The sequence below is a fragment of the Burkholderia sp. HI4860 genome, assembly GCF_002223045.2.
Lineage (GTDB): Bacteria > Pseudomonadota > Gammaproteobacteria > Burkholderiales > Burkholderiaceae > Burkholderia.
On record NZ_NKFO02000001.1, the window covers coordinates 2,916,499 to 2,974,169 of the forward strand.

43 protein-coding genes and 1 pseudogene (1 of these 44 running past the window's edge) are annotated in these 57,671 nt (G+C 67.7%); 12 read left to right on the forward strand and 32 right to left on the reverse strand.

Going from position 1 to position 57,671, the window contains the following annotated elements:
* Positions 1-284 precede the first annotated feature (284 nt).
* Positions 285-1,364 (forward strand): porin, encoded by a 1,080-nt coding sequence (locus tag CFB34_RS12995; RefSeq protein WP_089442140.1) that lies wholly within the window; start codon positions 285-287, stop codon positions 1,362-1,364.
* A gap of 102 nt (positions 1,365-1,466) precedes the next feature.
* On the opposite strand, the gene CFB34_RS13000 is transcribed toward CFB34_RS12995, so the two are convergent.
* The 15 genes from CFB34_RS13000 to CFB34_RS13070 form a co-directional block, all read right to left on the reverse strand.
* A complete protein-coding gene (locus CFB34_RS13000; protein ID WP_089442139.1) occupies positions 1,467-2,360 on the reverse strand; it encodes an IclR family transcriptional regulator in 894 nt (297 codons plus the stop codon).
* A gap of 259 nt (positions 2,361-2,619) precedes the next feature.
* A complete protein-coding gene (gene tecA, locus CFB34_RS13005) occupies positions 2,620-3,099 on the reverse strand; it encodes a type 6 secretion system effector deamidase TecA (protein WP_089442138.1) in 480 nt (159 codons plus the stop codon).
* 101 nt (positions 3,100-3,200) lie between these two features.
* Complete coding sequence (locus CFB34_RS13010; protein WP_089442137.1) at positions 3,201-3,683, reverse strand: hypothetical protein; 483 nt, start codon at positions 3,681-3,683, stop codon at positions 3,201-3,203.
* A 64-nt stretch (positions 3,684-3,747) separates the two neighbouring features.
* Positions 3,748-5,235, reverse strand: a complete 1,488-nt coding sequence (locus tag CFB34_RS13015; RefSeq protein WP_089442136.1) for a Do family serine endopeptidase — start codon at positions 5,233-5,235, stop codon at positions 3,748-3,750.
* A gap of 76 nt (positions 5,236-5,311) precedes the next feature.
* A complete protein-coding gene (locus tag CFB34_RS13020; protein ID WP_089442135.1) occupies positions 5,312-5,695 on the reverse strand; it encodes a hypothetical protein in 384 nt (127 codons plus the stop codon).
* Positions 5,696-5,741: 46 nt separating this feature from the next.
* Positions 5,742-6,572: a hypothetical protein gene (locus CFB34_RS13025; protein WP_089442134.1), complete on the reverse strand. Its 831-nt coding sequence runs from the start codon at positions 6,570-6,572 to the stop codon at positions 5,742-5,744.
* 8 nt (positions 6,573-6,580) lie between these two features.
* Positions 6,581-7,471: a peptidylprolyl isomerase gene (locus tag CFB34_RS13030; RefSeq protein WP_089442133.1), complete on the reverse strand. Its 891-nt coding sequence runs from the start codon at positions 7,469-7,471 to the stop codon at positions 6,581-6,583.
* 44 nt (positions 7,472-7,515) lie between these two features.
* Positions 7,516-7,929 carry a hypothetical protein gene (locus tag CFB34_RS13035; RefSeq protein ID WP_089442132.1) on the reverse strand — a complete coding sequence of 138 codons (414 nt, stop codon included), beginning with the start codon at positions 7,927-7,929 and terminating at the stop codon, positions 7,516-7,518.
* The gene (locus tag CFB34_RS13040) at positions 7,926-8,519 is read right to left on the reverse strand and encodes a YbjN domain-containing protein (RefSeq protein ID WP_089442131.1); all 594 of its coding nucleotides are present in this window, start codon (positions 8,517-8,519) and stop codon (positions 7,926-7,928) included. The genes CFB34_RS13035 and CFB34_RS13040 overlap by 4 nt, the downstream gene beginning before the upstream one ends.
* Positions 8,520-8,578: 59 nt before the next feature.
* On the reverse strand, positions 8,579-9,262 hold the full coding sequence (locus CFB34_RS13045; RefSeq protein WP_089442130.1) for a hypothetical protein: 684 nt from the start codon (positions 9,260-9,262) through the stop codon (positions 8,579-8,581).
* 12 nt (positions 9,263-9,274) lie between these two features.
* Positions 9,275-11,086 (reverse strand): putative porin, encoded by a 1,812-nt coding sequence (locus CFB34_RS13050; RefSeq protein WP_089442129.1) that lies wholly within the window; start codon positions 11,084-11,086, stop codon positions 9,275-9,277.
* Positions 11,087-11,178: 92 nt separating this feature from the next.
* Positions 11,179-11,877, reverse strand: coding sequence for a TonB family protein (locus CFB34_RS13055; RefSeq protein WP_089442128.1), 699 nt, complete (start codon positions 11,875-11,877; stop codon positions 11,179-11,181).
* 4 nt (positions 11,878-11,881) lie between these two features.
* Positions 11,882-12,292 (reverse strand): biopolymer transporter ExbD, encoded by a 411-nt coding sequence (locus tag CFB34_RS13060; RefSeq protein WP_021161942.1) that lies wholly within the window; start codon positions 12,290-12,292, stop codon positions 11,882-11,884.
* Between the two features lie 18 nt (positions 12,293-12,310).
* On the reverse strand, positions 12,311-14,107 hold the full coding sequence (locus CFB34_RS13065; protein ID WP_089442234.1) for a MotA/TolQ/ExbB proton channel family protein: 1,797 nt from the start codon (positions 14,105-14,107) through the stop codon (positions 12,311-12,313).
* A 66-nt stretch (positions 14,108-14,173) separates the two neighbouring features.
* Complete coding sequence (locus tag CFB34_RS13070) at positions 14,174-15,826, reverse strand: ShlB/FhaC/HecB family hemolysin secretion/activation protein (RefSeq protein ID WP_242808604.1); 1,653 nt, start codon at positions 15,824-15,826, stop codon at positions 14,174-14,176.
* Between the two features lie 816 nt (positions 15,827-16,642).
* Between CFB34_RS13070 and CFB34_RS13075 the strand changes: the two genes are divergently transcribed.
* Both CFB34_RS13075 and gspK read left to right on the forward strand, forming a co-directional pair.
* Positions 16,643-17,209, forward strand: a complete 567-nt coding sequence (locus CFB34_RS13075) for a hypothetical protein (RefSeq protein WP_089442127.1) — start codon at positions 16,643-16,645, stop codon at positions 17,207-17,209.
* Between the two features lie 33 nt (positions 17,210-17,242).
* Complete coding sequence (gene gspK, locus CFB34_RS13080) at positions 17,243-18,238, forward strand: type II secretion system minor pseudopilin GspK (protein WP_089442126.1); 996 nt, start codon at positions 17,243-17,245, stop codon at positions 18,236-18,238.
* Between the two features lie 34 nt (positions 18,239-18,272).
* On the opposite strand, the gene CFB34_RS13085 is transcribed toward gspK, so the two are convergent.
* Positions 18,273-19,940 (reverse strand): type II toxin-antitoxin system Phd/YefM family antitoxin, encoded by a 1,668-nt coding sequence (locus tag CFB34_RS13085; protein ID WP_089442125.1) that lies wholly within the window; start codon positions 19,938-19,940, stop codon positions 18,273-18,275.
* Positions 19,941-20,080: 140 nt separating this feature from the next.
* Between CFB34_RS13085 and CFB34_RS13090 the strand changes: the two genes are divergently transcribed.
* Positions 20,081-20,905, forward strand: coding sequence for a hypothetical protein (locus CFB34_RS13090; RefSeq protein ID WP_089442124.1), 825 nt, complete (start codon positions 20,081-20,083; stop codon positions 20,903-20,905).
* Positions 20,906-21,176: 271 nt separating this feature from the next.
* On the opposite strand, the gene CFB34_RS13095 is transcribed toward CFB34_RS13090, so the two are convergent.
* From CFB34_RS13095 to gspG, 6 genes are all read right to left on the reverse strand, one after another.
* A complete protein-coding gene (locus tag CFB34_RS13095; protein WP_223274306.1) occupies positions 21,177-21,428 on the reverse strand; it encodes a DUF4880 domain-containing protein in 252 nt (83 codons plus the stop codon).
* Between the two features lie 257 nt (positions 21,429-21,685).
* Positions 21,686-22,681 carry a FecR domain-containing protein gene (locus tag CFB34_RS13100; protein WP_089442123.1) on the reverse strand — a complete coding sequence of 332 codons (996 nt, stop codon included), beginning with the start codon at positions 22,679-22,681 and terminating at the stop codon, positions 21,686-21,688.
* An 11-nt stretch (positions 22,682-22,692) separates the two neighbouring features.
* Complete coding sequence (locus CFB34_RS13105) at positions 22,693-23,241, reverse strand: RNA polymerase sigma factor (protein ID WP_089442122.1); 549 nt, start codon at positions 23,239-23,241, stop codon at positions 22,693-22,695.
* Between the two features lie 6 nt (positions 23,242-23,247).
* The gene (locus CFB34_RS13110) at positions 23,248-23,994 is read right to left on the reverse strand and encodes a TonB C-terminal domain-containing protein (RefSeq protein ID WP_089442121.1); all 747 of its coding nucleotides are present in this window, start codon (positions 23,992-23,994) and stop codon (positions 23,248-23,250) included.
* Between the two features lie 182 nt (positions 23,995-24,176).
* A complete protein-coding gene (locus CFB34_RS13115) occupies positions 24,177-24,662 on the reverse strand; it encodes a GspH/FimT family pseudopilin (RefSeq protein ID WP_242808605.1) in 486 nt (161 codons plus the stop codon).
* Positions 24,663-24,687: 25 nt separating this feature from the next.
* A complete protein-coding gene (gene gspG, locus CFB34_RS13120) occupies positions 24,688-25,158 on the reverse strand; it encodes a type II secretion system major pseudopilin GspG (protein ID WP_089442119.1) in 471 nt (156 codons plus the stop codon).
* A gap of 61 nt (positions 25,159-25,219) precedes the next feature.
* Here gspG and CFB34_RS13125 point away from each other — a divergent pair, with 61 nt between their 5' ends.
* Positions 25,220-25,666 carry a general secretion pathway protein GspC gene (locus tag CFB34_RS13125; RefSeq protein WP_089442118.1) on the forward strand — a complete coding sequence of 149 codons (447 nt, stop codon included), beginning with the start codon at positions 25,220-25,222 and terminating at the stop codon, positions 25,664-25,666.
* A gap of 8 nt (positions 25,667-25,674) precedes the next feature.
* Here CFB34_RS13125 and gspF read toward each other — a convergent pair whose 3' ends face one another.
* Positions 25,675-26,892: a type II secretion system inner membrane protein GspF gene (gspF, locus tag CFB34_RS13130; RefSeq protein ID WP_089442117.1), complete on the reverse strand. Its 1,218-nt coding sequence runs from the start codon at positions 26,890-26,892 to the stop codon at positions 25,675-25,677.
* A gap of 661 nt (positions 26,893-27,553) precedes the next feature.
* On the opposite strand from gspF, the gene CFB34_RS13135 reads away from it, so the two are divergent.
* Positions 27,554-28,879 (forward strand): substrate-binding domain-containing protein, encoded by a 1,326-nt coding sequence (locus CFB34_RS13135; RefSeq protein ID WP_089442116.1) that lies wholly within the window; start codon positions 27,554-27,556, stop codon positions 28,877-28,879.
* 48 nt (positions 28,880-28,927) lie between these two features.
* The gene (locus CFB34_RS13140; protein WP_306427084.1) at positions 28,928-29,551 is read left to right on the forward strand and encodes a substrate-binding domain-containing protein; all 624 of its coding nucleotides are present in this window, start codon (positions 28,928-28,930) and stop codon (positions 29,549-29,551) included.
* A 324-nt stretch (positions 29,552-29,875) separates the two neighbouring features.
* On the opposite strand, the gene CFB34_RS13145 is transcribed toward CFB34_RS13140, so the two are convergent.
* From CFB34_RS13145 to CFB34_RS13180, 8 genes are all read right to left on the reverse strand, one after another.
* The gene (locus CFB34_RS13145) at positions 29,876-42,748 is read right to left on the reverse strand and encodes a filamentous haemagglutinin family protein (protein WP_089442115.1); all 12,873 of its coding nucleotides are present in this window, start codon (positions 42,746-42,748) and stop codon (positions 29,876-29,878) included.
* Positions 42,749-42,965: 217 nt separating this feature from the next.
* Positions 42,966-45,206, reverse strand: coding sequence for a tetratricopeptide repeat protein (locus tag CFB34_RS13150; protein WP_089442114.1), 2,241 nt, complete (start codon positions 45,204-45,206; stop codon positions 42,966-42,968).
* Complete coding sequence (locus tag CFB34_RS13155; RefSeq protein WP_089442113.1) at positions 45,203-47,446, reverse strand: tetratricopeptide repeat protein; 2,244 nt, start codon at positions 47,444-47,446, stop codon at positions 45,203-45,205. Before CFB34_RS13155 ends, CFB34_RS13150 begins: the two co-directional genes overlap by 4 nt.
* On the reverse strand, positions 47,443-49,710 hold the full coding sequence (locus tag CFB34_RS13160) for a tetratricopeptide repeat protein (protein WP_089442112.1): 2,268 nt from the start codon (positions 49,708-49,710) through the stop codon (positions 47,443-47,445). The genes CFB34_RS13155 and CFB34_RS13160 overlap by 4 nt, the downstream gene beginning before the upstream one ends.
* A gap of 188 nt (positions 49,711-49,898) precedes the next feature.
* On the reverse strand, positions 49,899-50,567 hold the full coding sequence (locus CFB34_RS13165; protein ID WP_089442111.1) for a prepilin-type N-terminal cleavage/methylation domain-containing protein: 669 nt from the start codon (positions 50,565-50,567) through the stop codon (positions 49,899-49,901).
* Positions 50,551-50,982 carry a type II secretion system minor pseudopilin GspI gene (gene gspI / locus CFB34_RS13170; protein WP_039344174.1) on the reverse strand — a complete coding sequence of 144 codons (432 nt, stop codon included), beginning with the start codon at positions 50,980-50,982 and terminating at the stop codon, positions 50,551-50,553. Before gspI ends, CFB34_RS13165 begins: the two co-directional genes overlap by 17 nt.
* 305 nt (positions 50,983-51,287) lie before the next feature.
* Complete coding sequence (locus CFB34_RS13175; RefSeq protein WP_089442109.1) at positions 51,288-51,494, reverse strand: hypothetical protein; 207 nt, start codon at positions 51,492-51,494, stop codon at positions 51,288-51,290.
* Positions 51,495-51,833: 339 nt separating this feature from the next.
* Positions 51,834-52,439: an alpha-ketoglutarate-dependent dioxygenase AlkB gene (locus CFB34_RS13180; RefSeq protein WP_242808606.1), complete on the reverse strand. Its 606-nt coding sequence runs from the start codon at positions 52,437-52,439 to the stop codon at positions 51,834-51,836.
* Positions 52,440-52,544: 105 nt separating this feature from the next.
* Between CFB34_RS13180 and CFB34_RS13185 the strand changes: the two are divergent.
* A pseudogene (locus CFB34_RS13185) lies at positions 52,545-52,726 on the forward strand (nitroreductase family protein); the annotation flags it as partial.
* A 72-nt stretch (positions 52,727-52,798) separates the two neighbouring features.
* Here CFB34_RS13185 and CFB34_RS13190 read toward each other — a convergent pair.
* Positions 52,799-53,947 carry a metallophosphoesterase gene (locus tag CFB34_RS13190; RefSeq protein WP_089442107.1) on the reverse strand — a complete coding sequence of 383 codons (1,149 nt, stop codon included), beginning with the start codon at positions 53,945-53,947 and terminating at the stop codon, positions 52,799-52,801.
* A 234-nt stretch (positions 53,948-54,181) separates the two neighbouring features.
* On the opposite strand from CFB34_RS13190, the gene CFB34_RS13195 reads away from it, so the two are divergent.
* The 4 genes from CFB34_RS13195 to CFB34_RS13210 all read left to right on the forward strand — a co-directional run.
* Complete coding sequence (locus CFB34_RS13195; RefSeq protein WP_179243742.1) at positions 54,182-54,346, forward strand: hypothetical protein; 165 nt, start codon at positions 54,182-54,184, stop codon at positions 54,344-54,346.
* A gap of 443 nt (positions 54,347-54,789) precedes the next feature.
* Positions 54,790-55,083: a hypothetical protein gene (locus tag CFB34_RS13200; RefSeq protein WP_011354664.1), complete on the forward strand. Its 294-nt coding sequence runs from the start codon at positions 54,790-54,792 to the stop codon at positions 55,081-55,083.
* Entirely contained in the window at positions 55,080-56,129 is a 1,050-nt protein-coding gene (gene mdtN, locus CFB34_RS13205; RefSeq protein ID WP_089442106.1) for a multidrug transporter subunit MdtN, read from the forward strand. The genes CFB34_RS13200 and mdtN overlap by 4 nt, the downstream gene beginning before the upstream one ends.
* A protein-coding gene (locus CFB34_RS13210; protein WP_242808607.1) for an FUSC family protein crosses the window boundary here: on the forward strand, positions 56,110-57,671 show its 5' portion. Its footprint extends 625 nt past the window's final position; the window shows 1,562 of its 2,187 coding nt (coding positions 1-1,562); its start codon is at positions 56,110-56,112; its stop codon lies off the right edge, out of view. The genes mdtN and CFB34_RS13210 overlap by 20 nt, the downstream gene beginning before the upstream one ends.

The following is a 57,671-nucleotide window of genomic DNA, read 5'->3' on the forward strand; positions in this document are numbered from 1 at the left end:
CATCCACCCCATCAAATGAAATTTTTTGTTATGCGACGGGGCTTTACCGGGTTTACGCGAGTTTTGTGCAGCGACGCCGGGTGCCGGCCGGGAACCCATCCGTCCCGAAAAAATTATTTTTGATACGGTGCGAGACGCCCCTATACTCCATTCCATCAGAGGCACATTGTTCCTTATATGGAACATACGAATGCCCACCCGATGGCGAAAACGCGCGACGGCCGGCCGTTCCCGCGCATGCCGCCACGGCACGTATTCATCAGGTTGGAGATTCAGGAGATCAAATGGTCAAGCATGCGGTAGCAGCAGCAGTGATCGGAGTGGGCGCCGTGTCCGGCGCGTGGGCGCAGAGCAGCGTGACGCTGTACGGCAGCATGGATGCAGGCGTCGCATACGTGAACAACGTCGGCGGCCATGCGAAGTGGGCGATGATCCAGGGCAATACGCAGCCCGACCGGTGGGGCCTGAAGGGCAAGGAAGACCTCGGCGACGGCCTGTCGGCGATCTTCCAGCTCGAAAACGGCTTCTATACGAACAACGGCCAGTTCGCGACCGCGAACACGATCTGGAACCGCGCGGCCTTCGTCGGCCTCGGCTCGGAACGCTACGGCACGCTGACGCTCGGCCGCCAGACGCCGCTGTCGTTCGATTATCTCGATCCGCTCAGCACGGCCTACCTCGCGATGAGCTGGTACGCGTTCCACCCCGGCAACATCGACGGGCTCGCCGCGACCGGCAACGTGCCGTACAACAACTCGGTCAAGTACCGCTCACCGACCTTCGCGGGCTTCTCGGCCGCGGCGACGATGGCGCTCGGCAACATGACGAACTTCTCGACCGGCAAGTCGGTCGGCGTCGCGCTGAACTATGCGAACGGGCCGTTCAAGGCGTCGGCCGTGTACTCGAACGAGCACGACCGCGCGATCCTGATCAGCACGACCGGCATCACGTCGTTCCAGGGGCAGAACACCGCGAACGGCTACACCGCGAGCAAGGTCGAGAACATCGGGGCGGGCGCGTCCTACCAGTTCGGCGACTTCCTCGTGCACGGCCTGTACACCCGCACGAAGATGCAGTCGAACGGCTTTTCGGACACGTTCCAGAGCTACGACGCGGGCGTGAACTACCGCAGCAGCGCGTTCAACACGATCGCGGGCGGCGCGGCGACCACGACGCTGGCCGGCCGCCGCTGGACGCAGGTCGAGCTCGGCGACATCTATGCGCTGTCGAAGCGCACGCAGCTTTATGCGAACGTGTTGTACGAGCACGGTTCGGGCGGTGCAAAGGCCGCGTTCTTCACGGCGGGTGTATCGAGCACGGCGAACCAGGTGATCGTGCTCACCGGGATCCACCACTCGTTCTGAACGACGTCGGGCGTGCGTCGCCCGAAACGACAAAAGCGGCCCGCGGGCCGCTTTTTTCTTACGCGTTGCATTTGCACGGCCGCCGGCCGCGCATCGGCGCACTCAGAACATCGCGACCTTGTGGCGTGCGTGCGCGAAGGTCGGATCGCTTTCGAGCGGACGATAGTTCAGCCGCTGTGACAGGTCGACCGCCGCGCCGCACACGGCTTCGACGAGCCGCTCCTTCTCGCGCGCCTCGCCGATTTCCGAGCGCGGCACGGTCGCGGTGATCGCCGCGACGATCGAGCCCGAATGATCGCGTACGGGCGCGGTCACGGCCGAAATGCCGCTCTCGAACGCCGCCTCGCTCACCGCGTAGCCGAGCCGCGCGTAATGGCGCACGCGTTCGTACAGTTCGTCGACGGTGCCCGGCGTGCGCTCGGTGAACTGCTCGAGCCGCTTTTCCGGATACAGCTGGCGCAGTGCGTCGCGCGTCAGGTCGCCCATCAGCACGTGGCCGTGCACGGTCGCATGCGCGGGCAGGCGCGTGCCGACGTGCACCTTCACCGAACCGAACATCGACGCGTTGCTCTGCGCCTTCGCGACGAACACGACGTCGCGCTGGTCGCGGATCAGCAGATGCGTCGACAGGCCGGTCGCGTCGCGCAGCCGCTCGAGCACGGGCGTGCCGAGATCGGTCAGTTCGAGCGAATTCAGGTATTCGAAGCCGAGCCGCAGCACGCCGACGCCAAGCCGGAAATAACGGTCGCCGTTCACGCGCTCGAGGAAACCGAGCGCTTCGAGCGTCTGCAGCAGGCGGAACGTGGTCGTGCGCGGAATGCCGATGCGCTTCGACAGCTCGGGCGCGCCGAGCACCGGCTCGCGCGCGGAGAATTCGGCGAGGATCCGCAGCCCGCGTTCGAGCCCCGGCACCAGATAGGACGACGCGCCGCCGGACGATTCGTCGTCGCCGGGCGCCGCGGTTTCAGGTGCGTCGCTCATCGTTGTCTTGACCATGTGGACATGGACGGTAGGAAATCAGTCACGAAACAGGTCACGGATCGTCGTGGATAGTCAGTCATGCTACCTCAGCGCGCACGGGGTTCACACCGCGTGCATCGCCGCACCGCAGCATGCGGATCGCGACGCCGTGGAGAGTCAATCACGGTCGAGAGGATAGCAGCGATGGACCGCGCCACGCCATGCCGGAGTGGCCGGCAGCGCGGGACGGCAGCCGCGTGCGTGGCGCCCGGCGTGGCAGGCAAGGCCAGGCGGCCTACAGGCGCGACAGATGAACCCGGATGTTCGCGCGGTCGTACGTAAAGCCACCGGCCGCGTCCGGTTGGAGCACGCGCGCCAGGTCGACCGCATACCGCCATCCGCTGCCGAGGAGCCCGCCGTTCACGGCCCGGATCGAGGTGCCGCCGACGGCGATTGCCGCATGAAAGACCGAGCCGCCACGCGAGAAGCCGACCGCGGTCCCGGCAGGAATGTTCGCGCGCCCGTCCCATTCGCCGCCGTTCTCGAAGTTGAAGCGCGGCCGCCAGTGCTGACCGATCGTGTCGAGCAGCGTGTTGGGCGTGATCATCGCGTCGGCGCGCATCAGGTACCGCACATAGGCCGCAGCGTCGTAGCAGACGCCGGCGGAAACGTACGTGTTGATGTCGGCCGTGCCGGATAGCAACGCCTGCGCGTGTCGCTGCCGCTCGGGGAAACCGAACTGGGCGACCTGCGCGCCCAACGGGGTCAATTGCATGGGGAGCTCCTGTGGAAGAAGCGGGACGCGATCGTCCCGTCAACGCAATACCCTCATATCTTATTACGATATCCGGACCGATCCGCGCACGGCCCCGCGCGTCACGGCACGCGCGCCGCCGACGCCGGCACGGCGGCGGCCGCATCGGGATTCGGCGCGAGCCGCAGGCGCACGCGCAACGGCTGCAGCATGTCGGGCGGCGGCGGCTCCGCCAGCGGGCCGGCCGTGAGCAGTTGCCGCAGCGTCGCGTCCGCGTCGGGATTGCCGAGCGACGCGAATTCGACGTGCGTGACGGCGCCGGTCGTGCCGATCCACGCGCGCACGACGATCGCGGGCGGCGGCGCATCGGCGCTCGCGTTCAGCACGCGCGCTTCGAGATAGCGGTGCAGACGATCGGCCGCGTCGCCGTCGGCTTCGAGCCACGTCTGGAACTGCTGCCCGGCGAGTTGTCCGTAGCGAATCCACGTTTGAGGTACGTCGGCCGTCTGCGCAACGGCCGCCGGCCCGACGCCCGCGGCGAGCACCCATGCGGCGATGATCGCCCGCCACCCACCGGATACGCCCCACTGCTGCATTCGCTTCATCCCGCCTCCCGTTTCGACGATGCGCGGTCGTGCTGCGTCGCGTCGTCCGCTCGTCCTTCGATCCTCAACCGATCTCGATCGGCACATACAGACGCGCGCCGCCGCGCTGAATCAGCAGCGCGACGTTGCCGTGCGCGGCGTCGATCTCGGTCATCAACGCGCCGATGTTCGCAACCGGCGTGCCGTTGACCGACAGCACGACATCGCCGGGCTGCAACCCGGCGCGCGCGGCCTGGCCGCTCGCCTGCTCGACGACGAGTGCCTGGCCGACGCCGAGCCGCTGGCGCTCCTGCTCCGTCGCCGCGCGCAGCGCGAGCCCGAACCGCGCGGGCCCTTGCTCGCCGCTCGCCGACGCCGTGCCGCTGTCGAATGCGCCTACGGTCGCGCTCATGTGCATCGCCCGTCCCGCGCGCCACACGAGCAGGTCGGCTGGCCGCCCGGCCCGCATGCCCGCTACGGTGCCGAGCAGGTCCGCCGATTCGGCGACCGGCTTGCCGTCGACCGCGAGCACGACGTCGCCCGGCTGCAGGCCCGCGTGCGCGGCCGGGCCATCCGGCTCGACCATGGTGATCAGCGCGCCGTCGGGGCTGGCGAGGCCGAACGAACGCGCCAGCGCCTGGCTCACTTCCTGGACGGCCACGCCGAGCCGGCCGCGCGTGACCTTGCCGGTCCGCAGCAACTGATCCTTCACGTCGAGCGCGATGTCGATCGGGATCGCGAACGCGAGCCCCTGATAGCCGCCCGTCTTCGAGAAGATCATCGAGTTGATCGCGATCACGCGGCCACTCAGGTCGAACAGCGGGCCGCCCGAATTGCCGGGGTTGATCGGCACGTCGGTCTGGATGAACGGAATCGCGCGCTCGCCGGGCAACGAACGCGATTTCGCGCTGACGATGCCCTGCGTGACCGTGTTCGCGAACCCGTACGGCGACCCGATCGCCATCACCCAGTCACCTACTTCGGTGCGCGCGGGGTCGCCGGTCGCGACGACCGGCAGGTTGTGCGCGTCGATGCGGATCACCGCCACGTCGGAGACCGGATCGCTGCCGACCACGCGCCCCTTGAACTGCCGCTTGTCGGTCAGCTTCACGTCGATCGCGACCGCATCGCCGACCACGTGCCGGTTGGTCAGGATCACGCCGTCCTCGCTGACGATGAAGCCGGAGCCGAGGCTTACCTCCTCGCGGTTGCCGATCACGCGCCGCGCAAGAAACGGTGCGAGCGGATGATCGGGCGCGATGCCCGGCGGCAACTGGATGCCCATTTGCGTGACTTCGCGCGTGACGCTGATGTTGACGACGGCCGGGCCGACGCGCCGGACCAGCGCGGCGAAGTTCGGCAGCGCGACGGTCGGCGTTGGGGTGGGCGCGACGGTCGGCGTTGGGGTGGGCGCTGCGGTTGGCGATGCGGTCGGCGCTGCAGCACCCGGTTGCGCGGGCCGTTCGGCAGCCGTTGCCGTTGAACCACCGCATGCGTACGCGCAGGCCAACGCCAGCCCGCCGGCCATCGCTCGCAGCAGCACTGCCAGTTTCGTGTGCCCGTCCGCTTTCATGTCGCTGTTCCTCGTCGGTTCGCGCCGGAGCGCCGCCGGCTCATCGATACCTGGTCCCACGTTCGGCCGCCTAGCGTTACTTCGGCGGCACGGCGACCGGCACATCGGGCCGCTGCGGCGTCGTCGACCGGCCCCAGTTCGAGCCGAAACGGTTCCGCTCGGTGGACAGGTTGAACGTGCCCAGACGATTCGACGGTTGCTTCGACAGCCGCTCCGCATCCGTTTGCGACGCGCCTGCCTGCGGGTCGGCCTTTGGCTTCAGTTGCTGGCTGAGACAGTCGTACGACAGCGCACGCTTGCCGTCGACTTCCGCATCGACACACACCGGCTTCGTGGCCGCACCCGGGCCGGCCGGCGCAGGCGCGGCCGCACTCGCCGCCGCGCGGCCGCCCTGCGCGTGCGCGCCGGTTGCCAGCAGCAGGCAGACGATCGTCGCGATGCCGCTTCGTCGCATCTTCATGCGCGCCTCCTTCAGAAATGGCGCCGTGGCACTCACGCTGCCGCCGTCACAGGTTCGCCCCCGGCGCCGACGTGCGCGCCAGGAAACGCGCGAACGCGGCGCGGTCAGACGCTTCGATCGCCGGCTCCCGTTCATCGACCCGTTGCGCCCACGCGTCGCGCATGCCGTCGACCGGCTGCCACGCCTGCACCTGTGCGCCGGTCGGATACGGCGTGGCGAGCGGTTCGCGATAGTCGACGCGAAACAGCGCCGGCGCGCTGCCGCCGGCCGTCCACAGATCGCCGACGTCGCGCACGCTCGCATCGAACCAGAATCGCACCCAACGCGCCGTCGGCGCGCGCGGGTCAGTATCCGGCGCCTCGGTGCCCGACGCGTCGGGCACGCGCAGGAAGCCGGCGAGCACGAGCAGCACGGCCGCCAGATCGTCGTCGCGCAACATCCGGTACGACCAGAGATCCGCGACGTCGACACAGGCAATCACCGCGATGAAACGGGCCATCGTGAGCGCGGGCCACGCGCGTCGCATCAGCGTGTAATGGCGCGCCCAGTGCGCCACGAAGCGCTCGCGATGCAGGGCGGCGACCTGCACGTCGCGCGAGCCGCGAATCGTCAGCTCCTCCGGCTGATACTGGCGCGTCGTGAGCACGCACTGCGCGGAACACCGCGCGCTCCGGTGCCGCGCATGGCCACCCGCACCGGGCAGCGGCTCCAGCGCGCCGAAGCACAGCGGGCAATGCGTGGGCCACTCACCGGGCCGGCCCGGCCACGGGTTCGCCTTCGGCATGCGCGGGCGGTCGGCGGCCGCGGCTGGCCGGCGTCGCCGCGGCGTGCGCGCATCGGGTGCGTCGACGCGCGGCGTCGAACGGACGGTTGCCATGAGCGCGCCTACCGGGCGGACGCAAGCGCTTTCTTCAGCGCGTCTTCGTTGATCGGTGCGTTCCCGGCGAGCTTCGCGAGATAGGCCTGCGCGTTCTGCTGGGTGCGCTGTGCACGCAGCATCGCGCGCAGTTGCTCCTTCACGTCGTCCAGCGGACGCGGCGCGGCCGCGCGGATGTCGATCAGCTTCACGACGTGGAAGCCCGTCGGCGTCTGGATCGGCGCGGAGACCTGCCCCGGCTTCAGCGCATCGGCCGCCTGACGGACCGCCGGCACCATCAACGGATCGGGCACGAAACCGAGATCGCCGCCGTTCGCGGCGCTCGCCTTGTCCTGCGAATTTGCCTTTGCAAGCGCCGCGAAATCGCCGCCGCGCGCGCGGTTCGCGAGATCGGCCGCCTGCTTGCGCGCCTTGTCGAGCGTCGCGGCATCCGCGTTCGGCGGCACCGCGATATAGATCTGCGCGACGTGCAGCGCGCGCGGCGCGGTGAACGCCGCGCGGTTCTTGTCATAGGCGGACTGCAACTCCGTGTCCGACGGATAGTCGGCCGGCGGTGCATTCACCGATGCCAGATAGCTGCGCACGACGATATCGCGCCGCGCCTGTTCGACGGCGGCCTGCACCTGCGCCTGCTTGTCCCAGCCCTTCGCTTTCGCCTCGGCCAGCACGGCCTTCTGCGCGAGCGTCGAACGCACGACCTGGTCGAGCGCAGCGGGATCGGCCGCGAGACGTTCGCGTCCCTCCGGACTCACCGCCTTCAGCAACCCCGCGATATCGTCCTGCGTGACCGACGCCTGCGCGGCGTTCGCGATCACGTCGTCCTGTGCATGCACAACCATCGGCATGCCCAGCGCGAGACTGCCTGCCACGATCGTCAGCCTCTTCATCTTCGTCATCATCGTTCGACTGCCCTCTCGATTGCTCTTGAAATGCGGACGCTGCATCAGCGCGCGTCCGTCAGCGTCATGCGCAGGACGAGCGGCTGCGCCATCCCGCGTGGCGGCGCCGCGCCGACCGCCCGGCCGACGAGTGCGGCGTGCAGCGCGGCGTCGAGCACCGGTGGTCCGGCCGCACCGCTGTCGACGCGCGTCACGTGCCCGTACCGGTCGAGCCACGCGCGCACCGGCAGCACCGGAGCGTCGTCGCCGGCATCGGCCCGTTCGCCGGCCCAATGCTCGATGCCGTTGCGCAGGCGGCACACTGCTGCGTCGTCGCCGTCGAGCGTCGCCTGCAACCACAGCGCGATGCGCCGCGCATACGCACCCCACGCGGCAGGTGCGTCGCCCGCGGCCATCGCGTCCGCGTCGCGCCGCGCGCGGCCCGGCAGCAGTGCCCGCAGGGCGGTGCCGATCTTCACTTCGCGGCGGCCTCGACCGCGACCGTGGCCGTTTCGACGGCCGGTGCGCCTGCCTGGTCGCCGGCCGCCGCGCGTGCCGCCGCTTCCTGCTCGGCCATCGCGGGACGGTTGCGCAGGTGCAGCAGGAATTCCTGGATCAGGCGATCCCACAGCTCGATCGTCGAGCGCAGGTAGCGCTCGGACACGCCGCCCGCGACGACCACGTCCATCTCCAGCGCGAGAAACTGTCCGTGGCTCGCCAGACGCGCGAAGCGCTTGGTCCGGTTCCAGTCCGCGACGAGCTCGGCCGGCAATTCGCCCTGTACCTGCAGCACGCACGACAGCGTGTAGTCGATGAACCGCTGCGCGGCAAGCTGTGCATCGGCGCCCTGCGGCGCGAGCGCGGCGGCCGGGTTGCCGAAGCGCACCGCGAAACCGATGCCCTGGCTGGCGCTCATCAGTTGCACCGCGCCGTTCTGTTCGGCGGCCGTCACGCGGTAGCCCGCGCGGCGCAGCACGTCGGCGAGGTGGTCGGCGCTGATCGCTTCGATCGGCGCGTCGTGTGCCGCGCGTTCGTCGCCGGCGTTCGGTTGTGGTTGCTTGTCTTGCATGTCTGTCTTCCCCGTATTCAACGAATCGATCGGTTCATCCCCGCTTTGGGCCCGTGCGCTCACTGCGCGTTCGTCGCGGCAGCCGATGCCGGCGCCGGCGTTGCCGCAACCGGCCGCGCGGCCGGGTCGTACTTGCCCGCATACAGCGCATCGCCGTAGCGCTGCGCGATGTCGTCGTACTTCACGCGCGCCGACTGCGCGAACGGCTGACGCGACGAGAACAGCGTGCCGATCCCGACATGCTCGTACGCGTCGAGAATCTCGTGCCCCACGCGATACAGCTCGGCATTGTGTGCCTGGCAGGTTTTCAGTTGCGTGTCACGCGCGGCCACGTCCTTCTGCAGCTGCGTGTGCTGCGCATCGCGGGCACGCGACACGGCGAGCAAGTCCTCGTAGGACGACTTGTATTTCGCCAGCGACTTCGCGTCCTGCTCGCGGCCTGCCCGCTCCTGAGCGAGCGCACGCTTCGCGGCCGCCTCGGCGCCCGAGTCGCCACGCGCGGCCGCCAGTTGCCCCTGCATCGCCTTCAGTTGCGCGAGCGCGTCGTCGCGTTGCTTCTCGGCCGCCGCCTTGTCGCTCTGCAACTGCGCCTGGTTGTCCTGCAGCTGGCGCAGCTCCTGCACGGTCGAGCGCAACTGGCTGCGCAGCTTGTCCTCGATGCTCTGCGCGCGCGCGCCGCCGGCCGCGAGCAGCAGCGTGCCGGTCATGGCGGCAGCGAGCATCGTGCGTGTAATCGTGTTCATCCGCGGCTCCGGTCAGAAGCGAGCATTGAGCTCGATCTGCAGCACGTCGATCGAGACCGGCGGCCCGTACACTTCCTTCGAGCTCAGGTAACGGGCCGACACCCACGTATCGCGTGCGACCGCATACGCGGCGCCGAGCACGTAGCCGCGCGCGTTGGTGCCGCCGAGGTGGAAGTCGGGATCGTTGAACGCATCGAGCACGGCGTCCGGCTGCAGGTACTTGTACGCGATCGAGAAGTTCCACTGGCCCTTCTCGCGCGGCTCCGGCTCGCCGAACGTCGCCTTCGCGAGGAAGCCGTTCGGGCCGCTGCGATAGTCGGCGCGCGTCGCGTTCACCGACGTCGAATCGTAGTTGTTGACCGGCAGCGACGCCGCCGCGAACGCCTTGTTGTCGTTGTACGCGAGGTTGCGCACGTATTCGCCGTCGAGACGCAGCTTGAAGCGATCGGCCACCACCGTGTCCCACTGCGCCTTCAGGTCGAGCAGCCGGTAGTTGTAGGCCAGGCCGAACAGCTGCGGCTGCGGCGTCATGCCCGGCGCGAGGTTCGGGTTCTGCACGATGTTGCGCAGCGCGATCAGCGTGTTGCCGCCCTGCATGAACGCCGGCGCCTCGTTGTCGGTGCTGCAGCTCGTCGGGCCTTGCCCCAGCGCGCACGGCGACGACAGCGTGCCGCGCATGTTCTGGAAGTCGTAGTACGCGAGCGCGCCGCGCAGCCGGTTCTTCGCGTCGATCTTCCAGTCGGCGCCGAACTGCGCGCCGAACATCCATTTCGTGTCGCTGCCGGCCTTCTCGGTGCTGTTCGACGGGAAGTTCTCGCTCGTGTACTGGATCGGGAACACGCCGAGCGTGCCGAACAGCGTGACGTCCGGGTTCCACGGCAGCGCGTGGCGCAGGTTCGCGGCGAGCCCGTCCATCATCAGGTCGTCGGAGAACACCAGATCCGACTTGAAGAACGGGTTATCGAAACGGCCGGCCGTCAGGTTCAGCCACGACGTCGGCTTGTACGCGAAGAATGCCTTGTTCAGCCAGATGTTCTTCTTCGCGAAGCCGCCGCCCGCGGTGGCCGTGGTCGATACCGGCCCGTTGTCGTTGCCGCTCGCGAGCTGGATGCCGGCGATCATCTCGTCGGACAGCGTCGCCGTCACGCCGAGCCGCGCGCGGTAGCGCAGCAGGTTGTTGCGGTTCTCCCGCGTGTTCTGCGTGGGGATCTGCGTGTTGTTGGTGTTCGAGTTGACGTCGAAGCCGCCGCCCTGGTTGATCGCCGCGAAGTTCGTCACGCCGTTCGTGTTGTTGCCGCCGTAGAAGTGATACTCGTCACGCACGCGCAGGTCGCCGTCGAGCTTGATGCGCGACACCCAGTCGGGGAACGTGTTCGGCTGCGCCCAGTTCTCGGCCTTCGCCTGCGCGATCACTTCCTGCTTCACCTGGTCGCGGATCTGATCGCGCACGAGTTGCGGCACGTACGGCACCGCGACGTCGCCCGGCTGCGTCGGCGGGTTGACCACGCCGCCCGCCACGACCGGCGCGCCCGATGCGCGGGCCGACCGCGCCTGCACGGCCTCGGTGCGCGCCTCGCTGATCAGCTCGTTCGCGTTCTGCTGCGTGAGCACGCCGCGCTTCACGAGCAGGTTGATCAGGTTGATCACCACGCTCTCGGTCGGCGCGGCCTTCCCCGACGCCGCCTGCGCCTCGAGCGACTGCCCGTGCGCGGCGGACGCGCAGGTCAGCCCGAGCGTCAGCACCGCCGCGCCGACGCGCGACAGGCGCGCGGGTAGCGCGCCGTTGCGGGGGACCCCACCCCGTCCGTTCATCTTCCCAATCATCGAAGTACTCCGAACAATTTTCGTTTCTTTTCCGGCAGCATCCGTGCAACGGCGCCGCCCCATGATTCTTTCGTTGTTTCGCGCACGCATCGTCATGCCGGCTTGCGCCCCTGAAGCTTGACGAGCACCGGATACGAAGTGGCCGGCGGCGGCACCTCGTCGACCCGGCCGAGTGCCTCGACCGCCGCGACGACGGCCGCATCGATCTTCGCGTCGCCGGTGGACTGCGCGATCGTCACCTTCGTGATCCGCCCCGAGGTATCCATCCACAGGTTCAGGCTGCCCGCGAACCGCGCACCGCCGGCCTCCTGCACGCCCTTGTCCTGCTCGATCGCGCGCTGCAGCACGTACACCATGTATTGCGCATAGCTCGCGTTGCCGAACTTGCCGCCCCCGCCGCTGCCCAGCATCCCCGAGCCGTCGCCCGCGCCGATGCCGAAGTTGTCGGTGCCGGCCTGCGCATCGGCATTCATCGTCATCTGCTTCGGCTGGTTGTCCGACGGCTTCGGCGCCTCGGACGGCTTCGGCGCGATCGTCGGCCGGTCGACCGGCGTCTTGACCTCTTCCTTCACCTTCTCGGGCGGCGGCTTCTGTTTCGGCGGCGGCGGGGGCGGCGGCAACGGAATCACCGTCGTCACCTGCGGCGCGCTCACGCGCTTCACGCCCGCGGTATCGCCCGCGAAATGCCAGATCAGCGCGGCCACGCCCGCGAGCACCAGCGCGATCGCGACGGGCTTCACGTAGCGGCCGGGGCCCTTGTCCGGCGGGCCGCCGTTGTAGGTCATCTCCATCGCGTCAGCCGCCCTGCTTCGCCTTGCCGGTCACCAGGCCGACCTGCGACAGGTCGAGGCGGCGCAGCAGGTCCAGCACGTCCATCACCTTCTGGTACTGCACGCCCGCGTCGCCCTTCAGCACGATCGGAAAATCCGGACTGGTCGCCTTCTCGGTGCGCAGCCGGCTCTCGAGTTCGTCCATCGTCACCGGGTACGCGTCGAGGAACACCTGCCCCGAATCGGCCACCGTGATCGCCTTCGTCTTCGGTTTCGCGAGGCTCGCGGACGAGCTCGCCTTCGGCAGATCGACCTTGATGCCCTGCACCGACGCGGTCGTCATGATGATGAAGATGATCAGCAGCACGTACGCGAGGTCGAGCATCGGCGTGATGTTGATGTCGTCGTACGGCTTGTCGTCGTCCTGAACCTGCATGGTGGTCTCCTGCGTGCGTCAGTCGGCCAGCACCGCGTGATCGGGCGCGCGGTGAGCTTCGGCGAGGCGCGTGACGAATTCGTCGACGAACACCTGCATGTTCGCGGTCACGTTCTTGTTGCGGATCAGCAGGTAGTTGTAGCCAAACAGCGCGGGGATCGCGACGAACAGCCCCGTGACGGTGGCGAGCAGCGCGGCCGCGATACCCGGTGCGATCGCGTTCACGTTCACGTCGCCGGCCGCGGCGATCGCCGCGAACGTGATCATCACGCCCACCACCGTGCCGAGCAGCCCGAGGAACGGGCCGCCCGAGATCGCGATCGTCAGCAGCACCATCGACTTCGACAGCCGCTGGTTCTCGCGCACGAGCGTCGCGTCCATCGACGCGCGGATCGCCTCGATCGATTCCGACGTGATCACCGTGCGGCCGGTGTTGTCGACACGGCTGTGGATTTCATGCACGCCGGCCTTGTACAGCCGGTACAGCGACGACTGGTACAGGCGGCGGCCGTCGGCGCTCGCTTCGTCGACATGCGCGAGACCGACCAGGTGGCGCCCGGCCACTTCGCGGAAGCTCTGCACGAAATACTGGTTCGCCTTGTCGACGGTGCCGACGTAGCGCGCCTTCGTCCACATCACGATCCACGACACGAGCGCCATGCCGAGCAGGATCGTGATCACGACCCACGCGTCGACGGTCACCGACTGCACGATCACGCCGAAGTACCCGAAGCCGAAACCCGACTGCTTCTCGTCGGCGCCATAGGCGACGAGCTTCGATTCCGAACCTTGTGCGAGCGCGTCGACCGCGATCGCCGCCGGCGAGCGCGCGATCTTCGACAGGCGCAGTTCGTCGAGCGCGCCTGCGTAACCGGCGAAACCCGCCGGTGCGCCGGTGGTATCCGCACCGACCGTTGCGGCGCTGTTCAGCGCGGGCAGCGCCGCCGCGACCTGGGCGGCCTGCTTGCCGTTCACGTAGACGGTGAGGTTCTTTCCGTCGGCCGTGACCGCGAGATACGTCCACTGGTTCGCGGCGACCGGCGAGGCGGCCGGCGTGCGTACCGGTGCCGTGCCGGCAGCGACTTCCGCGAACGGCACACCGTTGTCGAGGCCGATCAGCAGCGCGTTCGCGCCGTCACGACGGCTGTACAGCAGCGTGTTCGGCGCGAGCGCCGACGGCTTCACCCATGCGCTGAAGGTGAAGCTGCCGCCGGCCGGCACATTCAGCGACGGGCTCGCCGGCAGCGTCAGCGACCCGCTGCCGTCGAACCGCGCGCCCTTGCCGACGATGCCGTCCTCGACCGTCCTGAACGACGCGTTCTGCGCGTGGTTGCCGTAGGCGGTCAGGTCCTTCGGCGGCGCACCCGCCGCGCCGTTGAAGTGGTACACGAGCGTGTAGTCGGCATCGAACGTCTCGGCCGGCTTGCTGCCGTCCGGCGCCTTCTTGTTGCCGTAGTACATCCAGATCGACTCCGCGGCGCCGGCCGGCATCTTCGGAATGTCGACCCAGATCAGCGCAACGCCGAGCACCGGATCGTATTGCTCGACGTGGTAGTTCAGCGGCGTCTTGTCGTCGGCGGCGACGAAGCGGATGTCCGCGCCGTTGTCGGCCAGCCCGTCGAACTGGAAGTTGCCCGAGTGCAGGCGGATCAGCAGCGGCACGCGGCCGGCCGATTCCGCGAGGTTCGCGCCTTTCGCGCTCGCGTCGATCGTGATCGCCTTCCGGTACGACCAGTCGTTCTGCCACCATGCGTTCGCGATGCCGGGCAGCACGCCGAGCATCACCGCCAACAGGAAAAACAAGACTCGCTTCACGATCCACTCCCCGAATGTGCGGGCGCCGCGCTCGTCGCATCGCCCCGGCACGATCAAAAAAATCCGTCAGAACCCCAGCCTTACGTAGAAATCGAACCGCGGGCTGTACTGCCGCGTATAGACACCCGCCTTCAACGGCCACCCGGCCTCGAAATCCGCGCTCGCGTACTTCATGAGCTGCACCCGTGTGCCGACGCCGACACTCATCAGGTTGAAGCGCGACGTCTGCTCCGGCAGCGGGCTCAGCAGCCACAGGTGCGCCGCGTCGAAGAACGCGTGGAAGCGCCACTCGTTCACGCGGCTGCCGACCGCGCCGCCGAGCCACTTCGCGAGCGACGGGCTGCGCAGCTCGACCGACGCGATCACGCCGCTGTCGGCCGTGTCCTCGGCCTGCATGTAGCCGCGCACGCTGTTCATCCCGCCCACGGCGAACTGCTCGCTCGACACGAGCGGCGAGTTCGAGATCTGCGCGTTCACGTGCGCATTGGCCTGCATGTCGTTGGCGAAGCGCTGCGTGTGGTTGACGTCGAACTTGCCGTACACGAAATCGGGCGTCGCGTTGTAACGCTTGTTGTCCCATGCGCCCCAGTCGCTGCCGAAGCCGCGGATGTTCGTCGTCACCGATGCGGCGAACGACGTCTGCGAATTCTTCAGGCTCAGTTGGCCGTTGTACGACAGCGTCACCGGCACGTACGTGAGCGGTGCGGTCGAGCCCGTCTGGCCCGGTATCGACACGTTCTCGTCGAAGTGCTTGCGGTCGATCTCGACGCTGACCGAATGCGCGTAGGTTTCCGTTGCCGGCAGCGAATAGATCGCGGTGAAGCCGTAGGTGGTGCCCTTGCCGAGCACGTTGGTGTTCGCGACCGACGCGACGTTGCTGTCCGAATGCACGACCGTCGCGAGGAAGCTCCAGCGCGAATCCCTGATCGGCGCGAGATACGAGAACGCGTAGACGCGCGCATCGTTCGGATGCTGCGGCGCGAGCACGTAGGTGCCGGAGATCACGTGACCGAGCTGCCACAGATTCGAGTAGCTGAGGTTCGCGGTCGTGCGCAGCGTCGACGTGCCGGGGCTGTTGTCGTTGTTCAGTTCGAGCGAGCCGTGCAGCGGGCTGTGATCGTCGACCTTCAGGTCGACGTCGACCGTCTGCGGCAGCGCACCCGGCTTGAGGATCGGAATCACCTGCCGGTCCGCCGAGCGGTTCAGGTCGGTGAGCTGCTGCTGCGCCTGGTTGAAATCGGGCACCTGGCCCTCGGCCAGCGCGGGCACCGCATCGCGGATGTTCTGCGGCGAGTTGTATTGCGCGCCGTCGACGCGCAAGCGCCCGACCTTCGCTTCCGTCACCTGCAGCAGGATCACGCCGTTCTTCACCTGCTGTTGCGGCAGCTCGACGACGACCGACTGGTAGCCGCGATCCTGGTACGCCTTCTGCAATGCGTCACGCGCCGCGTTCACGTCGGCGAGCGTGCGGCCCGGCCCTTCGAACGGATACACGGCCTTCTCGATCTCGAGCGTCGGCAACGTCGTGTTGCCGCGCACCACGAAGGCATTCACGTCAAACGACTGCGGCGCGGCCGGCGCCGCTTTCGCGGCGGGCGCGGCTTCCTGCGCATGAATTACCGGCGCGAAACCCAGCCCACCGGCCAGCACGACACCCGCCAGGCATCGGCAGTTCAGCCGCCATCGTTCGCGTGACTTGCGGTCTACTCTCGGCGGCATGCGCCATTCCCCTTTGTTGTTCCGGATCGACGCAAAGCGCACCGCGCCAGCCGTTCGATCCGCTATCAAATGCCTGTTTCACTTTGATGACGATTGATTCGCCATCCTTAGCATGATCTGCGCAATGCCGTTCCCGATTTCCGTACCCGGTGCGTTCGAGCGCCTCTACCGGAAAGGACGAAGCGACTCCGGAAAACCCGCAACCTTTGTTCCGCAACGTCCCGCTCGACTGCCGATCGACGCAACGGCACTGCTGCATCGATCGGCAACGACCATCGTGTGCGGCGCACGAGTCGCCGCTCTCACCTACCTAGACGGAACGGGTCGCGCATTGCCGCAAACTTTTTTCGCGGGCCATCCCACCGGCCATCCGACTGGCCGTCCGGCTCGACGCCGGAAGCAGGACACGGCCGCCAGCGCGCGGCCTGCAATGCGCGCGCAACGCGAGCCGGCGCGAATCGCGCGGCGCGTTGCGCAGGAATATGCGTGGCCCCCGTTTCATGTACGTATCGTCTGCCGTGGCTGCCAAGGCTTCCGGACAGCGCGTGCGCGCGCGATCGTCGGCAGACGTGTTGCCGCCCCGAAGGCGGCGCACGACGCGCGTCACGCTCCCCCTGCGGGCGGTTCGACAATCCTCGGGTTTCAACCGGGAAGTTTTTGTGACATTCCGCTGAAGATATGCACGAGACCGTTTTCGCGCACCGCCTGCGCGATGCAGCGCCGCGGCACGCATCCCGGTCACGAGAAATCCTGCGGTTTGCGGGCGCCCGCTTCGTCCTAGCTATTGGGAAAAGACGTCAACGACCGGATCCATCCATGTCATTCGCGACGATGTTCGTACGGTGGCTCGCCGAACGCCTGTCCGGCCATGCCGCGACCGCGGGCCCGCTGCCGCCCGCCGCCTTTGCCGCGCCGCGCCGCGCGTTGCGCTGGCGCGCGCCCTGGCTGGCCTGGCACCTGCTGTCGTGGGTCGTGCTCACGTTGCTCGCGCCGCCGATCTGGACGATCGGCACGCTGCTGCTGATCGACGCGTCGAGCGACCAGCCGCTGTTCTGGATGCTCGCGATGGCAATTGTGCCGTTCGCGAACGGGGCGGCGATCGTCGCGGCAAACCAGCGCCATCACCGCACGCCGTTCACGCGGCGCTCGACGGTCGCGCTCTACCTGTTTTTCATCGCGATGGCCGTCGGTTGCGCGTTGTTCCTGCTGTTGCTGTGGCGCTCGCATGCGATCGCGTCGCTGGTCGGCCCGCTGGCGCTGACGACCGACGGCACGCATCCGGCGACGCTCGCGTTCTGGGTGGCCGGACTCACCGCGATGTTCGGCGTCACGTCATCCGCGCATGCGAGCATCGTCCATGCGTGGCTGGTGTTCGTGGACTGAGCGCCGTCACGCCGCCCTTGCAGGAGCATGCAAATGCATCGATACGGAAAGTCCGGGAGCGTGCGGCCGCGGCGCGAACGCGGCATCGCGATCGTCACGGTGCTGCTCGTCGTCGCGCTGGCGGCGACGCTCGCGGCGAGCGTGCTGTGGCGCCAGCAGGTCGCGACGCGCGACGTGGAGAACCAGCGGCTCGCGACGCAGACGATGTGGGTCGAACGCGCGGCGGTCGAATGGGCGCGTGCGACGCTGCGCGCGCAGAACGCGACGTCGAACGTCACGTTCGTCGGCCAACCGTGGTCGTTGCCGGCCGCCGACGTGCCGCTGTCCGACCTGCTGCCGCCCGACGCCGCGGCGGTCAATGCGGAGCTGGCGCGTGCCTGGATTTCCGGCCATGTCGAAGATGCGCAGGCGCGCTTCAACCTGACGAATCTCGTCACGCGTATCGCGCCCGGCAAGCCTTGGCAGGCGAACGGCGAAGGCGTGCTCGCGTACCGGCGGCTGCTGAGCCAGCTATCGCTCGATCCCGCGCTCGCGCAATTGACGGCCGACACCATGCTGCGCTCGCTGCGCGACACGAACGGCCCTGACGGCTGGCCGCTGCAGCTCGTGTCCATCGACGATCTCGCCCGCATTCCCGGCTACGATGCACATGCGATCGAGACGCTCGCGCCGTTCACGACGATCCTGCCGGACCTGACGACCGTCAACGCGAATACCGCGGCCGAGCCCGTGCTCATCGCGGCGATTCCGACGCTGTCGGCGAGCCAGGCCAAGCGGCTCGTCGACCGGCGCGGCACCGCGTACTTCGTCAGCACCGGCGACATCGCCGAGTACCTGCTGCCCGCGCGCGAAGGCAATCCCACGCTGCCGGGCGGCTCGACCATCGGCGTCAACAGCCTCTACTTCATCGTGCATTGCCGCGTGCATTCGGCGCGCATCAACGCACGCGTCGACACGCTGATCGCGCGCTACGGCAGCGGCAATTTCACGTGGACGTCGGTCATCTGGGTTCATCGGCTGACGAGTTGAGCGCGGCGCCTGCGCGCCGCCTCGACAGCGTCGGCTAGTTCAACGACGATTCGCTCAACGCGGCCGAGCGCATGCCCTGCGCCGCCGCGCAGTCGAACGACAGCCGCGTGAGGCTCGTCTCGCGCACTTCGCCGAGCAGCCGGTTCCAGTCGTCGATCGACACGAGCAGCGCGATCGGCCGGTTGTACTTGGTGACCATCACGAGCGCCTCGCCCGCGTGCCGCAACGCCTTCGACGGATTGCTGCTGAAATCGCGCGTCGCCATCGCGATCGTGCGCAGGCTGAACACGTTCGCGGCCGGATCGCCGCCGTCGTCATGGAGCAGGTGTTCGAGTGTCGCCGCGCGCAGCAGCGCCTGCGACTTCGCGGACAGCCGGTTGTCGCGGCGCCTGCGCCGCTCGCTGCGCGGATCGACGTGCGCGGCGAGCATCCGCACGATCTGGCCGAGCGTCGCCGCGGGCAACTGATCATAGCGTCGCCACCAGTCAGGCGGCAGCGCGATCATCATCCCGGCATAGGTTGCGGCGACGCCGTCGGCGATATGCGACGGCACGCGTTCTACGTCACGTTCGTCCAGGCCGAGTGCGCCGCCGACCATGCGGGTCATCACGCTGAACGCGTTGTACGCAAGTGCCGCGATGCCGCATGCGAGCAGCGACGCACGCGCGGGCACGCTGCCGAACAACGTGCCACCCAACGCAGGTTCGAGTGGCAACGGCAGCGCATCACGCCAGCGCCGGCGCGCCAGCTGCATCACCTGGCACGCGTCGAACTGCTCGACAGGCAGGTTCGTCAGTACCGTGACCGTCGCGCCCGGGTGGCCGTCGAGCCCAGGGCCGCACCATTCGATCCGCCTGAGCGTTCCGGTCGCTTCACCGTCGCCCGCAATGCCGACGGCCTGCTCGCGAACGTCGCCGCCGTCAAGCGGGCCGGCATCGCGCCAGCCGCCGAGCGGCCGGCAAGCGGCCGCGCCACCGTAGTCGTGCAGCACGAATGCGCAGCCGCGGCGCGGCCAGCCCGATACGATCGCCTCGGTATCGAAACGGCCGTCGACGATCCACAGCTCGCCGGGCCTGACCGTCTCCAGCAACGCGCCGACGAACGCACGCTCGTGGGATCGGCCGCGCTCGATCGGCAGCAGGTCGACGATCATCGCAAGCTCGGGATCGTAGACCGCCAGAACGCGCGCGCCGGTCAGGCTCGGCGCGCCGTCCCGCGCCGGGTCGTCGCATGCGCGGCCGCAGTCGCAACCGGCACCGCGGGGCGCGCAACTGTCGCCCGTGCCGTCCAGCACGCGCAGCCGCATTCCGCCAAGCGTGCGCCCGCGCTCGTCGGCGCGCACCGCCGCGACGGGCAGCAGCAGATCGACGCTGTCCCGGACGAGCGCACGCCCCCAGCCGGCCCGCCATCGGCTCATGCCATCGTGAAGCGCGGCCACCGCGGCGCCGGACGCGGACGATGCGTGCCCCGGCACACCGCGTGGCCTCACCGATACCGGCATCTGCGCGTGCGCGGCAATCGACGCGATCGCGTCGACCGCCAGCGCGAACAGCGTCTCGCGGATCGACTCCTCGTCGGGCTCGTCGTCCGCGTCGACAGTCGTATCGATCCAGTCGTCGTGCAGCGCGCACTGCAGCACGAGCCGCGTCATGATCGTCATCGGGCTCTGTTCGACGAAGCGTTCCACAATCGTGCGCATCATCCCGTCACTCCACACTGTTCAGCCCGGCACACTCGCACTTGACGGGTGGCCCGCGACGCCGCAGCATCGTGGGCGACCGGACCCGCGCGACGGCGCGCCGCCGCGGCGGTCCGCCCGCAATCGATGCACGAGGCACCGGCATGTACGTAGATCCCCGCGTGGCCCATGGCCGCGCCCGGTTCGACCTGAGCGGCTCGCCGCGGCTCGTCGCCGACGAACGCCGCTGGGAAATCAGCGACGTCGTCACGCGCGGCCTCGACGATTTCACGGGCGTACGCAACCGCCGCAACCTGATGCGGCTGCTCGAACGCCAGATCGCGCCGAAGCTCGCGCGCCTCGGGCTCGAGCCGTACGTCGGCGCGCTCGGTCATGCCGAAGGGTTGTTCGTCAATTTCTCGACGATGAGCGCCGAGCACGGCCTGCGCGAATTCCAGCTTCAGTTGATGGTGCCCGACCTCGTGCTGCGCAGCTTCGCGTCGAACGTGATCCGCCCGCACGCGGTCGCACGCTGCATGCAGCGCAACGGCGTGATGTCGCTGGCGGAAATCGAGCATGAAACGCGCATCGCGTTCGTCGCGGCGCGCGTGATGCGCTCGCTGGCCCTCGCGGAAGGCTGGCAGCAGATCGGCGTACCGACGCCGCACGGGCTGTTCGTCGGCGCGCTGACCGACGCGCACGACGTCGCGATGAACACCTATTTCCGGCCCGGCGACAACGACCGTCCGTCGCGCTGGAGCGGCTTCTCGGCCCTCTTCTCGTCGATGCCGGACTGGCGGCCGGAACAGGTCCGGCACGGCGGCGATCTGCTGCAATGGATGGTCAACCATATCGTGGCCCTGCAAGAATCCGCACCGTTCGTCGAACGCTTTCCCTTTCTGCGCGAGCCGCTGCGCGATGCCGGCGATCCACTCGACGCCGCCTGGAACGGCGCACGCGCCGGCCTGCAGCCCGGGGCGCCATCCTGAATCCCGGGTCGTGAATCCGGGCCTGCATGACGCGGCCGGCACATCGGCGCCACACGCCCGCTGCCGTGCGTGCACGGTGATCCGGGGGCCCATTCAGGCCCCCGTTCCCCGGTCTCCGCACTACAGCCCCTCCGCACAGCCCCCTCGCTCTCTCATATACAAGGTCGAAGCGGGCCCGCATAACCCGCAGACTTTCGTGCAACGCCCGTGCGCCGCCGCGCGAACGCGATTGCGCACCACGCCAGTGCAGTGCACGCGCAAAGCCGCCGCCTCAATGCGTACGCGTCGACCCGCCCGGCTCCGGGCGGCCGACCGTCTCCAGCACGGCCCACATCCAGATCAGCTCGCGGACCGTGCGCGCATGCTCGTCGCTCTGCGCGCGCCAGCACGCAAACGCGTCCAGCTCCTGTTGCGTCGTGTCGCCCGTGCGCAGCCACAGCAACCAGCGCACCGCGCCCTCGCGGATCGCATCGGCGCGCGTATTCGCGTCGCCGGGATCCTTGTCCCGTTGCGATTCGTTCATGATCACGCCACCGCCCGAAGCTCCATCGACACACATCCCCCGCACCGCGCATCGCTGCACGGCCGGGGCGCTTGCCACCCACGCCTCGGGTCCGACGACGTCGCACCGGGCCGCCATGACAGACGGCCCGGCGTTTGCCGGCCCTCATTGATCAAGTCGTATCGGACGGCCGTAACCCGCAGGGCGCGGACAGCCGCAAGCGCCGCGAACGCATCGCCGGCGGTAGGAAGAGAGGAACGTAAAGCGCGGGAAGCCGGTCAGCTCAGCAGCACGATGTTGCCGGGCAGGCGCGTGATGTGCGCGCCATACAGACGGCCGACCATGTCGATCACGTCGTCGAGCCGCGTGATCGGAAACTGCGCCTGCATCCGGTTTTCGCCGAGCGACGCGCTGCGCAGGATGACCTTGCCGCGCCGGTAGCGATTGATCTCGTCGACGACCTCGGCGAGCGGCACGCCGTTGAACACCAGCATCCCGCGCCGCCATGCGCTGACCGCGCCCGGATCGATCCGCGACACGGGCTGCACGCCGCGATCGTCGTAGACGACCTGATCGTCGGCCGTCAGCGTGCGCGCACCGCGCGGATGCTCGAGCGCGACCGTGCCGGACAGGCAGGTCACGCAGACCTGCGAGCCGGTGCGCCGCACGTTGAAGCGCGCGACCGTCGCCTGCATGCGGCCGCCGCCGGCCACGACGGTGACGGGCTGGATCGGCGTCGCGCGGCCGGCCGGCGGCGCGGCCGCGTCGATCTCCGCCTCTCCGGCGACGACTTCGACGCCGTGCGCGGCATCGCTCGCGGCCAGCACGTCGAGACGCGTCTGCGTATTCAGCGCGACCGTCACGCGCGACGACAGCGCGACGCTGCGCTGCTCGCCGGTGCCCGTGTGGTAATCGGCCGCGAGATCGCCGAGCGACGGCCACAGCTGCATCGGCGGGCGCACGGCAAGCCACGACGCGCCGGCCGCTACCGCGAAGCCGATGAACGCGCGCCGTCCGGTGCGCATCGTGCGCTCGCGTTTTGCGACGTTTGCCCAGGCAGCGGCCGCGCGTTCCTCGTGCGCAAGCTCGGTCGCCGCCGTGCGCAGCGCGCTCCAGGTATCGCGCAGCAGATCGGCGGCTTGCGGACGATCGGCGCACCAGCGCTCGAACGCATCGGCTTCGGCCTGGCTCGCGTCTCCCGAGCGCAGACGCAGCAGCCACGCACTCGCTTCGTCGAGTTCGTCGTGGGCAGGTTCGGCCTGGGCTTTCGTCATCGTCCTGATGCTCAAAATTTACGCGGGCCGCCTCGCGTGCCCGAGTACGGATCGCCGTCTTCCTGCATGCGCTGCAGGCAGTACTTCATTGCCGCACTCAGCTCGCTTTCCACGAGCCGCAGCGAAATGCCGAAATGCTCGGCGATCTCGCGGTTCAGCAGGCCGTCCACGCGGGCGGCCAGCAGGATCGCGCGGCGCCGCGGAGGCAGGCCGCGCAGCACGTCCTTCAGTGTCTCGACCTTGCGGCGCGCCGCGACGATGCGCTCGGGATCGGCCAGTTCGTCGGGCATCTCGAGCAGCGTCTCGACATCGTCGTCGTGCAGATGCCGGCGTTCGCGGCGATGCTGGTCGATCGCGACATTGTTCGCCATCCCGAGTATATAGGCGTCCGCGTTCGTCACCTGCGTGGAGACGTTCGCGTTCTCGAGACGCAGCCAGGTCTCGTGCAGCGCGTCGGCGGCGCCGTCCTTCGACCCGGTCACGCGCTCGAGCCGCCTGACGAGGTACGCGTAGCGCGTCGCCAGCAGATGCCTGAGCCCGGAGCGGTTGCTGTCGGACATGGCGGCCTAGCCCCGAACGGCCGGCTGCGGCGCCGGACAGCGGAAGTGCACGCCGTTGCCGGCCGGCCGCAACAGGATCGTGACCGGCTGCGGCAGGTCCGCCGGCGGCGCGTCGTCCAGCTTCAATGCGCGCAGCGCGCGCATCACCGCCGCGTCGCGGGCGGCCGAACCGCTCGATGCCACCATGTTGACCGCCACCACCGCCCCCCTGTTGTCGATGCGCACCTGCGCGACGAGTCGATAGCTGCCCGGCACCGCTCCCGGCTGCGCGCAGAGCGCATCGATCAGATGCGCCTGCAGCAGGCCCGCGAACGCGCGCCGCTCGCCGGAATCGCCGATCCCGTCGATCGGCAAGGCCGCATCCGCCGGCGTGTCGGCCGTCGCGGGCGCCTGCTCGGCGGCCGGCTGCGCGACGATGATCGCTTCGTCCGGACGCGAGAATTCCGCACGCAACCCCGTTCCGGCCAGCATCCGCTCGAGCGCGGCGCGCGGCACGAATTCGCCCTGGACCGGCGCGCTCGTGCGCCCGTCGAGCAGCGGCGCGGGCGCCAGCACGATCAGCTCGGTGAGCCGCGCGAAGTCCTGCAACGTCTTCGCGAGCGGCTGCGCGGGCAGATCGAAATGCACCGCGCTACCCGGCTGGCGGACGATGGAACCGGTCTCCTGCGCGTGTATGCCGTGCATGCACGGCACGACGAACGCGAGCCACGCGACGAGCGCCAGGACACCGGTCGGCGCCCGTGAACGAGTCATGAATCCCTGGACGGAAGTGGAGTTGCACGTTGCCGGCGAAGCGCGCCCCCCCGTGAGCGGTTCCGCAGCAAACGAACGTCAGATTGTGAGCGGGCACTATGACAGTCCGGTGAAGCGTGCAGCGATGCGATTCAATCGCGGCGCGTTCCCACATTGCGGGCATGCCAGGCGCCGAACGTCGCTCACGGCCGGCGCACGACGAAGTTGCCGATGCCCGTGCCGACGACGGCCATCCGCACGTCGCCGGACCACAGCGTGATCGTCACGGGCACGTCGATGCCTTCACTGCCGAGCACGACGCGCGACGGCACTTCGCCGCCGCCGGTGTACCGCACCGACACGCCCGTCACTTCGGCGCCCCAGCGGCGCGCGCGATACAGGTCGTCGGTCATCGGCGCCCACGCGCCGCTTTCGGTGCGCTGCACGAAGCGATAGCCGCCGCCCACCGTCTGCCACGCGATCGGGACCGACCGCACCTGCGCTTCGTCGCCGGCCGATTCGAGCAGGTTCGCCAGGCGCTGTGCCTCCTCCGCCAGATCGGTGCGGCGATTACGCGACGGCGCGAGCGTCACGACCGCGACCAGCAGCCCCACGATCACGAGCACGACGAGCATCTCCAGCAGCGTGAAGCCGGCCGACGTACGACGCGCGACGCGTGTGTGTCGCATGCGCCGGCTCACGACGCGCACGCCGTCACTGCCACGAGCCGATGTCCGCATCGTTCCCCTCGCCGCCCGGTTTGCCGTCCGCGCCGTAGCTGAACACGTCGATCGCGCCGTGCGCGCCCGGGTTCAGGTATTGATACGCGTTGCCCCACGGATCCTTCGGCAGCCGCTCGAGATAGCCGCCGTCCTTCCAGTTGTTCGGCACCGGATCGGTGGCCGGCTTCTGGACCAGCGCGCTCAGCCCCTGCTCCTGCGACGGATAGCGGCCGTTGTCGAGCCGATACAGGTTCAGCGACTGCATCATCGTGCCGATGTCCTGCTTCGCCGCGATGCGGCGCGCCTCGTCCGGGCGGCTCATGATCTTCGGCACGATCAGCGCCGCGAGAATCCCGAGGATCGCGACCACCACCATGATCTCGATCAGCGTGAAGCCGCGTTGCGGGTGTCCTCCCGCGTGGCGGGCGTATCGCGTTCGGGTTTCGTTGGGCCCCGTCATCATGCATTCACCCTCGCAACAAAGAATGGAAAACATCTTCTGTTCATCGCACCGACCTGTCGCCATGAAACCGTTCGACCTGCTTCGCATCGCGCCTTCGCGCGCCGATCTCGTTCCAGTCGCCGCGACGCTCGCGGCCGCGGCCGCACTCATTGCCGTGTCGCTGTGGGCCGTGCGCGTGCTGAGCGCTGCCGATGCGCCGGTCGCGGCGCTTGCACCGCCGCCCGCGCCGATCGACGTTGCCGCCGGCGCGCGGCTGTTCGGTGCAAAACCCGACGACGGCCGCGATGCCATCCAGCTGCTCGGCGTGCTCGCCTTCGATGCGCGCCGCGCGGCCGCGATCGTCAGCGTCGGCGGCGATGCCTCGCGCGTCGTGTCGCTCGGCGCGGCAATCGGCGAAGCCGCGAAACTGGCCGAGGTTCGCGCACGCTCGATCGTCGTCGACCGCAACGGGCTGCATCGCGAGATCGCGCTGCCCGCCGCGGAGAAGGCCAACGCATACGTGCGCTGAGCCGCGCATCACTGCACCATGTTGTTCAGCTCGATGATCGGCATCATCACCGCCAGCACGATCACGAGCACCACGCCGCCCATCGCGAGAATCAGCAGCGGTTCGAGCAGGCTCGTCAGGAACATCGTGCGGCGCTCCAGCTCGCGCGATTCGCCTTCGGATGCGCGATCGAGCATCGTCGTCACGTCGCCCGTCGCCTCGCCCGAACGGATCAGGTGCACGAGTACCGGCGGAAACGTCTTCGTATGCGCCAGCGCGCGTGACAGTGCCGAGCCCTCGCGCACGCGGACGATCGCATCGTCGACGTTCGCGCGCATCGCACGGTTCGACAACGTCTCGCCGGCCGCCTGCAGCGCGCGCAGGATCGGCACGCCGGCCGCCGTGAGAATGCCTAGCGTGCTGGCAAAGCGCACCGTGTCGTAGCCGCGTACGAGCTTGCCGGCGAGCGGCGCGGTCAACACCCACGTGTCGAACCTGAGCCGCGGCGCATCGCGCGACAGCACCTTGCGGATCGCATAGACGAGCACGGCCGCCGCCGCGAGCGACGCCCACCACCAGTGCCGCACGAACTCCGACAACGCGAGCATCACGACCGTCAGCGTCGGCAGTTGCTGCTTCGTGCTGGTGAACACGTTCGCGACCTGCGGCACCACGTAGCTCAGCAGGAACGTGACGATGCCGAACGCGATCAGCGTGACGATGCCCGGATACGTAAACGCGAGCAGGATCTTTTGTTTCAGTGCGTTGCTTTGCTCGATGTAGTCGGCCAGGCGCGACAGCACGATGCCGAGCTTGCCCGTATGCTCGCCGGCCGCGACGAGCGCGCGATAGATCTCCGGGAAATCGCGCGGATGCTGGCTCAGCGCGTTCGCGAACGAATGGCCGCCGACGACTTCCGCGCGGATCGACGCCATCAGCTCGCGCACGTAGTCGCGCTCGGCCTGCTCGCTCAATACCGACAGCGCTTCGTCGAGCGGCAGCCCCGCGACCAGCAGGCTTGCGAGCTGGCGCGTGATGATCGCCTGCTCGCGCTGCGACAGCTTGCGGCCGAGCGACAGGCGTTGATTGCGCTCGCCGGCCAGGCGTTGCGCGGCCAGTTCGACGACGAGCGGCGTGAGCCCTTGCGTGCGCAGATGGCTGCGGCCGGCGCGCGCGCTGTCGGCTTCGAGCACGCCTTTCAGCGTGCGGCCGGTGGGATCGATCGCTTCGTAGCGGAATGCCGACATGTCTGTGCCCTCGAGTCACGCGTGCGACTTTTTCGGCGACGGCGCGCAATGTGCCGGACGCAGTCGCCAGGAAAGACTACGGAGCGAACCAGCGCAGATTTGTGACGGATGTTGGGCTACCTTTTTGGGCGGGTTTTATTACCTGGAATCGTTGTTCTTATAATTCAAAAACGATTACACCCCGCCCAATAAATCAATCTGCCACACATTAAATACACGCGATCATCGCCAATCTTCTATTTACATATTTTCGCGAAAATCGGACGAAATACATCGAAACGGACGATATTCCCCGACGTGCAGAATGTTCCGTAACATCCGCCACACAATCGTCTTGAAATTGGGGTAGCGGTGCGCGGGCTCGCATGCCATATCGATGGCTTCCAGCAAGCACGATAGGGGTTCCCGCGCACGACCCGCCGAACGATTCCGGTCAAATCCCAATATCTGGATGCCCCGACTTGCGCCGAACGTCGCTCCCATCGGGGCTTTACCAATCCGAATAACGAAATGACTTTTTCAATAAAAATGTTACGCACCATTCGTTATGAAAAATTCACACGCGTCATTCGAATTACCTCCTACATTTACCCGGCGGTCCATAAGCACTCCAACCGCAACAGCAGGGGTTCCCGTTTATCTTCGTCCAAGGAAATTTCTCATGAAATCCAGCAAGCGCAAGATCTGTCAAGTCCTCGCTCTCGTCGTTTCGGGCATGGGCGCATCCCTCGCGATGGCCGCAGGCCCGCTGATTCAAGGTGGCGGTTCGTCGCTCGTCGCGCCGACGATCGGCGCCAACTCGCCGGCTTCGGGTGAAATCGGCCTGTACGGCACGTCGAACGCCACGTTCACGTACTACTCGGTCGGCTCGGGCGCCGGCCAGAACGCGTTCCTGAACAACCAGCCGACGTTCTTCGGTGCAGGCGTCACGGGTACGGTCAACTTCGCGAACAGCGATGCCGCACTGACCACCGCGCAAGTCACGTCGTATAACGCCAGCACGATCGGCGCGAACAGCGGCCCGCTGATCCAGATCCCGTACATCGTGACGGCGATCACGGTGCCGGTCGTCAACGGTCCGGCCGTGACGAGCGCGAACACGCCGCAAACGACGCCGGGTCAAGCGCACAGCATCGCGCTGAACGACGACGACCTGTGCGGCATCTTCTCGGGCAAGCTGACGAACTGGAATCAGGTCACCAATCCGGAAGGCGGCAACTACTCGCTGAACGCCCCGATCAAGGTCGTCTATCGCGCTGACGGCAGCGGCACGACCGAACTGCTGACCCGCCATCTGGCTGCCGTCTGCACGACCAGCAACACCGCGCCGGGTGTCAAGTTCATCGATTCGCTGACGTTCGCGAACACGTCGGCATTCCCGTCGGGCGTGCCGGCGAACTTCGTCGCCGCGTCGGGTAGCGGTGGTGTCCGCGGTTCGCTCGCGTCGCTGTCGTCGGCCGGCACGGCCGCCGTCGCATACCTGAGCCCGGACTACACGAACACGTTCCTCGCGTCGCAAAGCACGGTCGTGACGTCATCGGGCGCGCTGCAGCTCCCGATCGCTAGCCTGTACAACACGACGGCCAAGAAGTACTACGCGCCGACGTATGCGAACGCGACTACTGCGCTGGGTACGATTGCCCCTCCGTCGGGCACCGCCGCCTCCGATCCGACCCAGTGGGTTCCGGTTTCCGGCACGGCCTACAGCAAGCTGGCTAACCCGGCGTCCGGCTATCCGGTTTCCGGCACGAGCCAGATCATCCTGAGCCAGTGCTACGCCAATCCGACGGTAACGTCGAATGTTCAAAGCTTCCTGAACAACCACTACACGAACTCCAGCTACGCGTCGGTCGTCCACGGCAACGGTTTCGACACCGTACCGTCGAGCTTCCAGACGGCAATTTCGGCAAACTTCCTGAGCAACACCAGTGGGAACAACCTGGACTTCGGTGACGCATCGGCCTGCGCCACCATCAACGGCCGATAATCGACAGTAGCCCCTACGGCACGCCACCGTGCAGAACACCGACCTCGAGTGATCGAGGTCGGTTTTTATTTCTTGTTGCAGGCCGCCAGATACCTGCGGAATGAGGTTCGCTCAAATCGTAACGCTTCTCGCAAGCTTTCTCGGCGCAATAAAAATGGAATCCTTATGAATCTCGCGAAACGTGCAATCTGTCGCATTTTCGCCGGGATCATTCCGATCGCCGGATCGTCGGTGGCCATTGCTGCCGGTCCAATCATTCAGGGCGAAGGATCGTCGCTCGTCGCGCCGCTGATTGGCGCCAACTCACCGGCTTCCGGTGAAATCGGCCTGTACGGTACCTCCAACGCCACGTTTACTTACTATTCAGTCGGTTCAGGCGCCGGTCAGAACGCGTTTCTGAACAACCCGCCGACGTATTTCGGCGCGGGGGTTTCGGGCGCGGTTCACATCGCATTCAGCGACACAGCACTGACGACCGCGCAAGTCACATCGTACAATGCCGCCCCTATCGGCTCGAACATTGACCAGTTGATCCAGATTCCTTTTATTGTGACCCCCATCACGATACCAATCGTCAATGGTCCGGCCGTGACGAGCTCGGTCACGCCGCAAACGACGCCGGGGCAAGCGTGTCCGGCTATCCGGTTTCCGGTACGAGCCAGATCATCCTGAGCCAGTGCTACGCCAATCCGACGGTAACGTCGAACGTTCAGAGCTTCCTGAATAACCACTACACGAACACCAGCTACGCGTCAGTCGTGCACGGCAACGGTTTCGACACCGTGCCATCGAGCTACCTAGCTGCAATCTCCGCGAACTTCCTGAGCAATACGAACGGGAACGACTTGGACATCGGCAACGCAGAGGTTTGCTCGCTGTACACCGGACGTTGATCCGCGACATCACCGATCTGATGCCTTCCGTTGAACCCGCCTCGACCACGCGAGGCGGGACACGCTCTTCTCGCCCTGTTCTATCGATACCGATACATCCGGATCAGAAGCGATTCAGTTTCCCAAGTTCCTCCTTGCTGAGCATTGTCCGCTGAGTCGACCCGGCCGCTCCGAACCCCAACAGCGAAACCGAGTTCGACGAATCGTAACCAACCTGCTCCGACCTGCGCCGCTTCGACCCGCCATCCGTACCGTTGTCCCCGAAGCCCTCGACCTGCACGCTGATCGTCCAGCGGCGCGGAGCAACGCCCGATGCATTGTTCTTCGCGATGTCCTGCGCGACCTGGCTCGCCGCCGATGCCGCCGAACTCGCGGCAGTCAGCGCGCCCGTATTCACCGCCTGAACAAGCGGGATACCGGTCGCCTTGCCGGTCACCTGGATGTTGTCCGCGTTCACGACACGCAACGCGGCGACGTTGAGGTTGCCTGCGCGTATGCCCGCATCACCGGCATCGACGGTACCTCGTGGCGCGATCAGGTTGACCGTGCCCTTCGGGGCGCCCGGGATGCTCTGCAGCGTCGCGATCCCCGCCCCCGTTACCTGCCCGCGCGAATCGACCGTGCAGTAGTGGTTCGCATCGCAGATGTATTGCGGCGCCGGGGTGTCCGCCGACGTCTTCGCGCCCTTACCTGCGTTGATGTCGCCGTTCGAACTCCAGATCGTCATGTCGCCGCCCTGTTCGGTGAAGATCCGGCTCTGTGCGAGCAGCACGCTCTGGTCCGTGAAGATGTCGACGTTACCCTTCTCGAGCGTCAGGATCCCCATCGTGCCGGGGCCAGCAACGACGTTCCCGTCACTGCCGACGATCTGCGGCGGCGCCGTCGTACTGCCGACGAGCGCCTGCCCGCCCGGCCCGAGGATCGTCACGTCGCCGCCTTGCTGCGTCTGGATCGTCGTGCTGCGGATATCGAGGTTGCCCGTGCTCGCGGGCTTGTTCGCCCCGTTTGAGCCACCACTCAGATTGTTCGCCGTATAGCCGAACGAAGCCGGGAACAGCGTGTTGATCGCCTGGTAGCCTCGCGAATACTGCCCGTTGTACCGACTCGTCGGGTCGTTGAAGTCCGCACCGACTTGCGCCAGCACGCCGAACAGCACCTTCTCCGCGAAGAACTGCTGTACGTACGGCGGCAACGCCTGGAACTGCTTCCACGCGTCATCGGCCGTCAACCGGCCGACCTTCGCCAGCGCAGCGTCCTTGTCCGCCTGCAATCCCGTATCGACGCCTAGCCCGGCGTCGTACTGCTCCATGAACGCGATCAATGCAGGCGTCGCACTAGGCACGCCGGCAGCGGAGCTGCCTGGAGCGATATAGGTAGAAACGAATCCCGGCAGATCGTCACCCGGCCCGACGCCGAACAGCACGTTGATGTTCGCGCTTTCGTGCGGCAAGTTCGGGTTGTTCGCGTTGCCGACTGCATCGATACCCGTGAACAGGTGCGCGATCCCGCCCGTGTTCGCCTTCCTGTTGTACAACTCGACCTGACTCGTCAGCGGGCCGATGTTGCGTCCCGCCTGCACATCGAACGAGCCCGGCCCTCCAATCTCCAGTACCGGTACCGCACCCGCAGTCGTCGAAATCGGCGTGTCGTAAATGTCCCGCCCCGCCACGATGCGCGTCACATCGGAACTGCGCAGGTTCTGCCCCCAGTACGCGAGGTTGACGATGTCCTGTCCAGCCTGCAGTAGCGCGGGCTTGTCGATCGAAACCGTGACGAGATTCTGGTAGAAACCGTCGCCAATAGCCGATGTATCTATCCCACCATTGACGATGCTTCCGTTCAGACTGTAGATCCGCGCAGGCAGCGGATCATCGCCGTGAAGGGCGCCAATCGCATGCGCTGCAAGCGTCACATCCGTCAACGCTGGAATACTGATTCGCGCTTGCGGGCTCGTTGGCGAGGGCATCTGCGAAGGATCGGCGTCGGACAAACCGAACGTATTAGGCAATGCGAAGCTGGTCCGCTGGGACGCTATATTGGACAGGTACACCGACTGGTCAGCGACCAGATTCAACTGGCCAACTGCCGACGGATAAAGAATCCCGCCGGATTGGATATCGATCGCCCCGCTGAATGCGGTCAGATTCATGCTGGCTGGCAACACGCCGTTCGCGCCCGTCCACATGCCGCCAAGCGTGCCAAGCCGGACATCACCGGTTGTGGAGAACGCATTGACTGCGGAAGTCGGGGAATAGCCCTGGCTGTCAGGATACTGGCCGTAACCGTAGAAATTGACGACAGTTGTCGATTGGCCGCCGCTCTGCGTATAGCTGGTCGAATAAGAGGGATTCAGTACGGCGCCGATATCCACCCCCTGGCGCGCAGCGACATTGAATATCCCGTCCTGCGTCGCAAGCACTGTCGACACTGCCATCGGCGTCCACCCAACCATCTGGGACGCGGTAGTGATATCCGATCCGATACTGCCTCCAGCCGATATCGTTCCCGTCCCCTTCGCGACGAAGTAGTCGCCGCTCAGAATATCGCCCCCTGCTTGCACCGTCAGATTTCCGCCGCCGACAGTAACAGGCTTGCCACTTCCGTTCAGGTACCACGTGGTAGGCAGCGACACGGCCAAGTCTGAGATATTGCCACCTGCGCTGATCGATACGTTGCCGCCAACGCTCATCACGCCTTGGTCGAATGCGCCGAAGTCGATCGATGATCGAGTCAACGGGGCGACGATGGTACTGTCACTCGCGGTTGCCCCCGGAGTGATCTGCATCCATTGCCACCAATACTGGCTGATGCTGTTCCCGGCTCCGCCGGTTACCACACCTGTCGCATCGGTCACGTTCTGGATGCCGTTGATATCGCCTTGCACACGTATCGAGATGTCGCCGGCCGAATCAGGGTTCACAGTCGGCGTAACCAGAATGTCTTGCTGGCCTGGGCTGCCACTCACGACAGCAGAAGCAAGACCCAACGGAGGCGCCCCCTGCGCAGACCCGCCCGCCGTATATACCACCCCCGGTGCGGTCGTATCCGCCAGCGTGAAATCATTGCCTGCGGAAATGTCGATCGACCCGGTACCGGTGCGAATGGTTGTCGGCTGAAGCAGCGTCAGTCCCTTCGAATCGACGTAGGCCGTATGCTGGTTCAGCGTTACGTTGCCCGAAGACGTGCTGCCGGCATCGAATGCAGCGGCAGGCTGCACGGCTAGCGGATTGGCGCTCGTCAGATCGGCTCCGCCGACCACACGGAACGACGAGCTTTGCCCTCCAAGGAGTGCAGCAAAACTGACGGGCAACGGATTGTTGGAGGTCGCAACATTTGCCGGCACGTTACCCGGCAAGTCTCCGATATTGGCAATCCCCGTATCCGGAATAGGCAATGGCGTGGTCGGAGCATATAAGAAACTAAACGCATTATTAGGATGCACCAGAACAGAAGGCAGCGATTTGATGGAACCAATTTTTCCAAAATACACGGAGCTGTATGAAGAAATATAAGCACTGTAATCCGCAGGATTTGATGACAAAACAGGAGGAGTAGGCGTGCCAAATTTTTCAAACAAAACCACACCATCCTTGACCACTCCAGTGATGGTTGAGCGATTGTATCCAATCAACCACTTCGAGTACGCGCTCGAGTAATCCTGATACGACGCATAACTTGAAGGTACCGGCGCCGGCGTCAAGAGTGGGGCATACGGCATCACATGGAGCGAATAATTTCCATTAAAGTTACCATTAGCCCAGAGATCGTAATAACCACCCCACGCATTCGCATAACCAAGGTAATCAGAGTAATAATCTGCAGTCTGCTTCGCAAGCGGCGCGCTCAGCGCCATATTCGGATCATATAGCGCATTACCGGGGTTGCTGCCGAATGAGGACAAAGACTGAGTCGAACCATCAGTCAATTGCACGGTAATCGATGCCGGATCGTCCAGCGAAGCCAGGCTGTTGTACAACGCCAGCGCTGCGGCATACGTTCCCGTCGCGCCGGCATTCCCCGTCGCCCCCAGGATCGTCGCCACCTGGTTCTGGAAGAACCCGTCGGTAATGCTCGCTTCCGCATCGAAATTGTTTGTCGCCCGGAACGTCAGCATCGGCGCGACCGTCCCGTTGTAGCGATACGAAGGATCGATCGTTCCGTGGTTGTTCGGCAGCCCCGCGCCGAGATTCCAGTTCGACAGGATCGAGATATTGCCGCCGTTGATCGCCGTGCTCGGATTGTCGAATTCGATCCCCGGCGCGACGCGGAAATTCGCGATGCCCGCCGTCGACCCTTGCAATGCCGGCCCATTCGCTCCGAGCCCGCTCTGAATGAATCCCATCAGCGTGCCGGGCGTCATCGACAGTGTGCCGTCGCTCGCCTTGACGATCTGTCCACCGTAGAAATTCTGATGGTCCGCGTTCGCGGTCGTCGGTACGAAGTACGCACTGTCCATCCCCGGGAAGCCGATCGACGAGATCCCCGTGTACAACGACGCCAAATCTGCCTGGCTGCCGGTCAACGTCACCTGCGCGCCAGTCGCATTGTTCGTCAGCGTGCCGCCGCCGTCGCCGTTCGCGTCCGGCGTGAACGAGAAAGTCGGCGGATTGGCGCCTTGCGCGGTGAAGGTGCCGGCCAGCAAATGCCCGCTGCTGTCATACCAGCCTGCCGGATCGACGATGCCGTCGAAGTGCTGCGCACCCGACGTCGCGTCGGTCGTGCTCCATGTCGCATACGCCTCGAGCGTCGTCGCGCGGGAACCGACGATGCCCTTGCCGTCATTGAACGAGTTCGGCAACTGGACATCGACGCTGCCATCCGCGAGCAGCGGCGCGCGGAAATTCACCGTGCCGCCCGACAACCCGCCGGCCGTTCCGCCCGATACATCGATCAGCGCATTCGCACCGACGCGGATCAGCCCCGAACGCGACGGATCGATGTTCTCGTAGCCATAGGTCGCGTTGTACGGGTTCGCGACGGTCGGATCGAACACCGCGCTCGTGCCGATGTTCACCTTGCCACCGCGCTGCGTCGGGTCGGAGCCGCGTGCGAGCAGCGTGCCCTCGACATCGACGCCGCTGCGGCCGTACAGGTCGATCTGTCCGCCCGCCTTGCCCGACGCGTCGATCGTGCCCAGCACGTTCACGTTACCGTTCGCCGTGTCCGACGCATTGCCCGCGCCGCCGTCGGCCGTCAGCGACACCGAGCGCGCGGTCAGCGCATTGCCGGCCGACAGCGTCAGGTTGCCCGACCGCGTATGAATGTCGATCGACTGGTTCACGCCGCTCGATGCGAGCGTCTTCGCGAGCGAATCGAGGTCGGCGGCGCTGCCCGTGTCGAGCGACAGCGAGCCGCCAGCATAGCCGTTCGTCGCGCCGCCCTTGATCGTGCCGTTGAGATTCACGACCTGCTTCGGCGCCGACAGCGTCAGGCTGCCGGCCGCGCCGCCGCCTTTCGCGCCAGAGAAATCGAGCGTCGCCCCCGGCTGCACGTCGACCATCCCTGCATCGGCGGTCAGGATGATCGAACCGGCCGGCGCGTACTGCGTCACGTCGAAGAACTGCTTCGACACGCCCGCCGAACTGACCGTCGAACCGCCGCCGATCGTCAGGTTGCCGGTGGTCGCCTCGAGGCTCACGTTGCCGGCGGGCGCCGCGATCGTCGCACCGTTGTCGGCAAGCGTACCGCCGACGAATTTCCATGCGCCACCGACCGGCGTATTCGTCAACGCGGTGCCCGCCGCGCCGTTCAACGTCAGCGCGCCGGTCGTCTTCACGGTCGACGCGGAACGCGTATCGGCCAGATACACGGGCGCGTTGAGCGTCACCGGCAGCGCCCCGAAATCGAACGTCCCCGTGCCTTGCCCCACGATGCCGCTGCTCGCGGTCATGTTCACCGACGAGAACCCGCTCAGCGTCTTCGTGCCTGCGCCGAAGTCGATCTCCTTCCCGTTGACCGTCAGCGCGCCTCCCCCTGCTGAGCCCGCACCGTTGGGCGCACCCGTCTCGTTCGTGAACGCGATCTGCTGTCCGTTCAACGTGACGTGGCCGCCGTCGCTCGTGAACGTGCCGGCGCTCAGGTCCACGCTCTTGCCGAACGTCGCATTCACGTCGCCGACGAAACCCATTGCACCATAGCTGCGCAGCGAAACGAGATCCGCGTTGGCAAGCTGCGCGAGCCCGGCCGGATCGATCACGAAGCCCGGCAGGTTTGCGGCGGCCGCACCGCTCGCATTCGTGAACGTGATCGCCGAGCCGTCCGCGGTAATCGCTTTGCCCGACAGCACCGCGCTCGGATCGACCTTCAGGTTGCCCGACGAATCGAGCATCAACGCCTGACCGCCCGACAGCGTCGCGCCTGCGCCGACCGTCAGAAGCCCGGTGCCGGTGCCGCCCGTGCGCGTGAGCGGCGCCATCGCGCCGTTCGACACGCGCAGCAGCGCGCCGTCGCCGGCGATCGTGATCGGCTGGTCCTTCGCCGCCGGGTAGTCGCCCGCCGCCGCGATCGACGCGCCCGCATCCACGCGCAAACCGTTCGCCGCGCTCGGATCCGTGCCGCTCGCGTCGGTTTTCGTCACGAGCAGGATCTCGGGCCCCTTCAGCGACGAGTTGCCATCGTTCGACACCACCACGCTGTTCGCGATCGGCGTGATCGTCACGCCATTGGTCGTCGCCGCACGTGTACCGCCGATCAGCAGGCTGCCGGCATTCAGCGAATCGAGCGCATCGCCGCCGATCTGCAGATAGCCGGGCAATGCGGCGCTGCCGTTGCCGGTGATCTGGATGTCCTGCGACGCAATGTCGACCTCCGCCGGCGCGCCGCCCGGGCCGGCCGCCGCGTTCAGCGTCGCGCCGAGCGTCAGCGCTCTCGTCGCGGCAAGCACGAGCTGGCCGCCATCCACCGGCAGCGGCGGGGTCACGTTGCCCTGCTTCGCGGCCTGCGCGGTGAAGAAGTCGTTCGCGCCCTTCAGCGTGTACTGCGAATACTGCTGCCACGTCGCGCCCGACTGCACGTCGAAAAGCGTCGGCGTCGCGCTGCGGCCACCCGTCACCGCATCGGCGAAGTATCCGCCCGTCACGACGGTGCCGTCCGGCAGCACCTGCGACGCGCCCGGCACGACGTTGCCCGTCGTCGCCGACACGGTCACGCGGTACGCACCCGGCAGCGTCGCATACTTGCCCGGCAGCAGCGTGTAATAGCCGGGCGCGAGTCCCGGCACGCCGGACAGGTACACAGCCTTGCCGATCGCGTCGTTCAACCCGGCCTGGCCGACGCCCAGCGTCGTATTCTTCGTCGTCGGCGTCCCGTTGCCCGCGACGTCCGGCTGCACCGTCTGCGCGAACAGCGGATCGTAGGCGGCAACCGGCGATTGCGAGCCGGGGACGATTGCATAGACATTTCCGGCGCCGGCATTGACCGGCACCGCCGTCGCGCCCTTGCCGCTCGCATAGCTCACGTTGTATTGCGACAGCACGTCGCGCGTGCCTCCCGTGCCGGGCACCCATTCGGCCGCCTGCAGGTCGCCGCCACCCGACAGGTCGATCGTCGCGCCCTTGCCGAGCGCGACGCTGGTGCCGTTCACGCCGATGTACTTGGCCGGCGGCGCGCTCAAGTCGGGCGTTGTCGTGCCCGCCAGCGGATTGAACTGCCATTCGACGCCGTCGACCGTGGTGCCGTACGGAATGATCGAGCCGCCGTTCGAAACCGACGTCACGCTGCCGTTCGCAAACGTCACCGAATCGGTCGCCACGAGCGGCAGGTTGCCGAACTGCTTCTGCGTCGCGCTGTTCGTCGGATCGCCGACGCCGAACACGAGCGTGCCCGACGGTGCGCGCACGGTGCCGCCCTGCACGATATTCGTCGCGTCGACGAGCAGCGTGCCGCCGGCCGACAGCGGCGTGCCGGACACACCGGTCGTGCCAAACGTGACGGTGGTCGGCGCGGGGTTGCCGGTGGTCGAATCGACCGGGCCGACCGCATCGACGATGAACGTGCTGCCGGTCGCCGGATACACGTCCGCCGCGTTGAACGTCACGTTACCGGGCGTGTACAGCATGCCGGGAGCCAGCGCGGCGGGACCGCTCTGCACCGCGCTGGTCGAACTGAGCCGGATATCGCCACTGCTTGCAAGGGTCGCCTGACCGATATTGTTGAGCTGGATCTGATTGCGCAGATCGAGGAACGATGCGTTCACGTTCAGCGTCGCATCGGACAGCGTCGCGACCGGCGTGAACGCCGGAGACGACGAAGTCAGTACCGGGCCGGCCAGGGCGACATAAGGCGCGTCAATGGTCACCGTCGTACCAAGCGGGTGAGCCGGCGGTTGGGCGAGCAGGTTCGTGAGCACTGAATTGCCGCCTGCAGGCAGGGCCGGTGTCGACAGCAATGTCGAAAGCTGGTCCATGCCGATCGCCGCGATGCGTCCGGTGTTCAGCGTCACCGACTCGGGCAACGCCAGGTTCACGTCACCGGCAAACACGATCGGTGGTACCGATACAGGAATCGGGGACGGCGTGCTGTCGCCGAGCACGAGATTCGCGATTCCAGAATCGTTCAGGCGATCCGTGGCGAACTGGATCACGCCGGTCGGCTGGCCGATCGGTTGCCCGGTGGTCGGGTCGATCGCCGTCGAAAAATCCTGGCCGGGCGCAAGGCCGACCGGAACCAGCATCCCGCTCGATCGTACGACGAGCGCGGTCGCGCCGGCCGATCCGTTATTCTGATGCGGCAGGATCGTCAGCGTGCCGCCGCGCGCCTGCGGCGCGCCGCCGTAGCCGGCCAGCGTCCCGTCCGCAAAAAGTCCATACGCGGCCGACAGCGTGATCGAACCGGCGTCGCTCCACACGGGTTGTGACGCATACGTGCCGTTCGCCTGCAAACGATCGAAGTTGGCCGACGCACCCGACACGTCGATCGTCGAACCCGCTTGCGCGACCACGTAGCCCGAATCGCTCGACAGCGTCACCGAGCCGCCCGGCAGCACCTTGCCGGTATTCGGCACGACAGTCTTTCCACCGATCCTGACCGGCGCCGCGAGCGGATTGGCAAGCGCGACCCCGGATACGTCGAGCGTCGCGTCGGAACCGAGCCAGACCGACCGGCTGTTGCTCGGCGTGAAGACGGACAGCTGTCCCTGCTGGACGTTCGTGGTCCCGGTATCGGCACTGAGCATGATCGACCCGCCCGGCGCGACGACCGAACCGAGCACCGTGACCTGCTTCGGCGACGCGAGCACAACGCTCGCCCCCGCATCGGCGTTGATCGATGCGCCGGACGACAGCGTGACCGCGCCGGTCACGCCCGGATACGACGGCGGCGGGCCGTCGGGCCCGTTTTGCCACACCCCGTAATTCCCGCCCGTCAACACGAGACTCGTCGGTTGCCGGTGATACGCGTCGAGTTGACCGATCGTCGTCACGCCGCCAGCAGACAGATTCGTCTCCGAACCTGCCTGCTGGAGGGCCGGCACACCCGGAATGCGGTTCAACTGGGTCAGCGCGACCGCTGCGCCCGGTGCAATCGTCGAATCGTAGTACGCGTTCAGCACGTACTTGCCAAAGCCCTGCCGCGCAAAGAAGTTCTCGGGCAGATACACATCCCATGGCGACGCCGCCGTCCGGTCTCCGCCGATCCGGAAGCCGAGCGCCTCCAGCGTCAGCGTGCCGCCCCCCGAAAAACCATCGCTCAGGATTGTGCCGCCCATCGCGATCGTGCCCGCGGTCGGTTGCGTGGCGGGCAGCGGCGAACCGCTGTCGCGCGTATGACCGAACTGCTGCGTCGCGGACGGCGCGGCGTAAGTCTGCAACGCAACGTTGCCGCCGCGCCCGGCCGGCACGCCGTTCTGCATCAGCAACTGGCCGTTCGCGAGCATTTCGCCGCCGCCCGACACGTCGAGCACGCTGCCCGGTTGCAACACGATCGATCCTGTCGCGTCCACGGCGGTGCCGTTCACGAACGTCGCACCCTCCCTCGCCGACAGCGAAATGCTGCCGCCGTTGATGAACTGGCTGTTGCCGGGCGTCGTGCCCGGTGCAGCCTGCACGTCGTTGTTCACCCACTGGCCGGCCGCACTGATCGCGCCCTGCGGCCCGACGGTCACGTTGCCGCCGCTCGCGATCGAAACCGAACCGGACGGCGCGGACAGCCGCCCCGCAACATTGACGTCGGCACCGGTCACCGTACTGTTCAGCGAAATCGAGCCCCCCGGCTGCACGTTCAGTTGCGTGCCCTGCGCAACCAAGATGCCCTTGCCCAGGTACTTGTCCCCGGTCACGTTCAGGTTCGCGAAACCGCCGTTGTTCAGCTTCGTAACGGGCACGACCTGCGTCGTCAGCAGGTTGCTCGGGTCGTTCGCGGCCAGCGACTGGGATGCCGTCTTGTCGATCGGTGTGTCGATCGAGAAGCCCGGTATCAACGCGCCGAGTTGCGGCGCATTGTCCTGCAGGGTCACGAAGCCCGAGGTGCCGTTGATCGTAAGCGTCGTGTTGGCGACGCTGTTCCACGTCATCCCCGCCAGCGCGCCGCCGGCCAGCTTCGGATCGGCTCCCAGGTTGAACGTCCCACCGGACGGCAGGCTGTTGCCCTGCATCTGCTTCGCGCCGCCGAACGCCTGCGCGCTGATGTCACCGTCGAGCACCAGCGCCTGCGACGCGAACAGGTCGAGCGTGCCCGCATTGCCGCCGACGATGGTGTCGGACTGGTAGGTGCCGCTCGTCAGCAGCGGGTTGTACCAGGACTTCGTCACACCCCAGCGCGGATGGCTTTCGATGAACTGCCCGGCGATGCCGACATAATTGTCGTAAGGACTCGCCTGCCCGATCGGCACGATCGCACCGTTGGCGTCGACGAGCCGCGTCGTGTTGACCATCCCGCCGTTGTAATGCACATACCCGCCGTTCAGGTTCATCGACGAACCTGCCGCGGTCATCACCTCGTTGCCGGACAGCGTGATCGTGCCGCCGTTGGTCAGCAGTTGATCGACGGTACGCGGAATCAGGTTCACGTAGCCGGACAGGTTCAGGATCGGGCTGCCGACCCACTGCACGCCATCGCTGCGCGTGCCCGTCAGCGTGCTGTCGACGACGACACCTTTCAGCCCGAACAGGAAGCTGTTGCGCAGCAGCGGCGAATCGGCCAGTTCGTTCTGGCCGATCCGGTCGACCGTCACGAGCGTCTGCGCGATCGGCACCTGCACGTCCGCCAGCCCCGATACGTCGATCGTCGCGCCGTCGTCCACGTAGATCCGGCCGGGCACCGCCGTCTGGCCCTGCACCTTGTTCGTCACGACCGACGGCGCATAGGCCGTCACCGACACGTTCGAGCCCGGCGCCTCGATCAGCGAGCCGCCCTGGAACCAGACGGAACCGGCCGTCATCGCGATGCCGCCCGGCGTGAAGGTCGTGCCGGGCGTCGACGTCGCGGTCTGGCCGTTGTTGTCGGGCAGCACGGTCGTCACCGATCCCGGCCCGAAGCTCAGCAGACCAGCGCGATTGACGTTGTCGGCGCCGCCGGCGCCGCCCGTGACCGGCGTCGAGCCGGTATAGGGATTGCCCAGCGGATTGTTCGACGCATATTCGTCCGCCGTCGAAATCGTGATCATGCCTGGCGTGTTCACGCTCGTCGTCACGCCCACCACGCCGTTCTGCGCGACGCGGCTGCCGAGCAGGTTCACGTTGCCGCGCGCCGCCTGCACGATACCGGTATTGGTCAGCGTGCCGGCCGGCGTGACGTCGATCGATGCTCCGGTAGCCGAATCGACCGTCACGATCTGCCCGCTCAGTTCCGGCAGCAGGATTTGCGGATTGCCCGACGTTCCGGCTCCGTTCGGCCGCAGGCTCACCCCCACGCCCGCTGCCAGCACGACCTGCCCCGACGTCGCCGTAATGCTGCCCGCGTTCGTCACGTTCGGCGCGGCGACCAGCACGAAACCGCCGTCGCTCGCCGTACCGTTGGTGTGCGTCGTGATCGACGCGCCCTGCTCGATGGTCACGTCGCCCGGTGCCTGGTATGCCCCAGACAGCGTCACCTGATTACCCAGCCCCAGCACTTCATTCGGCCTGCCCCCCGACCCCGCCACCCCACTCGAACTCCCCGACTGCGGATAAGCCAGCCCGCCTGTCGTCCCTGCCGGCAAGCTCAAGAACTGCTGGTTGCTCGCGACAATCCCCGCAGGCGTCGGTACGAGCTGGTTCTTCATGTCGAGCAGGTTCAGCGACGAAGCAACCAGCGAATGCACGTTGACCTGCGACCCGGCGCCGAACAGCACGCCGTTGCGGTTGATCACGTACACGGCGCCCTGCGCGGTGATATTGCCGAGAATCTGGCTCGGCCTGCCGCTCGGATCGTTGACCCGGTTCAGCACGGCCCAGTTGTTCGCGCCGTTCGTCTGCGTGCCGCCCGACTGGTCGAAATTCAGCGTCGTCTGCCGGCCGACGTTCATCGTTTCCCACGTCAGCACCGCGTTCTGCCCGGTCTGCTTGACGTCGACGTTCACGTGGCCGCTGCCGTCGACGTTCTGCGTCGGCGCGTTCGCGTTGAACCACAGCACCGGATTGTTCGTATCGCTCGACGCGCCGGCCGCCACCTGCAGCCCGCCCGGCGCGAGCCCGTTCGGCACGGTCGACGGCAACTTCGCCGCCGCCGCGGCCGCGTTCTGCTGCGCGGCGATCTGCGCGGCGATCGCATGCGCGGCATACCCGAGGTTGCGGATCGAAGGCTGGCTCGCCTGCAGCGCCTGCTGCGCCGACACGCCCAGATTCGGCATGCCCGGCGCGCCGCCGGCACCGCCGGCACCACCGCCCGACGCACGCGCGGCCGCCGCCCCGAGGTTCATGATGCCGGCCGCCTGCACGTGCGCGGACGCGCCCGCCAGCAGCATCAAGGCCACGGCCCGCACCAGCGGCCGCAGTTCCGATTTCAGGACCGGACGCGAGCCCGTCGCGTCAGGTTGTCGTGCCGTGCGTGCGCGTGCTGCCATTCTTCACCCCGAATCCTATGAAATTGCGCTGGACGACGGTCGCGGCGAAAGCGGCGCCGATCCGTTTTCGCGCTCGGTCGTTGCAACCGGGATCGAACCCGGCCACTGGAATCCCAAGAACATACGAAGGCCCGATGGCAGCGGCGTGGCGGGTGTTACGGACCATTCGGGCCGCTCGTGAAAGGTCCGTAGCTTTTGTCACAGTCGGCCCGGCCGGTCACACGGTGTCGCGATGCGCGCGGATGCGGGCCGCGAGCGCGTGCGCCACGCGTTCGACCAGTGCCGGCCAGTCGCCGGGCAACCGCTGCCGGAACAGCGTCGCGGACGGATACCACGGGCTGTCGTCGCGTTCGAGCAGCCAGCGCCAGTCCGGCACGCGCGGCAGCATCACCCACACGGGGCGTCCAAGCGCGCCGGCCAGGTGCACGACCGACGTATCGACGGCGATCACCAGATCGAGCGTGTCGACGAGCGCGGCCGTTTCCGCGAAATCCGTCAGCTCGGCCTCGAACGACAGCACGCCGCTTGCCTCGAAAGCGTCGGCGTCACGCGGGCGCACGCCGACCTGCAGGCTCACGAACGTCGCATCGAGCGCGACGAGCGGCGCGAGCGCGGCGAACGTCATCGACCGGTTTTCGTCGTTCGCATGATCCGGATTGCCCGACCACGCGAGCCCCACGCGCATTCGTCGCGGCGGAGCGAGCGCATCGAGCCGTTCGACCCATGCGGCACGGCGCTGCGGGTCGGCGTGCAGGTACGGCACGTCGGCCGGCACCGTGTCGAGCGTCGTGCGGAACGCGAACGGCAGGCTCATCATCGGGCAATGCAGATCGAACGCCGGCGCCGGCTGTCCATCGGCGACGACGCGGCTCACGCCGCGCAACGTCCCGAGCAGGTCGGCCAGCGCAGCCGGCGCGTCGACCACCACGATCGCGCCGCGTGCGTGCGCGAGGCTCGCGTAGCGGCAGAACTGCAGCGTGTCGCCGAATCCCTGCTCCGCATGCAGCAGCAGCGTGCGGCCGGCGAGCGGTTCGTCGCCCGTCCATTGCGGGCGATCCGCGTGACGCCGGTGCAGCATCACGTCGGCGGCGTCCCAGCGCGCTTCATGCTGCCGCCAGCCGGCGTCGAAGTCGCCCGTCACCAGACGGCAGAACGCCTCCGACCGGCGCGCGATGCCGTGATTCGGGTCGCGCCGGCTCGCCAGCGCGAAATCGGCAAGCGCGGCTTCATGGTCGCCGAGTTGCTGCCGTGCCACCGCGCGCGCGTAGATCTCCTGCGCCGTCCGGCCCGGCGCACTGACGGCCGCCGCGTAACTCGCGAGCGCATCGTCGTAGCGGCCGAGCAGTTGCAGCGCGATCGCGCGATTGCACAGCACTTCCGCGTGCGGACCGCGTGCTTCGAGCGCTCGGTCGTAATGCGCGAGCGCTTCGTCGAACGCACCGAGCGCCCGCAGCGCGCCGGCCCGGTTGCGCAACGCGTCGAAATCCGCCGGCGCACGCGCGAGGGCTTCGCCATACGCGTGCGCGGCTTCCTCGTGCCGCCTCAGCCCGAGCAGCGCGTTGCCGCGGCCGACCCACGCGCCGACGTTGTCGCGGTCGCGCGCCAGCAGCCGGTCGCTGCGCTTCAGCAGTTCGTCGCGCAAGTGCAGCAAGTCGAGCGCGACACAACTCACGAACAACAGTTGCAGGTCGTCCGGCATCCGCGCGAGCGCTTCGTCGAGACACGCCAGCGCCTCGGCCGGACGCCCCAGTTCGATCAGCGTATAGCCGCACGCGTAGACGAGATCGGGCGTCTTGCCGCGCACCACCATCGCGAGCTGAAAGCAATGCAGCGCCTCTTCGCCGCGGCCGAGCGCGCGCAACGCGTGGCCGCGTTCCGCAAGCGCCACCGGATCATCCGGTTCGATCCGCAGCGCGCGCTCGATGCTGATCAGCGCGTCGGCGGGCCGGCCGATCGCGCGCAATGCCTCGCCGCGCCGGACCCACGATACCGCCCGGCCCGGCTCGCGCGTGAGCGCCAGATCGTACGCGCCGACCGCTTCGTCATGCCGGCCGAGCGCATGCAGCGCGTCGCCGCGCGCGGTGTTGGCGGGCGCATGGCCGGGATCACGCGCGAGCGCCTGCGCGGCCGCGTCGAGCGCCTCACGATGACGGCCCGTGCCGCTCAGCGCCTGCGCATGATTCACGAAATTCCACGGGTGATTCAGCCCGGCGCGCATCGAGCGCTCGATCAGCGGCCCCGCGCGTGCCGGATCGCCGAGCTGAAGATGCACGAACCCGAGCAGATGCAGTGCCTCGACGTGGTCGGGCATCATCGCCAGCACGCCCTCGTAGAGCCGTTTCGCGCCCGCGTAATCGCGTTGCCCGAGTCGCATGCGCGCATTGCGCAGCGCATCGTCGACGGCAGCCCGCAGCGGCGCGGCACCCGCGCCGAACGCCGGTGCCTGCGCCGTGCTCATCGCGACGCTCCCGCCACCAGCGCCGGCAGCGCGTCGCGGAGCCGCTCGACGACGGGCGCCCACTGCCCGCCTTCCGGCTGGCGGAACAGGCGCGCGCCCGGATACCACGGGCTGTCGTCGCGATCGAGCAGCCAGCGGAAGTCGGGCGTGTACGGCAACATCACCGCGAGCGGCCGGCCGAGCGCGCCGGCCAGGTGCGCGACCGACGTATCGACGCTGATCACCGCATCCATTGCCTCGGTCAGTGCGGCCGTTTCGGCAAAATCCGTCAGTTCGTCACCGACGAAGCGGATCGGGCTCGCATCGAGCACCGCGCGATCCTCGTCGCGAATCACCTTTTGCAGGCTGATCCATTCGTAGCGGTCGTCGAGCAGCGGCAACAGGTCGGCGAGCGTGACCGAGCGATTGCGGTCGTTCAGGTGCAGCGGGTTGCCGGACCACACGAGGCCGATGCGCGGCCGGTCCGCCGCCCCCAGCCGCGCGCGCCAGTGCTCGACCCGCGCGGGATCGGCGCGCAGATACGGCACGCCAGCCGGAATCGACGACAGGTCGGTGCGAAATTCGAGCGGCAGGCTCAACAGCGGGCAATGCAGGTCGAACGGCGGCAGCGGGTCGCCGCGCGCGACGAGCACGTCGACACCATCGAGCGTCGCGAACAGCGCCTTCAGCTCGACCGGCGCCTCCACCACCACGCGCGCGCCGAGCGCTTTCACGAGCGGCACGTAGCGGCAGAACTGCAGCGTGTCACCGAGCCCCTGCTCCGGATACAGCAGGATCGTCTGTCCGTCGAGCGGCATCCCGTGCGTCCAGCGCGGCTGCGCGAAATCGCGCCGGCTGCCGTCGAGCTGGCTGTCGCGCCAGCGCCATTCGTATTCGGCCCAGCCGGCCTCGAAATCACCGATCGACAGGCACAGGAATGCGCGCATGCAGTGCGCCTGCGCATAGTCGGGGTCGATGTCGATCGCTTCCGCATACGCGTGCAGTGCGTCCTCGTGCCGCCGCAGCGCGCGCAATGCGCTGCCGCGATGGAAATGCGCAAGCTTGTCGCGCGGCGTCGCGGCGATCACGCGCGCGAGATCGTCGAGCGCGTCATCGTAGCGATGCGCTTCGATCCGGACGCGCGCACGCGTGAACGACGCGGGCGCATCGTGCGGATCGATCGCCAGCGCGCGGTCGCACATCTCGTGTGCATCGTCGTGACGCGCCACCCGCATCAGTGCGCTCGCGTAGTTGCACAGCACGCCCGTGCTGCCCGGCTCGACTTCGAGCGCGCGCGCATAGCTGTCGACCGCATCCGCGAAGCGGCCCAGATGGCTCGCCGCATTGCCGCGATTGGCGAGCGCGCGCGCATGGCGCGGATCGATCGCGAGCGCGCGGTCGCAACGCATCAGCGCCTCTTCGTGCCGGCCGAGCTGTTCGAGCGCGATCGAGCTGTTGAAAATCGCCTCGACGAACGTCGGGCTCGCCGCGATCGCCGCGTTGAAATCAGCCAGCGCATGTTCGGGGTCGTGCAGGTCGAGATACGCGACGCCGCGCAGGAACAGCGCGTCGGCGCTGCCCGGCCGCAGCGCAAGCGCATGGTCATAGCTGTCCGCCGCGTCGCGGAAGCGGCCGAGCTCACGCAGTGCGAGCCCGCGTGCGCGCATTGCGTCGTACGTCCGCCCCGCGAGCGCGATCGCGCGGTCGCAATCGGCAAGTGCGTCGTCGAAGCGGCCGAGCGCGCGCAGCATGTCGCTACGCTTCACGTAGCCGTCGGCGAACCCGGGCGTCAGTTCGAGCAGGCGATCGTAGACCGCGCACGCTTCGTCGTGCCGTGCGAGTTGCGCAAGCAGCCCGGCGCGCTGGAACAGCACGCGCTGGTGCACGGGATTGATCGCGAGCGCCTCGTCGAGCCGCGCGAGCGCATCGTGCTCGCGCCCGAGCCCGGCCAGCACCGCCGAGTAGTTCGCGAGCGCGAGCGGCACCGGCTGGCGCTCGACCGAGCGCCGCATCAGCGGCTCGGCATCGTCGAGCCGCCCCTGCTGGAAGCGCACCGCGCCGAGCAGGTGCAGTGCCTCCGGATGCTCGGGATCGAGCGCCAGCAGCTCGGCGTAGGCATGCTCCGCATGCTGCAGCGCGCCCTCGTGATGCGCCTTGCGTGCACGCACGAGCAGGCGTTCGAGCTGTATGGCGTCGGGCGGACGGCGATCCGGCGCGACCGTCGCGCTCGCCAATGTCGTCCCTTCCCCGTTCGGTGTCATCGTGTGGCCCCCACTGTCGCTGTTCGTATCGCGTGTCGTGTCTGACGTGTCATCGGCTCGAGCGCGGCACGCACCGCGTCGATCGCATCGGCCCAGTTGCCGGGCGCCGGCTGGCGAAACAGCCGCGCGGACGGATACCACGGGCTGTCGTCGCGCTTGCGCATCCAGCGCCATGCCGGCGGGTCGGGCACCAGCACCCAGACACGCGCGCCCAGCGCACCTGCCAGATGCGCGACCGCGGAATCGGTCGCGATCACGAGATCCAGCGCGCCGATCAATGCGGCCCTGTCCGCGAAATCGCCGAGTTCGTCGTCGACGCGGCGTATCGGCGCATCCGCCAGCCACGCGGCGTCGCACTCGTGCACCGGCTTCTGCAGGCTGATCCAGTCGACATCGAGATCGAACAGCGGCGCGAGCCGAACGAAATCGATCGACCGGCCGGCATCATCCCTTCGTGCCCCATCGCTTGCCCACGCGAGCCCGACGCGCAGCCTGCGCCGCTCGCCGAGCAGCGCGTCCCACTCGCGCGTGCGCTGCGGGTCCGCATGCAGGTAGGCGACGGTGCGCGCAATGGTGTCCGCTTCAGTGCGCAACGCGTGCGGCAGGCTCGGCAGCGACACATGGCAGTCGAAGGCGGGAAGCGGCTCGCCGCGCGCGATCACGTGGGGAGCACCGGTGAGCGACGTCATCAGCGCACGCAAGGGCGGCGGCACCTCGAGCACCACGCGCGCGCCGCGCGCCGCGACGAGCGGGACATAGCGGCAGAACTGCAGCGTGTCGTCGCTGCCCGGTTCCGCATGGATCAGGATCGTCTTGCCGTCGAGCGGTTCGTCGCCGCGCCACACCGGTTGCGTATACGGCCGCGCATGCCGCGCGAGCTGCATGTCGCGCAGCCGCCATTCGTACCCGCGCCAGCCGCATGCGAAGTCGCCCTCCGTCAGGTGCAACGCCGCACGCGCGCAGTGTGCGGCGGCGAAGTCGGGTTGCAGTGCGAGCGCGCGATCGTACGCGGTGAATGCTTCATCCACCTTCCCCGTCTCGGCAAGCAGGTTGCCGCGGGCCAGCCAGTTCGTCGCGGCATCGGGGTGCAGTTCAAGCGCACGATCGACCGATGCGATCGCTTCGTCGTAGCGATGCAGATCCCGCAGCACGTTGCCGCGGTTCGTCCACGCTTCGGCGCAGTGCGCGTCGATCGCCAGGGCGGCATCGTAGCTGGCAAGCGCCGCATCGAAGCGCTGCAAGCCACGCAGCACGGTGCCGCGGTTGCACAGCATGTCGACCGAACGCGGATTGACGGAAAGCGCACGTTCGTAGCTGTCGAGCGCGTCGTCGTGACGCCCGAGCTGGAGCAGCGCATTGCCGCGGCTCGCGAGTGCACGACCATGGTCGGGATCGAGCGCCAGCACGCGCTCGCAACGCGCTAGCGCTTCGTCTGCACGGCCGAGCCGTTCGAGCACGGCCGCGCTGTCGCAGAGCGTATCGAGGCGTGCGGGATCGGCCGCGAGCGCGTCGTTGAACGCGGCCAGCGCTTCGTTCAGACGGTCGAGCTCGGCGAGCATGCGGCCGCGCTCGGCCATGATCGCGGCGATGCCCGGCCGGATCGCGTTCGCGCGATCGAAGCAATGCAGCGCATCGGCCGCGCGCCGTAGCTCGCGCAGCACGAGGCCGCGGTTGAACCACGATTCGAACGAATGCGGATCGACCATCAGTGCGCGGTCGTAGGTGTCGAGCGCCTCGTCGAGGCGACCGAGCGCGCGCAGCGCGCCGCCGCGATTGCAGAGCGCGTCGAGCACGAGCGGCGACACCGAGAGCGCACGGTCGAACGACGCGAGCGCGTCGTCGTAGCGGCGCAGGCCGATCAACGTGTTGCCGTGGCGCACGAGCGTCTGCACGTCGTCGGGCGCCGCGTGCAGCGCGGTCGCAAAATGACCGAGCGCCTCGTCGATGCGGCCGCGCTCGCCGACGATCGCACCGAGATCCGAGAGCGCGCGCACGTCCGGCGCGATCGCGATCGACTGGCGCAGCAGTGCTTCGGCCTGATCGGGCGCCCCGCGCTGGAACTGCAGCACGCCGTACAGATGCAGCGCCTGCGGATGGTCGGGCTCCTTCGCGAGCACCGCGAGATATTCCCGTGCCGCGTCGTCGAAGCGACCGGCGCCGTGCCACTGCTGTGCGCGGCCCAGAATCGCCGCCGATTGCCATTGCCCGGGCGCGTCGTGCCCCGACGCGCCCGCGTGTGCCTCATGCCGGTGCTCGACCGTCACGTTCGCCCCCTTCCCGTTTGCCGATGCCGCCGCTGAGCCGGTCGATGGAACCGGTCGCGTCGGTCATGCTCGTGACGAGACTAACGGACGGCCAATAACAGACGTATGACGAAAGTTACGGACCATTTTGCCCGGGGGACGGAACGGCTTTCGGGGCTTGGCCGCGTGCGCCGGACGGTAGCGCGCGCTCACTGGCCGATCGGAATCGTCCGCACGTATTCGACCGCCGGCGCGCCCATCGTCACCGAGAAGCGAACCCCGCGCGGCACCGGCACGCCGATCGACGTCGAGTTGCTGATGCCGTGCTGTGCGAGAAACTGCGCATAGGACTGTTCGATGGCGGCCTGGCTCGTCGTCCATCCGCCGGGCGGGATCCAAACGGAAAGCTGCATCGAGCGCGCATCATTGCTGACCACCACGCGCACGAACGCATCCATGTGATGCAGCGCGTCGTCGACCTCGGCCAGCGACGCGAGCGGCTGCGACGCGCTGCGCACGAGCTCGCGCCCCTCGAGCTGGTAGCGCACGACCTGCATCTGCGTCGGCCCGCCGCCGACGCCGAGATGGCGCACCATCACGAGTTCGCCCGGACGGATGAGCAGCGGCGGCCCGAACACTTCGTCAGGCGTGACGAGGTTCGTCAGGTCGAACTGCAACTGGGAGAAGTAGCGGCCGAGCAGACGCGTTTGCGCCAGATTCGACGCGATATCGTCGCGGCCGCGGATCGTCGCATCGAGGCCGCGCCACGACAGCAGCGCGATCACCGCGAGCAGCGCGATCGCGACCAGCATCTCGATCAGCGTGAAGCCGCGGGCACGGGCGCGCGCCGCCACGCGCGGGTCAGTGGCGCGCTTCATTCTGGATCACCGTGACGACTTCGGCGAGCACGTTGCGGCTCGACGCGGACGGATACACGCTCACCGTCACGCGACGCACGAGCGGGCTCGGCAGCGCGGCCACCGACTGGCGGCACACGAACCGGTAGCGCCCCTGCGGGCAGGCGAACGTGTTGGTGCCGACGGACGGCCAGGTCGATGCAATGCGGATCTCGCCGAGCGCGTTGTCGGCGCTCCATAACGCGAGCAGGCGCATGCGCGCCATGTCGGTATCGGACGCGAGCGCGCCGATCGCACGCATCACGGCGCCCAGCGCCACAGCGACGATCGCCAGCGCGATCAGCACCTCGATCAGCGTGAATCCCCGTTCCGGCGCCCGCGCCGTGCGCGATCCGCCGCGCGCATGGCGGTTGTAGTCGGTTCTGTCGTCGCACATGACCTGCGTTCGTGTCGATGGGTCGGCGTGCGGCGTCCGGCACTCCAATCGCGGCGCGAAGCCGCATCGCCGGCGCGACCGACGCCGTGCACGGACGTTAAGCGCGGCGTATGGCACACGCGTGTCGAATGGTACGGACCATTTGGCGCGGCGAGCTCGGGCGGACGGGCGCGCAAGCGCGCGGCACGCGCCATCGCGCAGAGCACGACAGGCGACGGAAAACGGAAAACGATCGGGAAGAGCCACCCGGCGCGGGCGGCAAGCGATGAAGACGATCCTCGGGCGGCGGGATCGACGCGACGGCGTCAGGCCGTCACGGCGGCGTCATACGCGGCGCGGGCAAGCTGGCCGGCGGCGTAGGCCTCGGCCTCGCCGCGAAAGCCGTCCCGGCTGAACGCAACGACTTTCACGCCAACGCCGGTCGCCCGCTTCACCGTCAGCGCCCATTGCCATCCGCTGTCTTGTTCAAAGACGTGCAGCGAGGGTTCGAAGGAAGGGTCGAATACGGTCACGCGTTTTGCTCCTGCCCCCTTGCGCACCGCATCGGCAACGCTTGGGGCATGTCGAAAGGATCGCGCCGGGATGCGACGCGCTTCTGCCATTCGACAGTCTAGTCAAGGTTTGTTGCGACGCACCATCAGAGGTTTCACTCATCTATCGGAACCGGGCGGTCGATCAAATTTCCTGAAACCCCATATGGCACGGGCCTCTGCGGCGATTCAGCACGCACGATTCAGCAGTCGTGCGGCAACGTGCCGCACACGCGACCGCTTGCCTGTATCGATCGCCCATGAATCGCAAAACGGGGCGAGCATCGCCCGACGATCCACGCACGTCGGCGATGGACGGGGTTACCGGCCCGCACCCGTCGGCATCACGCGCCGAAACGTCAGGTTCACGCGCTCGCCCTGCACGCCCGGCGCCTTCGGCACGCGATGCTGCCATTCGGCCTGAGTGCGCCCGCGCATCACGAGCAGGCTGCCATGCCCGAGGCGATACGCATGGATGACACCGGTCTTGCGATGGCGAAGGTCGAACACGCGCATCGCCCCGAGGCTCACCGATGCGATCACCGGCGCATCGCCCAGCTCGGGCTCGTTGTCCGCATGCCAGCCGAGGCTGTCCTGCCCGTTGCGGTAGCGGTTGAGCAGCACGCTGTTGAAGCGCACGCCGCACGTCGCCTCGACCGCGTGTTTCAGGTCGAGCACGGCCGGCGTCCACGGCGCCGGCACATTGCGGATCCCCGAATATACGTAGACGGCCTCCGGCTCGCCCTGCCATGCGGTCAGCCGCGGCAACGGAATGCGCCCGCGCGGCGTGCGGATCGTGTCCTGCTGCCACGCGACTTCCCCGATCAACGCGGCCAGCGCGCGATCGGCATCGGACGGCGCCAGCCAGTCCGGGTACCAGTCCACGTCGGGTGCGGGCGTGTCAGCGAAGAAATCGGGTGTCGACATGTCGGGAGAAACGGGCGAAGAATGGAGCGAACGAGGCATGCCTGCATACTAGCCAACGGCGTCGCGCACTGCCATGCGGTGTCATTCGCGGATAAGAGGTAGCCGCGCGCACCCGGCCTCGACGCGGGCCCGATGTTCGGCTTCGACGGCGCGAAGGTCGATGCCGCGTTCTTCGCGGCACCGCGATCAAACGCAACTTCCTCGTGAATCTCGGCTATGGCGACTCAGCCGGCCTGTTCCCGCGCAGCCCGCGCTTCGATTGCGACGATATCGCCCGCATCGAGTGATGGCCGCGGGCCAGGGCCGGTGCCGCCAATGACGGCCCGGCGCCGGTCTGTTCCAAACAGGGGGAACGTGCGCTACCCGCCGCGCGTCAGCCGGATCAGCGTGATCTCGGACGGCACGCCGAAACGGTTCGGCGGCCCCCAGTATCCGGTGCCGCGGCTCGTATAGAGCCACAGATTGCCGATGCGGCTCAGCCCGCCGATCACCGGCTGCTGCAGCCGCACGAACGGCGGCCAGGGCAGAAACTGGCCGCCGTGCGTATGCCCCGACAACTGCACGGTAAAGCCGGCGTGGTTCGCCGCTTCCGCGCTGCGCGGCTGGTGCGCGAGCAGGATCTTCGTACCGACGTCATGCGGCGCACCCGCCAGCGCCTGCACGGGATCGCTGCGATGAGCGGGATCGAACCCGCCCGCCGTGAAATCGGTGACGCCCGCGAGCACCGCGTGCGCACCGTCATGTTCGATGAGCACGTGCTCGTTGAGCAGCACCGTGAGCCCGATGCGCCGGAACTCGTCGATCCACGCATGCGCGCCCGCGTAATACTCGTGGTTGCCCGTCACCAGGAAGCTGCCGTGCCGCGACCGCATGCGGCCGAGCGGCGCCGTGTGGTCGCGCAGGCGCTTGACCGAGCCGTCGACCACATCGCCCGTCACGACGACGAGGTCGGCATCGAGCGCGTTGACCGCGCGCACGATCCGTTCGACGTAGGGCCGCTTGATCGTCGGCCCGACGTGGATGTCGGACAGCTGCACGATCGTCAGCCCGTCGAGCCCGGCCGGCAACCCCGCGACCGGGATCGACACGCGCTTGACCGCCGCCGTGCGGCGCGCACCGACGAACCCGATCACGGTGACGAACACCGCACCAGCCAGCACGCCGATCGCCGTGTCGGTCGCCGCGCCCGGCCACGCACCGTCGTGCCCGAGATGCCGCCATCCGGACACGCCGAGCAGCACGAATTCGCGGAGGAGCGTCAGCAGGAGCAGCGACGAGAAGAAGCCCATCACGAGCGAGCCGGCCCAGCCGGCCAGCGTCGCGGCCCAGCCTTCGTCGAAGCGGCGCGAGAACATGCCGACCGGGATCAGCACGACGAAGCTCGCCAGCACGAGCGCCGCGGTCGTGCGCGCGACCGGCGACGTGAATGCATCGGGAATGATTCGAATCCCGACGTACAGATGGAACAGCACGCCGATTGCAATGAACCGGACAAAGAAACTTCGCATGGAACGTTCACCTTCGTTGCGATACCGATACCGCTTCCGCGTTGCGTGTTGCACGCGGCCGTGAGGCTCCGTGCCGCGCGTCGCGCCATACGTACGATGGTACACAGATCGCGGCCGTGACGACCGGTCGCCGGCCAGGCTTCGAGGCCGCTGGGCGCACCGCTCGACCGCGCCTTCATCGGGCCGCCCGACGCGAGCGACGTCGACGCTTTCCCGAAGCCCGTCATTACCGACATGCAGCGCACGCTGCGCTTGCACATCCCGATCAGCCACGTCGAGAAGGGCGGCCGGATGATCGATGCGAACGTCCGCTCGCTGCCCGAAGGCACTGCGTGTCGCCGCGCTCGCAGGCGAGCAAACGAGCAGACAGCTCAGGCCAAACGCCCGCCGCAGATCTGAGGCGCCGATCACCACACGCTGCCGCGCTTCACACGCAATCCGGTCGACCCACTCGTCAACATTGCCCTCCATCCGTCGAATCGCCCCTATTCCCCTGCCTTCGGACGGCAATCGGCCTTTTCCGTCCCGATTCCGCGCTGTCGAGCCGACAAATCGACCGCCCTTCGTTCGTCTGACGATTCTTTACAGTCCGTTAGCAACCCTACACGAGTGCACGCTGGCAGAATCGCGACAGTCCGGTTTCGGTGGTCGAAACGCGATGCCGGACGTGTCGACGCGCCCCGCCGACCGGCACCCTCCTCCCCACGATGTACGGGGCGGGTGGCTGGCGGTCCGCATCGCGCTGATTTATTATCGGCTCCGTATCCCGGAATCGTCGTCGCGGCGGCGATTCGCATTGCGCCGCGCCCGGCATCCACCCCCAACGTCGAGCTCGTCACACCATGAGAAAAACAACGCCGCGCGCGCCCTTGCGCGTCGCCGCCGTCCTGGCGCCCGCCCTGCCGCTCGCGGGCTGCGCATCGCGCGGCGCACCGTCGTACGTCCTGTTCGGCGCGTATTTCCCGCTTTGGCTCGTCAGCGCGATCGTCGGCGTCATCGGCGCGATCGTCGCGCACCGCGTCTTCGTCGCGACCGGCTGGGCAGCCACGGTGCCCTACCAGCTGGCCGTCTGCACCGCGATCGGGCTCGTGGTCGCGGTGATCGTGTGGCTCACCGGCACGGGGCCGTTCGCATGAAGGCCGCCGGTATCGCCCGCCCCTCCGTCAAAGGCCGCGTGATCGCCCTGGCGATCGTCGCGCTCGGCATCGCGGCACTCGTGTACGCGTACCACCGCACGACGGCCTACCCGTCCACCGACGACGCGTCGATCGACGCGGACGTCGTGCACGTCGCGTCGCCGGTCGGCGGCCGCATCGTGCAACTCGCGGTACATGAAAACCAGCGCGTCGCGAAAGGCGACCTGCTGTACGTCATCGATCCGGTGCCGTACCGGCTGACGGTGGCGCAGGCGCAGGCCGACCTCGAACTCGCGCGCGCGTCGCTCGACACGCGCCGCCGTTCGCTGATCGGCGAGCGCTCGAACGCCGCCGTGGCCGCCGAGCAGGTGAAACGCGCGACGCAAAACGCCGACCTCGCGACCCGCGACGTGAACCGGCTCGCGCCGCTCGCCGCGCAAGGCTACGTCAGCGCGCAGCAGTTCGACCAGGCGAAGGTCCGCCAGCGCGACGCGGCCGTGTCGCTCGCGCAGGCACAGGAACAGCAGCGCGCGTCCGCGCAGACGATCGGCGACGACGCCGACGCGATCGCGACGCTGCATGCGCGCGAGGCCGCGCTGGCCCGCGCGCAGCATGCGCTCGAAGACACCGTCGTGCGTGCGCCGCACGACGGGCTCGTCACGGGCCTGAGCGTGCTCGCCGGCGAAACCCTTGCGCCGAACCAGTCGATCTTCACGCTGATCGACGCGAGCGAATGGTTCGCCGTCGGCAACTTCCGCGAGACGTCGCTGAGCCGCATCGAGGTCGGCGACTGCGCGACCGTCTATTCGATGATCGACCGCAGCCGCCCGCTGACGGGCAAGGTCGTCGGCGTCGGCGCAGGCATCGCCGACAGCGCCCGCATCAACCTGCCGCGCACGCTGCCGATCGTGCAGAACTCGGTGAACTGGGTACACGTCGCGCAGCGCTTCCCGGTGCGCGTGAAGCTCGACGAACCCGACGGCAAGCTCGTGCGCGTCGGCGCCAGCGCGATCGTCGAGGTCCGGCATGGCACTGCCTGCCGCTGAGGTTCGCTCGCCGGGCCCGCGCGAAGTCCTGCGACTGCTCGCGCCGTTTCCGGGGCGCACGTCGATTGCCGTGCGGGTTGCGCTGATCTGCGCGCTGACCGCGCTCGTGACGGCCGCCTACGGCACGCCCGAAGCCGCGCTGTCCGCGTACGTCGTGTTCTTCATGATCCGGGCCGACCGCGTGACGAGCGTCGTGCTGGCGGCCGCGCTGCTGGTGATCGTCACGATCGTGATCGGGCTCGTGCTCGGCATCGCGATCTTCAGCATCGACTATTCGATCCTGCGGGTCGCGTGCATGGCCGTGCTGTCGGTCGGCCTTCTCTATCTGACGTCGGCCAGCAAGCTGCGCCCGGTTGGCGCGATCCTCGCGATGATCGTCGGCTTCGGGCTCGACCAGCTCGGCCTCGCGCCGTTCGGCGAAGCTGCCACGCGCGCACTGCTGTACATCTGGCTGACGATCGCGATTCCGGTCGGGGTCGCGATCGTCGTCAACCTGCTGATCGCGCCGTCGCCGCGCAAGCTCGCGCACGCGCAACTCGCGAAGCGCTTGCGGCTCGCCGCGCAGCGGCTGCGCGGTGACGATGCCGCGCGCGACGCATTCAATGCCAGCCTGCACGAAGGCGACAAGCAGCTGCTCACGTGGCTCAAGCTGTCGAAACTCGAGGGCTCGTCGTCCGCCGCCGACTTCGCGGCGTTGCGGCAGGCCGTGGCGTCGAGCACCGCACTGCTCGTCGGCGTCGCGCTGGCTGATCGCGAACCGGATGCACGGCTGCCCGACGCATTTGCCATCCCGATTGCCGCGACGCTCGACGAGATGGCCGACGTCCTCGACCAGGGCGGCTACCCGGTCGACGTGACGCTCGCGCTCCCGCCGACCGACACGCTGCCGCCGCTCGCGCGGGTTGCTGCGACGGATCTCCAGGCTGCGATCACGCATTTCGCGGAACCGGCTGCGACGACCGATGTCGCTTCGCCGGCTTCGTCGGCTTCGTCGGCTTCGTCGGCTTCGTCGGCTTCGTCGGCTTCGTCGGCTTCGTCGGCTTCGTCGGCTTCGTCGGCTTCGTCGGCTTCGTCGGCTTCGTCGGCTTCGTCGGCTTCGTCGGCTTCGTCGGCTTCGTCGGCTTCGGCAACAGCCTCCAGCGCCCCCGAATCCGCTCCGCCCCCCACCCCGCGCGGCGGCTTCTTCCTGCCCGACGCGCCCACCAATCCCGACCACATCCGCTACGCGCTGAAGACGACCGCCGCGGCGATCTTCTGCTACCTGCTGTACTCACAGCTCGACTGGTCGGGCATCCATACCTGCGTCGTCACCTGCTACATCGTGTCGCTCGGCTCGACGGCCGAGACGGTCGAGAAGCTCACGCTGCGGATCTTCGGCTGCATCGTCGGCGCGCTGCTCGGCACGGCGGCACTGGTCTTCGTCGTGCCGTCGCTATCGTCGGTCGGCCACCTGATGGCGCTGGTGTTCGCCGGCGGGTGGCTCGCCGCGTGGGTCGCGTTCGGCTCGCCGCGCATCGCGTATGCCGGCTTCCAGATCGCGTT

What these genes read in the sequence shown, in the direction of transcription:
- CFB34_RS13145 (WP_089442115.1), bottom strand. Translation starts at nt 42,748, where the DNA reads ATGGCAGCACGCGCACGCACGGCACGACAACCTGACGCGACGGGCTCG.
- CFB34_RS13020 (WP_089442135.1), bottom strand. Translation starts at nt 5,695, where the DNA reads ATGAAGATGCGACGAAGCGGCATCGCGACGATCGTCTGCCTGCTGCTG.
- CFB34_RS13055 (WP_089442128.1), bottom strand. Translation starts at nt 11,877, where the DNA reads ATGGAGATGACCTACAACGGCGGCCCGCCGGACAAGGGCCCCGGCCGC.
- CFB34_RS13030 (WP_089442133.1), bottom strand. Translation starts at nt 7,471, where the DNA reads ATGATGACGAAGATGAAGAGGCTGACGATCGTGGCAGGCAGTCTCGCG.
- CFB34_RS13190 (WP_089442107.1), bottom strand. Translation starts at nt 53,947, where the DNA reads ATGCGAAGTTTCTTTGTCCGGTTCATTGCAATCGGCGTGCTGTTCCAT.
- CFB34_RS13010 (WP_089442137.1), bottom strand. Translation starts at nt 3,683, where the DNA reads ATGAAGCGAATGCAGCAGTGGGGCGTATCCGGTGGGTGGCGGGCGATC.
- mdtN (WP_089442106.1), top strand. Translation starts at nt 55,080, where the DNA reads ATGAAGGCCGCCGGTATCGCCCGCCCCTCCGTCAAAGGCCGCGTGATC.
- CFB34_RS13075 (WP_089442127.1), top strand. Translation starts at nt 16,643, where the DNA reads ATGTCATTCGCGACGATGTTCGTACGGTGGCTCGCCGAACGCCTGTCC.
- gspK (WP_089442126.1), top strand. Translation starts at nt 17,243, where the DNA reads ATGCATCGATACGGAAAGTCCGGGAGCGTGCGGCCGCGGCGCGAACGC.
- CFB34_RS13025 (WP_089442134.1), bottom strand. Translation starts at nt 6,572, where the DNA reads ATGGCAACCGTCCGTTCGACGCCGCGCGTCGACGCACCCGATGCGCGC.
- CFB34_RS13090 (WP_089442124.1), top strand. Translation starts at nt 20,081, where the DNA reads ATGTACGTAGATCCCCGCGTGGCCCATGGCCGCGCCCGGTTCGACCTG.
- CFB34_RS13165 (WP_089442111.1), bottom strand. Translation starts at nt 50,567, where the DNA reads ATGAAGCGCGCCACTGACCCGCGCGTGGCGGCGCGCGCCCGTGCCCGC.
- CFB34_RS13000 (WP_089442139.1), bottom strand. Translation starts at nt 2,360, where the DNA reads ATGGTCAAGACAACGATGAGCGACGCACCTGAAACCGCGGCGCCCGGC.
- CFB34_RS13050 (WP_089442129.1), bottom strand. Translation starts at nt 11,086, where the DNA reads ATGATTGGGAAGATGAACGGACGGGGTGGGGTCCCCCGCAACGGCGCG.
- CFB34_RS13155 (WP_089442113.1), bottom strand. Translation starts at nt 47,446, where the DNA reads ATGACACCGAACGGGGAAGGGACGACATTGGCGAGCGCGACGGTCGCG.
- tecA (WP_089442138.1), bottom strand. Translation starts at nt 3,099, where the DNA reads ATGCAATTGACCCCGTTGGGCGCGCAGGTCGCCCAGTTCGGTTTCCCC.
- CFB34_RS13180 (WP_242808606.1), bottom strand. Translation starts at nt 52,439, where the DNA reads ATGTCGACACCCGATTTCTTCGCTGACACGCCCGCACCCGACGTGGAC.
- CFB34_RS13135 (WP_089442116.1), top strand. Translation starts at nt 27,554, where the DNA reads ATGAAATCCAGCAAGCGCAAGATCTGTCAAGTCCTCGCTCTCGTCGTT.
- CFB34_RS13070 (WP_242808604.1), bottom strand. Translation starts at nt 15,826, where the DNA reads ATGCCGCCGAGAGTAGACCGCAAGTCACGCGAACGATGGCGGCTGAAC.
- gspG (WP_089442119.1), bottom strand. Translation starts at nt 25,158, where the DNA reads ATGATGACGGGGCCCAACGAAACCCGAACGCGATACGCCCGCCACGCG.
- CFB34_RS13200 (WP_011354664.1), top strand. Translation starts at nt 54,790, where the DNA reads ATGAGAAAAACAACGCCGCGCGCGCCCTTGCGCGTCGCCGCCGTCCTG.
- CFB34_RS13045 (WP_089442130.1), bottom strand. Translation starts at nt 9,262, where the DNA reads ATGAACACGATTACACGCACGATGCTCGCTGCCGCCATGACCGGCACG.
- CFB34_RS13015 (WP_089442136.1), bottom strand. Translation starts at nt 5,235, where the DNA reads ATGAAAGCGGACGGGCACACGAAACTGGCAGTGCTGCTGCGAGCGATG.
- CFB34_RS13115 (WP_242808605.1), bottom strand. Translation starts at nt 24,662, where the DNA reads ATGCGACACACACGCGTCGCGCGTCGTACGTCGGCCGGCTTCACGCTG.
- CFB34_RS13150 (WP_089442114.1), bottom strand. Translation starts at nt 45,206, where the DNA reads ATGAGCACGGCGCAGGCACCGGCGTTCGGCGCGGGTGCCGCGCCGCTG.
- CFB34_RS12995 (WP_089442140.1), top strand. Translation starts at nt 285, where the DNA reads ATGGTCAAGCATGCGGTAGCAGCAGCAGTGATCGGAGTGGGCGCCGTG.
- CFB34_RS13195 (WP_179243742.1), top strand. Translation starts at nt 54,182, where the DNA reads ATGCAGCGCACGCTGCGCTTGCACATCCCGATCAGCCACGTCGAGAAG.
- CFB34_RS13040 (WP_089442131.1), bottom strand. Translation starts at nt 8,519, where the DNA reads ATGCAAGACAAGCAACCACAACCGAACGCCGGCGACGAACGCGCGGCA.
- CFB34_RS13095 (WP_223274306.1), bottom strand. Translation starts at nt 21,428, where the DNA reads ATGAACGAATCGCAACGGGACAAGGATCCCGGCGACGCGAATACGCGC.
- CFB34_RS13100 (WP_089442123.1), bottom strand. Translation starts at nt 22,681, where the DNA reads ATGACGAAAGCCCAGGCCGAACCTGCCCACGACGAACTCGACGAAGCG.
- CFB34_RS13060 (WP_021161942.1), bottom strand. Translation starts at nt 12,292, where the DNA reads ATGCAGGTTCAGGACGACGACAAGCCGTACGACGACATCAACATCACG.
- CFB34_RS13125 (WP_089442118.1), top strand. Translation starts at nt 25,220, where the DNA reads ATGAAACCGTTCGACCTGCTTCGCATCGCGCCTTCGCGCGCCGATCTC.
- CFB34_RS13085 (WP_089442125.1), bottom strand. Translation starts at nt 19,940, where the DNA reads ATGATGCGCACGATTGTGGAACGCTTCGTCGAACAGAGCCCGATGACG.
- gspF (WP_089442117.1), bottom strand. Translation starts at nt 26,892, where the DNA reads ATGTCGGCATTCCGCTACGAAGCGATCGATCCCACCGGCCGCACGCTG.
- CFB34_RS13105 (WP_089442122.1), bottom strand. Translation starts at nt 23,241, where the DNA reads ATGTCCGACAGCAACCGCTCCGGGCTCAGGCATCTGCTGGCGACGCGC.
- CFB34_RS13110 (WP_089442121.1), bottom strand. Translation starts at nt 23,994, where the DNA reads ATGACTCGTTCACGGGCGCCGACCGGTGTCCTGGCGCTCGTCGCGTGG.
- gspI (WP_039344174.1), bottom strand. Translation starts at nt 50,982, where the DNA reads ATGTGCGACGACAGAACCGACTACAACCGCCATGCGCGCGGCGGATCG.